At 64.2% G+C, this 56178-nt stretch carries 53 protein-coding genes and 1 pseudogene (1 of these 54 running past the window's edge); 34 read left to right on the forward strand and 20 right to left on the reverse strand.

Annotation, left to right across the window (positions count from 1 at the left end):
- Positions 1–129: 129 nt before the first annotated feature.
- Genes dnaX through recR form a run of 3 tightly spaced genes read left to right on the forward strand, consistent with a single transcriptional unit; the run spans position 130 to position 3128 of the window.
- Complete coding sequence (gene dnaX / locus H6X51_RS00840) at positions 130–2160, forward strand: DNA polymerase III subunit gamma/tau (protein ID WP_185265618.1); 2031 nt, start codon at positions 130–132, stop codon at positions 2158–2160.
- 22 nt (positions 2161–2182) lie between these two features.
- Positions 2183–2509: a YbaB/EbfC family nucleoid-associated protein gene (locus tag H6X51_RS00845; RefSeq protein ID WP_185265619.1), complete on the forward strand. Its 327-nt coding sequence runs from the start codon at positions 2183–2185 to the stop codon at positions 2507–2509.
- Positions 2510–2528: 19 nt separating this feature from the next.
- A complete protein-coding gene (gene recR / locus H6X51_RS00850) occupies positions 2529–3128 on the forward strand; it encodes a recombination mediator RecR (protein WP_185265620.1) in 600 nt (199 codons plus the stop codon).
- Between the two features lie 64 nt (positions 3129–3192).
- Here the strand turns inward: recR and H6X51_RS00855 are convergent, their stop codons facing one another.
- Positions 3193–3480: a hypothetical protein gene (locus H6X51_RS00855; protein WP_185265621.1), complete on the reverse strand. Its 288-nt coding sequence runs from the start codon at positions 3478–3480 to the stop codon at positions 3193–3195.
- A 116-nt stretch (positions 3481–3596) separates the two neighbouring features.
- Positions 3597–3845, reverse strand: coding sequence for a YheU family protein (locus tag H6X51_RS00860; RefSeq protein ID WP_185265622.1), 249 nt, complete (start codon positions 3843–3845; stop codon positions 3597–3599).
- An 82-nt stretch (positions 3846–3927) separates the two neighbouring features.
- Between H6X51_RS00860 and H6X51_RS00865 the strand changes: the two genes are divergently transcribed.
- The gene (locus tag H6X51_RS00865; RefSeq protein WP_185265623.1) at positions 3928–4683 is read left to right on the forward strand and encodes a sulfite exporter TauE/SafE family protein; all 756 of its coding nucleotides are present in this window, start codon (positions 3928–3930) and stop codon (positions 4681–4683) included.
- Between the two features lie 14 nt (positions 4684–4697).
- Here the strand turns inward: H6X51_RS00865 and mnmC are convergent, their stop codons facing one another.
- Positions 4698–6674, reverse strand: a complete 1977-nt coding sequence (mnmC, locus tag H6X51_RS00870) for a bifunctional tRNA (5-methylaminomethyl-2-thiouridine)(34)-methyltransferase MnmD/FAD-dependent 5-carboxymethylaminomethyl-2-thiouridine(34) oxidoreductase MnmC (RefSeq protein WP_185265624.1) — start codon at positions 6672–6674, stop codon at positions 4698–4700.
- 438 nt (positions 6675–7112) lie between these two features.
- On the opposite strand from mnmC, the gene H6X51_RS00875 reads away from it, so the two are divergent.
- A complete protein-coding gene (locus H6X51_RS00875; RefSeq protein WP_185265625.1) occupies positions 7113–8087 on the forward strand; it encodes a DMT family transporter in 975 nt (324 codons plus the stop codon).
- A 7-nt stretch (positions 8088–8094) separates the two neighbouring features.
- Here H6X51_RS00875 and fumC read toward each other — a convergent pair whose 3' ends face one another.
- On the reverse strand, positions 8095–9474 hold the full coding sequence (gene fumC / locus H6X51_RS00880; RefSeq protein ID WP_185265626.1) for a class II fumarate hydratase: 1380 nt from the start codon (positions 9472–9474) through the stop codon (positions 8095–8097).
- Between the two features lie 76 nt (positions 9475–9550).
- Between fumC and H6X51_RS00885 the strand changes: the two genes are divergently transcribed.
- The 4 genes from H6X51_RS00885 to H6X51_RS00900 all read left to right on the forward strand — a co-directional run bounded on the left by H6X51_RS00885 (position 9551) and on the right by H6X51_RS00900 (position 12125).
- Positions 9551–10069 (forward strand): DUF2059 domain-containing protein, encoded by a 519-nt coding sequence (locus H6X51_RS00885; protein WP_185265627.1) that lies wholly within the window; start codon positions 9551–9553, stop codon positions 10067–10069.
- A 46-nt stretch (positions 10070–10115) separates the two neighbouring features.
- Positions 10116–10430 (forward strand): BolA family protein, encoded by a 315-nt coding sequence (locus tag H6X51_RS00890; protein ID WP_185265628.1) that lies wholly within the window; start codon positions 10116–10118, stop codon positions 10428–10430.
- 99 nt (positions 10431–10529) lie between these two features.
- Positions 10530–11471 (forward strand): oxygen-dependent tRNA uridine(34) hydroxylase TrhO, encoded by a 942-nt coding sequence (gene trhO, locus H6X51_RS00895; RefSeq protein WP_185265629.1) that lies wholly within the window; start codon positions 10530–10532, stop codon positions 11469–11471.
- Positions 11472–11492: 21 nt separating this feature from the next.
- A complete protein-coding gene (locus H6X51_RS00900; protein ID WP_185265630.1) occupies positions 11493–12125 on the forward strand; it encodes a DsbA family protein in 633 nt (210 codons plus the stop codon).
- 277 nt (positions 12126–12402) lie between these two features.
- Here the strand turns inward: H6X51_RS00900 and H6X51_RS00905 are convergent, their stop codons facing one another.
- Positions 12403–12993: a UPF0149 family protein gene (locus H6X51_RS00905; RefSeq protein ID WP_185265631.1), complete on the reverse strand. Its 591-nt coding sequence runs from the start codon at positions 12991–12993 to the stop codon at positions 12403–12405.
- A gap of 173 nt (positions 12994–13166) precedes the next feature.
- Between H6X51_RS00905 and recQ the strand changes: the two genes are divergently transcribed.
- A complete protein-coding gene (gene recQ / locus H6X51_RS00915; protein WP_185265633.1) occupies positions 13167–15296 on the forward strand; it encodes a DNA helicase RecQ in 2130 nt (709 codons plus the stop codon).
- Between the two features lie 147 nt (positions 15297–15443).
- Here recQ and H6X51_RS00920 read toward each other — a convergent pair whose 3' ends face one another.
- Positions 15444–17636 (reverse strand): patatin-like phospholipase family protein, encoded by a 2193-nt coding sequence (locus H6X51_RS00920; RefSeq protein ID WP_185265634.1) that lies wholly within the window; start codon positions 17634–17636, stop codon positions 15444–15446.
- A 200-nt stretch (positions 17637–17836) separates the two neighbouring features.
- Here H6X51_RS00920 and H6X51_RS00925 point away from each other — a divergent pair, with 200 nt between their 5' ends.
- Positions 17837–18658 (forward strand): UDP-2,3-diacylglucosamine diphosphatase, encoded by an 822-nt coding sequence (locus H6X51_RS00925; RefSeq protein ID WP_185265635.1) that lies wholly within the window; start codon positions 17837–17839, stop codon positions 18656–18658.
- A gap of 9 nt (positions 18659–18667) precedes the next feature.
- Here H6X51_RS00925 and H6X51_RS00930 read toward each other — a convergent pair whose 3' ends face one another.
- The 3 genes from H6X51_RS00930 to H6X51_RS00940 all read right to left on the reverse strand — a co-directional run bounded on the left by H6X51_RS00930 (position 18668) and on the right by H6X51_RS00940 (position 21288).
- On the reverse strand, positions 18668–20047 hold the full coding sequence (locus H6X51_RS00930) for an adenylate/guanylate cyclase domain-containing protein (protein WP_185265636.1): 1380 nt from the start codon (positions 20045–20047) through the stop codon (positions 18668–18670).
- 110 nt (positions 20048–20157) lie between these two features.
- Complete coding sequence (locus tag H6X51_RS00935; RefSeq protein ID WP_185265637.1) at positions 20158–20724, reverse strand: HD domain-containing protein; 567 nt, start codon at positions 20722–20724, stop codon at positions 20158–20160.
- A 231-nt stretch (positions 20725–20955) separates the two neighbouring features.
- Positions 20956–21288 carry an Mpo1-like protein gene (locus H6X51_RS00940; protein WP_185265638.1) on the reverse strand — a complete coding sequence of 111 codons (333 nt, stop codon included), beginning with the start codon at positions 21286–21288 and terminating at the stop codon, positions 20956–20958.
- Between the two features lie 78 nt (positions 21289–21366).
- Here H6X51_RS00940 and H6X51_RS00945 point away from each other — a divergent pair, with 78 nt between their 5' ends.
- Entirely contained in the window at positions 21367–21930 is a 564-nt protein-coding gene (locus tag H6X51_RS00945) for a nitroreductase family protein (protein ID WP_185265718.1), read from the forward strand.
- Here H6X51_RS00945 and H6X51_RS00950 read toward each other — a convergent pair.
- The 5 genes from H6X51_RS00950 to H6X51_RS00970 form a co-directional block, all read right to left on the reverse strand.
- Positions 21855–23243: a HAMP domain-containing sensor histidine kinase gene (locus H6X51_RS00950; RefSeq protein ID WP_185265639.1), complete on the reverse strand. Its 1389-nt coding sequence runs from the start codon at positions 23241–23243 to the stop codon at positions 21855–21857. The two genes, H6X51_RS00945 and H6X51_RS00950, sit on opposite strands and share 76 nt — an antisense overlap.
- A gap of 5 nt (positions 23244–23248) precedes the next feature.
- Positions 23249–23638: a Spy/CpxP family protein refolding chaperone gene (locus H6X51_RS00955; RefSeq protein ID WP_185265640.1), complete on the reverse strand. Its 390-nt coding sequence runs from the start codon at positions 23636–23638 to the stop codon at positions 23249–23251.
- Positions 23639–23750: 112 nt separating this feature from the next.
- Complete coding sequence (locus tag H6X51_RS00960) at positions 23751–24407, reverse strand: response regulator transcription factor (protein ID WP_185265719.1); 657 nt, start codon at positions 24405–24407, stop codon at positions 23751–23753.
- A gap of 14 nt (positions 24408–24421) precedes the next feature.
- Positions 24422–24829, reverse strand: coding sequence for a hypothetical protein (locus H6X51_RS00965; protein WP_185265641.1), 408 nt, complete (start codon positions 24827–24829; stop codon positions 24422–24424).
- A 19-nt stretch (positions 24830–24848) separates the two neighbouring features.
- Positions 24849–25151, reverse strand: coding sequence for a YciI family protein (locus H6X51_RS00970; RefSeq protein ID WP_185265642.1), 303 nt, complete (start codon positions 25149–25151; stop codon positions 24849–24851).
- A 125-nt stretch (positions 25152–25276) separates the two neighbouring features.
- Between H6X51_RS00970 and H6X51_RS00975 the strand changes: the two genes are divergently transcribed.
- From H6X51_RS00975 to rluB, 6 genes and pseudogenes are all read left to right on the forward strand, one after another.
- Positions 25277–26146, forward strand: coding sequence for a PHP domain-containing protein (locus H6X51_RS00975; RefSeq protein ID WP_185265643.1), 870 nt, complete (start codon positions 25277–25279; stop codon positions 26144–26146).
- 51 nt (positions 26147–26197) lie between these two features.
- On the forward strand, positions 26198–26830 hold the full coding sequence (locus H6X51_RS00980; RefSeq protein ID WP_185265644.1) for an L-threonylcarbamoyladenylate synthase: 633 nt from the start codon (positions 26198–26200) through the stop codon (positions 26828–26830).
- Positions 26831–26897: 67 nt separating this feature from the next.
- On the forward strand, positions 26898–28118 hold the full coding sequence (locus H6X51_RS00985) for a tryptophan--tRNA ligase (RefSeq protein WP_268898579.1): 1221 nt from the start codon (positions 26898–26900) through the stop codon (positions 28116–28118).
- Positions 28118–28987 carry a segregation and condensation protein A gene (locus H6X51_RS00990; RefSeq protein ID WP_407925932.1) on the forward strand — a complete coding sequence of 290 codons (870 nt, stop codon included), beginning with the start codon at positions 28118–28120 and terminating at the stop codon, positions 28985–28987. Before H6X51_RS00985 ends, H6X51_RS00990 begins: the two co-directional genes overlap by 1 nt.
- Positions 28968–29690, forward strand: coding sequence for an SMC-Scp complex subunit ScpB (scpB, locus tag H6X51_RS00995; RefSeq protein WP_185265646.1), 723 nt, complete (start codon positions 28968–28970; stop codon positions 29688–29690). The genes H6X51_RS00990 and scpB overlap by 20 nt, the downstream gene beginning before the upstream one ends.
- 72 nt (positions 29691–29762) lie before the next feature.
- Positions 29763–30656 (forward strand): annotated as a pseudogene (rluB, locus tag H6X51_RS01000) (23S rRNA pseudouridine(2605) synthase RluB); the annotation flags it as partial.
- 403 nt (positions 30657–31059) lie between these two features.
- On the opposite strand, the gene H6X51_RS01005 reads toward rluB, so the two are convergent.
- Genes H6X51_RS01005 through H6X51_RS01020 form a run of 4 tightly spaced genes read right to left on the reverse strand, consistent with a single transcriptional unit; the run spans position 31060 to position 34531 of the window.
- Positions 31060–31803: a YciK family oxidoreductase gene (locus H6X51_RS01005; RefSeq protein ID WP_185265648.1), complete on the reverse strand. Its 744-nt coding sequence runs from the start codon at positions 31801–31803 to the stop codon at positions 31060–31062.
- Entirely contained in the window at positions 31796–32476 is a 681-nt protein-coding gene (locus H6X51_RS01010; protein WP_185265649.1) for an HAD family hydrolase, read from the reverse strand. Before H6X51_RS01010 ends, H6X51_RS01005 begins: the two co-directional genes overlap by 8 nt.
- Positions 32477–32478: 2 nt before the next feature.
- The gene (ubiG, locus tag H6X51_RS01015; protein ID WP_185265650.1) at positions 32479–33180 is read right to left on the reverse strand and encodes a bifunctional 2-polyprenyl-6-hydroxyphenol methylase/3-demethylubiquinol 3-O-methyltransferase UbiG; all 702 of its coding nucleotides are present in this window, start codon (positions 33178–33180) and stop codon (positions 32479–32481) included.
- Positions 33170–34531, reverse strand: a complete 1362-nt coding sequence (locus H6X51_RS01020) for a TRZ/ATZ family hydrolase (RefSeq protein WP_185265651.1) — start codon at positions 34529–34531, stop codon at positions 33170–33172. The genes ubiG and H6X51_RS01020 overlap by 11 nt, the downstream gene beginning before the upstream one ends.
- Positions 34532–34641: 110 nt before the next feature.
- On the opposite strand from H6X51_RS01020, the gene mtnA reads away from it, so the two are divergent.
- The 13 genes from mtnA to pyrF all read left to right on the forward strand — a co-directional run bounded on the left by mtnA (position 34642) and on the right by pyrF (position 50993).
- Positions 34642–35670: an S-methyl-5-thioribose-1-phosphate isomerase gene (gene mtnA / locus H6X51_RS01025; protein ID WP_185265652.1), complete on the forward strand. Its 1029-nt coding sequence runs from the start codon at positions 34642–34644 to the stop codon at positions 35668–35670.
- 171 nt (positions 35671–35841) lie between these two features.
- Positions 35842–38502, forward strand: coding sequence for a DNA gyrase subunit A (gene gyrA, locus H6X51_RS01030; RefSeq protein ID WP_185265653.1), 2661 nt, complete (start codon positions 35842–35844; stop codon positions 38500–38502).
- Between the two features lie 8 nt (positions 38503–38510).
- Positions 38511–39596: a 3-phosphoserine/phosphohydroxythreonine transaminase gene (serC, locus tag H6X51_RS01035; protein ID WP_185265654.1), complete on the forward strand. Its 1086-nt coding sequence runs from the start codon at positions 38511–38513 to the stop codon at positions 39594–39596.
- Positions 39597–39602: 6 nt separating this feature from the next.
- Complete coding sequence (gene pheA / locus H6X51_RS01040) at positions 39603–40700, forward strand: prephenate dehydratase (protein ID WP_185265655.1); 1098 nt, start codon at positions 39603–39605, stop codon at positions 40698–40700.
- 89 nt (positions 40701–40789) lie between these two features.
- Entirely contained in the window at positions 40790–41902 is a 1113-nt protein-coding gene (gene hisC / locus H6X51_RS01045) for a histidinol-phosphate transaminase (RefSeq protein ID WP_185265656.1), read from the forward strand.
- Positions 41903–41933: 31 nt separating this feature from the next.
- Positions 41934–44144 carry a bifunctional prephenate dehydrogenase/3-phosphoshikimate 1-carboxyvinyltransferase gene (locus tag H6X51_RS01050; protein ID WP_328795600.1) on the forward strand — a complete coding sequence of 737 codons (2211 nt, stop codon included), beginning with the start codon at positions 41934–41936 and terminating at the stop codon, positions 44142–44144.
- A complete protein-coding gene (cmk, locus tag H6X51_RS01055; protein WP_185265658.1) occupies positions 44141–44833 on the forward strand; it encodes a (d)CMP kinase in 693 nt (230 codons plus the stop codon). Before H6X51_RS01050 ends, cmk begins: the two co-directional genes overlap by 4 nt.
- Positions 44834–44987: 154 nt before the next feature.
- Positions 44988–46670: a 30S ribosomal protein S1 gene (gene rpsA, locus H6X51_RS01060; protein WP_185265659.1), complete on the forward strand. Its 1683-nt coding sequence runs from the start codon at positions 44988–44990 to the stop codon at positions 46668–46670.
- 633 nt (positions 46671–47303) lie between these two features.
- The gene (locus H6X51_RS01065) at positions 47304–47918 is read left to right on the forward strand and encodes an REP-associated tyrosine transposase (protein WP_221627146.1); all 615 of its coding nucleotides are present in this window, start codon (positions 47304–47306) and stop codon (positions 47916–47918) included.
- 487 nt (positions 47919–48405) lie between these two features.
- Positions 48406–48699, forward strand: a complete 294-nt coding sequence (gene ihfB, locus H6X51_RS01070; RefSeq protein ID WP_185265660.1) for an integration host factor subunit beta — start codon at positions 48406–48408, stop codon at positions 48697–48699.
- Between the two features lie 67 nt (positions 48700–48766).
- On the forward strand, positions 48767–49066 hold the full coding sequence (locus H6X51_RS01075) for a LapA family protein (protein ID WP_185265661.1): 300 nt from the start codon (positions 48767–48769) through the stop codon (positions 49064–49066).
- A gap of 5 nt (positions 49067–49071) precedes the next feature.
- Positions 49072–50277 (forward strand): lipopolysaccharide assembly protein LapB, encoded by a 1206-nt coding sequence (lapB, locus tag H6X51_RS01080; protein WP_185265662.1) that lies wholly within the window; start codon positions 49072–49074, stop codon positions 50275–50277.
- A gap of 14 nt (positions 50278–50291) precedes the next feature.
- On the forward strand, positions 50292–50993 hold the full coding sequence (pyrF, locus tag H6X51_RS01085; RefSeq protein ID WP_185265663.1) for an orotidine-5'-phosphate decarboxylase: 702 nt from the start codon (positions 50292–50294) through the stop codon (positions 50991–50993).
- 3 nt (positions 50994–50996) lie between these two features.
- Here the strand turns inward: pyrF and H6X51_RS01090 are convergent, their stop codons facing one another.
- Both H6X51_RS01090 and H6X51_RS01095 read right to left on the reverse strand, forming a co-directional pair.
- Positions 50997–51350, reverse strand: a complete 354-nt coding sequence (locus H6X51_RS01090) for a YbaN family protein (protein ID WP_185265664.1) — start codon at positions 51348–51350, stop codon at positions 50997–50999.
- Positions 51351–51364: 14 nt separating this feature from the next.
- Complete coding sequence (locus H6X51_RS01095) at positions 51365–52105, reverse strand: Crp/Fnr family transcriptional regulator (RefSeq protein WP_185265665.1); 741 nt, start codon at positions 52103–52105, stop codon at positions 51365–51367.
- A 226-nt stretch (positions 52106–52331) separates the two neighbouring features.
- On the opposite strand from H6X51_RS01095, the gene hemN reads away from it, so the two are divergent.
- From hemN to H6X51_RS01110, 3 genes are all read left to right on the forward strand, one after another.
- Entirely contained in the window at positions 52332–53714 is a 1383-nt protein-coding gene (gene hemN / locus H6X51_RS01100) for an oxygen-independent coproporphyrinogen III oxidase (RefSeq protein WP_185265666.1), read from the forward strand.
- 276 nt (positions 53715–53990) lie between these two features.
- Positions 53991–55115 (forward strand): metallophosphoesterase family protein, encoded by a 1125-nt coding sequence (locus H6X51_RS01105; protein ID WP_185265667.1) that lies wholly within the window; start codon positions 53991–53993, stop codon positions 55113–55115.
- A protein-coding gene (locus H6X51_RS01110; protein WP_185265668.1) for an AAA family ATPase crosses the window boundary here: on the forward strand, positions 55112–56178 show its 5' portion. 1612 nt of this gene lie beyond the right edge of the window; the window shows 1067 of its 2679 coding nt (coding positions 1–1067); its start codon is at positions 55112–55114; its stop codon lies beyond the right edge, outside the window. The genes H6X51_RS01105 and H6X51_RS01110 overlap by 4 nt, the downstream gene beginning before the upstream one ends.

Consider the following 56178-nt stretch of genomic DNA (forward strand, 5'->3'; position numbering starts at 1 on the left):
CGACCGGGGCGGCGCTGCCGTCCCGGTTGGTGAGGTTCTGCCTGCGCATCCCGGGGAGTGCATCTCGCATTCACCGGCCTCTTTGCGGTACAGTAGCTGCTTGCAAATGACACCGGACAGCAGCCCCCGATGAGTTACCAGGTATTAGCCCGCAAATGGCGTCCGCGCCTGTTTCGTGAGATGGTCGGCCAGACCCACGTGTTGCAGGCCCTGATCAATGCACTGGATCACAATCGTCTGCACCATGCCTATCTGTTCACCGGCACCCGGGGCGTCGGCAAGACCACCATTGCGCGGATTCTGGCTAAATGCCTGAATTGCGAGGCGGGCGTCAGTTCGGAGCCGTGCGGCGTCTGTTCGGCCTGCCGGGAAATCGATGAAGGGCGTTTCGTCGACCTGATCGAGGTCGATGCGGCCAGCCGTACCAAGGTCGAAGATACCCGCGAGCTGCTGGACAACGTGCAGTACGCGCCAACTCGTGGGCGCTTCAAGGTCTACCTGATCGACGAAGTGCACATGCTCTCCAGCCACAGTTTCAATGCCCTGCTCAAGACCCTGGAGGAGCCGCCGGCGCATGTGAAGTTCCTGCTGGCGACTACCGACCCGCAGAAGCTGCCGGTCACCATATTGTCGCGCTGCCTGCAGTTCTCGTTGAAGAACATGCTGCCGGAAAAGGTCGTCGAGCACCTGCGCCATGTGCTGGCCGAAGAGCAGGTACCCTTCGACGAGGAGTCGCTGTGGCTGCTCGGTCGGGCCGCCGATGGTTCCATGCGCGATGGCCTGAGCCTGACCGACCAGGCCATTGCCTTCGGCAATGGCGAGCTGAAGGCGCCGGACGTGCGCAGCATGCTCGGTACCATCGATCACGGCCAGGTGTTCGGCCTGCTCAATGGTCTGGCTGCCGGCGACGCCCGGGCGCTACTGGCGGCGGTGGCCGAACTGGCGGAGCAGGGCGCCGATTTTGCCGGTGTGCTCGCCGAGCTGATCTCCACCCTGCAGCGGGTGGCCATTGCCCAGGTATTGCCGGAGGCGGCGGACAACAGTCTCGGTGATCAGCAACGGGTGCTGGAGCTGGCCGGGCGCATCAGCGCCGAGGATGTCCAGCTGTTCTATCAACTGGCGCTGCACGGTCGTCGTGATCTGCCGCTGGCACCGGACCCGCGTGGTGGCTTTGAAATGGCGCTGTTGCGCATGCTGGCATTCCGTCCCGGTACGCTGCAGCACAGCGGCAACGCCGCTCCGCCCGGCAGCGTGCAGCAGCCACCGCAGGCCACGCCGATAACCCCACCGGTAGCGGACAGCGACCCGGGAAAGCCCACCGGGATCAGCCAGGCCAGGGCTGATTCCGCGGCAGAGCGGCCGGCAACGCAGGCATCGCCTGCCGCCGAGCCCGCCATTGTCGCCAGTGCGCCGCAGCCCGCGGCCATACCAGCCCCGTCCGTGCCTGCTGCCGTCGATACCCAGCCGCCGCCGGCTCCTGAGCCAGCGGCGCGGCCAGCAGCGGTCGTCGAGGCTCCGGAAGCGGTTTCCGCGCCGGCCTCGGTGCAGCCGCTGCGCTCGGCTACGCCGGTCAAACCACCCCAGGACCCCGCCGCAGACGAGCCACCAGAGTGGCTGCAGGGGCCGCCGCCGGACGACAGCTTCGACCCGGATACCGGCGATGACGAACTGGATGTTGAGCAGTACCTGGGTGACTGGCAACCGGCAGAGGAGATTGCCGCCGAGTCGATAGTGGCCGAGCAGGACGAGGTCAGTGACCTGCCGCCGGCTACCGGCCTGGCGGCGTACTGGCTGGAAATTTATCCGCGCCTGGGGGTGGCCGGTCTGACCCAGAGTATCGCCGCCCACTGCCAACTGGTCAGCAATGACAATGCCATCTGGCGGTTGCACCTGGACCCCGGACACAGCGCGCTGTACAACGAAAACCACCGCCTGCGTCTGCAGAATGCCATCGTCGAGCTGGAGGGCCAGGCGCTGACGCTCGAGGTGGTGGTGCAGGCCCCCGACCAGGAGACACCGGCCGTGGCCGCTGCACGGCGGCGTGTGGCACGGCAGAAGGAAGCCGAGGCCAGCATCCAGGGCGACCCCCTGGTGCAGGCTCTGATCACTGATTTCGCGGCGCAGATCTGTGCAGACAGTATCCGCCCGGTAGACGCTTGAATAACTTTTCGAGGATAGAACCATGATGAAAGGTGGCATGGCAGGCCTGATGAAGCAGGCCCAGCAAATGCAGGAAAAGATGCAGAAGATGCAGGAAGAACTGGCCAATGCCGAGGTCACCGGTCAGTCCGGTGCCGGCCTGGTGTCGGTGGTCATGACCGGGCGCCACGATGTGCGCCGGGTCAACATCGACGACAGCCTGATGAGCGAGGACAAGGATGTGCTGGAAGACCTGATCGCCGCCGCCATCAACGATGCGGTGCGCAAGCTGGAAAAGCACAATCAGGAGAAAATGGCCGGCATGACCGCGGGGATGAATCTGCCCGACGGTTTCAAGATGCCCTTCTGAGCAGAGCGCCCATATCGGTATGAGTTTCAGTCCGCTGATTCGCCAATTGATCGATGCGCTGCGTGGCCTGCCCGGTGTCGGGCCGAAAACCGCCCAGCGCATGGCCCTGAACCTGCTCGAACGTGACCGCGAGGCGGGCCGGCGCCTGGCCCATGCGCTGGAGTCGGCGATGGACGGGGTAGGCTATTGCAGCCGCTGCCGGACCCTCAGCGAGAGTGAGGTGTGTGAGCTGTGCGCCGACCCGCGCCGCGATGACAGCCTGCTGTGTGTACTGCAGAGCCCGGCGGATGTCTGGGCAGTGGAGATGGCCGGCAGTTTTCGTGGCCGCTACTTCGTGCTCAAGGGCCATCTGTCGCCCATCGATGGACTGGGCCCGGAGGAGATCGGCATTCCCGCCCTGCTCGAACGGGTCGAGGACAGTGCGGTGGATGAGGTGATCCTGGCGACCAACCCGACCGTCGAGGGCGAGGCCACCGCGCACTACATCGCCAGTCTGCTCAAGCCACAGGGTATCAGGGTGTCACGCATCGCCCATGGTGTACCGCTGGGGGGCGAGCTGGAATTCATCGATGGGGGGACCCTGGCCCATGCGCTGGCCGGGAGAACGCTGATCGGGTGAGGGGTAGCTGTTTCACTCAGCGGCTTGCCCGGTTCACCGGGAAGCCGCTCGGTGCTGATGCCGCTCAGATGCCGCCAGCGGCATTCTTCTCTTCAAGCTCATGGATGATGCGATCATAGGCTTCACAGGCGCCATGATGGCTCTGGGTGGGGTCACGCTCCTGCAGTGCCTTGAGCTGCTCATGCAGGCGGGCTGCCTTCTCCGGGTTACCGGCAGCGATGCGGTTGATGGTCACGGCGGTTTCTTCGGCCTTCTTCAGGGCTTCTTCTGGTGTACAGATGACGGTCTGGGCCGATGCTGTGGCGGCGCTGGCCAGCAGGGCGGCAAAAATCACGGGGGAGAGCAGTTTCATCGTTTACCTCGTCAGACCCGCAAGGGGGTGTAAAGACCCCTATATTAGTCCTTCGCTGGTGATCCTCCAAGCGTCCTGGCCGCGGTGCGTCACCCTGAAGCAGGGCAGCTGCGCCATCAATCCTGTCCTGTGCCGGCGTCCTGCAGCAGCTCGGCCGGCACATCGCGGCGGTGAGCCAGGCTGGTATCGCCGCTTTCGGGATGGAACACGATCAGCACCTCGCCGCGCTCGATCAGACGCCGCAGGCGTTCGACACGCTGTTCCAGGCTGGCGTCATAACCGTTGTCGGTACCATCGCGGGTGACGAAATCCTCCAGCAGGCGCAAGAAGGTCTCGGGGTCGAGCAGGGTGTGGGGTATCAGCATGAGGTCTACTTCCCGGATGACAGTCAGGTGATGATGGGTCAATGATACACTGGCGGTTTTTCCGATACGCCCTCTGGTTGCGATGATTACCGATCCTCTGTTCTATCTGTGCGCCATCCCTGCGGTCCTGCTCTACGGCATCGCCAAGGGTGGATTCGGCGGCAATATCGCCATTCTCTCGGTGCCGCTGATGTCACTGGTCATGCCGCCGCAACAGGCGGCGACCATTCTGCTGCCGATCCTGTGCACCATGGACCTGGTGGCGCTGCGTACCTTCCGTGGCCGCTGGAGCAAGCCCAACCTGCGCATCATAGTGCCGGCGGCACTGGTCGGCACGCTGCTGGCCTGGCTGAGTTTCAGCTGGATGAGCGATGCGCATATCCAGCTGATGATCGGGGTGATCGCCGTCGCCTTTACCCTGAACATCTGGCTGCGCCGGGGCGAGCCGCCGGTGCGCGGCGTCAGCGTCTGGCGCGGTGGGTTCTGGGGCATGGTGGCGGGTTTCACCAGTTTCGGCATCCATGCCGGCGGACCACCGATCAACGTCTACCTGCTGCCGCAGAAGCTGGACAAGACGCTGCTGATGGGCACCATCGCGGTCTTCTTCGCGGTGGTGAACCTGGCCAAGGTCCCGGCCTACATCCAGCTCGGCCAGTTCGACAGTGGCAACCTGCTGACCGCCCTGGTGCTATTGCCGCTGGCGCCCATCGGCATCCGCCTGGGCTTCTGGATGCTGCAGCGCACCAACCAGGAACTGATCTACCAGCTGTGCTACATCTTCCTGTTCATCACCGGCTGCAAGCTGCTGTATGACGGTGGTATGGCGCTGTTCGGCTGAAACGCCAATCGGCCCTAGCGCCCGCGGATCAACTGGCGCAGCAGAAAGCGATTGGGGTGTACCGCACAGGCCACATCGCGGGGCAGGGGCAGGGGTTCCCCGCCGATCCAGGCGGCGATCAGCTCGCCGCTCAGCGGGCAACTGACCAGCCCGCGTGAACCATGCCCGGCATTGATGTACAGGCCCGGGTACCAGCGGGTCGGGGTCTGTGGTTGCTTCGAGGCGTCCTTGCCCAGTACCGCATAGTCGCTGTCGAAGGCCTGTGCATCGGCCAGTGGTCCGATCAGCGGCAGGTAGTCCGGCGAGGTGCAGCGCAGCGCAGCGCGTGCCGCCAGTGCCTGCGGGTCCTGTTGTGGCTGCAGGGCTACGGCCAGTGCCGGCGACAGCTTGTCCAGCAGCGCCAGGTTGCTGAGGTTTTCCTCGGCGCTGGGCTCGGTATCCAGTCGATCGAAACGAAAGCTGGCTCCCAGGTGGTGCCGGTCATGGCGCGCCGGCGAGATATAGCCCTCGGCGCACAGCACGGTACGCAGGTGCCGGCTGTGCGCGGTGGCGGGCAGTTCGGTGATCTGCCCGCGAATCGCCTTGAGCGGCAGCTGACTGCTCTGTTCGAAGCGCTGGCTGTCGGCGGCGCTGCAGATCACTGCCACGCTGGCGCTGGCGATGGTTTGGTCGCGGGCGTCCAGTGCGTGCCAGTGCTGGTCGCGCTGCTGCAGTTGCAGGGCATCGCTGTTGGTCAGCAGGCGGATGTTGGGATGCTGCAGCAACGCCCGGCACAGGCTGGGTGGGTTGACCCAGCCAGCGCCGGGAAAGAACAGGCCAGGCTGCTGCACAGCCACGCCGGCCAGGGCACTGGCCTGTTCGACATCGACACTGTGCAGGAAGCTGTGCGGGTAGCCCTGGTCGGCCAGCGCCAGTTGCCGCTGGCGCTCCTTGTCGTCGGTGCTCAATTGCAGCACGCCGCAGGCTGCCCAGTTACCGTCACCCTGGGGCAGCAGGTCATGCAGCAGGCGCAGGCAATAGGCGTAGCTGGCCTGAACGAAGCGTGACAAGGGCGTCTGGTGTGGCGACAGTTTGCAATACAGGATGCCCTGGGTGTTGCCGGAAGCCTCGGCGGCGGCCGTGGCATGCCGCTCGATGACGGTGACCTGCCAGCCACGCCGGGCCAGGGCAAAGGCGGTACTGCAGCCGGCCAGTCCGGAGCCGACGACCAGAGCGCTGCGCTCGCCTGATGGCGTGTCGGGTCGTTGATACCAGGGCGGTGTCCAGGTGGCTTGCGGCGGGCTCGGCAGTCGCCCGCAGAGCATCTCGCGCTTGCGCCCATAGCCCTTGACCTTGCGCATGTCGAAGCCGGCGGCCTGCAGTCCGCGGCGCACATCGCCGACGCTGGTGAAGGTGGCTACCGTGGCACTGGCCCGGGACAGTCGGGCCATCTGCTGGTAGAGCGCTGGTTGCCACATGTCGGGATTCTTCGCCGGGGCGAAGCCATCGAGGAACCAGGCGTCGATTGGTGCATCGAGTTGCGGCAGGGTGTCCAGCAGGTCACCGACCAGCAGGGTCAGGGTGACCCGGCCCGCCGCCAGGGAAAACTGCTGCCAGCCGGGCGCCAGGTCGCTGTACTGCGCCAGCAACTGCTCGGCCCAAGGCTGCAGTTCCGGCCACAGGGCCAGGGCGCGGTGCATGTCCTGGCTGCTCAGCGGGTATTTTTCGCTGCTGATGAAATGCAGCCGGGCGTCGGCTGGCGCCAGTTGCTCCCAGCGCTGCCAGGCGCAGAGAAAATTCAGACCGGTGCCGAAGCCGGTTTCGCCGATGCAGAAGCTGGCGCCGGGGGGCAGGGCGGCCCAACGCTGGTCCAGCTCATTGTGCTGCAGGAACACATGGCGGGTTTCGTCCAGGCCCGACTCACGGGAGAAGTACACATCGCCGAAGTGTGTGGAAAAGGGCTGTCCGTCATCGGACCAGCTCAACTCTGCAAAGGATGGTGAGGTTTTCACGGGATCTCCGGCGCATACTGAAGCCGGCTATTGTAACCGTGAAACGGGCGTCACCCCATATTGGGCAGAATCAGCAACAGCCAGGTAGCGAGAAAGACCAGGGCAACACTGGGCAATTTGGCCCGAATATCGAATTTCATAAGTACCACCTTTTATTTTTCTGTGCGGGCGTCTTTGTAAGTTGCCCGGCGGTCAGCGTCGGATAGAGCGCTGATTCGATTGTATGGGTTCGAACCGGTTGACCGCAATGCATGTGACATTCGATTTACCGGCCTGTTCCTCCATGCTAGAACATGTATGACGTCCTGTTAGAACGATTGGCTACATGTCTGTTGGCCGTAGTTGCCACGGGATATGCTGGCCCGACTGCTGTTCAGTACCGCTGCGTGGCTCTACAATAGAGCCCTTCACCTCCCTCCCCGCATTTCGAGAATACTCATGCACGTCGCATCCGGTCGCTGGCTGTACGGATTTCTATTGGCATTGACCACCACCTCCCTGTGGGGCGTGTTGCCGATCATGCTCAAGGAAGTGCTCAATGGCATGGATGCCTTCACTGTGTCCTGGTACCGCATGCTGTCCTCCGGCGTGGTGCTGCTATTGTGGTTGTCGGCTCGCCGGCGGCTGCCATCGATTCGGGCACTGTCCACGCGCAATCGCTGGCTGCTGCTGGTATCGGTGCTCGGACTGGCCTTCAACTATGTGCTGTACGTGCTGGCCCTGGACAAGCTGACCCCCGGCACCATGCAGCTGATGATCCAGATCGCACCGATCATGCTGATGCTCGGCAGCATGCTGGTGTTCAAGGAGCGCTTCGGTATCGGCCAGTTGCTCGGTCTGCTGACTCTGCTGCTCGGTTTCGGGCTGTTCTTCAACCAGCGCCTGGTGGAGCTGTTCACCCAGCTGAGCGACTACACCCTGGGTATCCTCATCACCCTGGCCGCGGCGTTCGCCTGGGCGTTGTACGGCCTGGCGCAGAAGCAACTGCTGACCATCTGGTCGTCGGTCACCATCATGATGGTGATCTACCTGGCCTGCGCCTTGCTGATCACGCCGCTGGCCACGCCCGGCCAGATACTGCAGCTCAGCCAACTGCAGTTGTGGCTGCTGCTTGGTTGTTGCCTGAACACCCTGGTGGCCTACGGCGCCTTCGCCGAGGCGCTGGTGCACTGGGAGGCATCACGGGTCAGCGCGACGGTGGCGACTACGCCGCTGTTCACCTTCGCCCTGGTGGCACTGGGTTCGCTGCTGTGGCCGGCGGTGATCAAGCCCGAGCTGCTCAACAGCCTGGCCTACCTCGGCGCGTTGCTGGTGGTTTCCGGTTCGGCACTGATCGCCCTGGCGCCCAGTCTGCTGCAGAAGCTCAAGAGCCGCCGCTTGCGGCGGCTGGCCATCAGCCCGCCGTTGGAGTAGCCGCCGGTTACAGCATCGCCTCCGGCCGTACCGCCTGGTCGAAGGCCTGCTCGTCCAGATAGCCGAGGCTCAGCGCTGCCTGGCGCAGCGATGTGCCTTCGGCATAGGCCTTCTTGGCAATCTCGGCGGCCTTGTCATAGCCGATCACCGGGTTCAACGCGGTGACCAGCATCAGGCTGTTGTCCAGATGTTCACGCATGCGCTGGACATCGGGTTGCATACCCTCCACGCAGTGCCGGCGGAAGCTGTCGCAGCCATCGGTGAGCAGCCGCACCGATTGCAGCAGGGTATGGATGATCACCGGCTTGAACACATTCAATTGCAATTGACCATAGCTGGCCGCCATGCCCAGGGTGACATCGTTGCCCTGCACCTGGCAGGCGATCATCGACAGCGCCTCGCACTGCGTCGGATTGACCTTGCCGGGCATGATCGAGCTGCCTGGCTCGTTGGCCGGCAGCCGGACCTCGGCAAAGCCCGCGCGCGGACCGCTGCCGAGCAGGCGCAGGTCGTTGGCCAGCTTCATCAGGGTCACCGCCAATTGCTTGCAGGCGCCATGCAGCTGTACCAAAGGTTCATGGCCGCTGAGTGCGGCGAACTTGTTGTCGGCACTGGTGAAGGGCAGGCCACTGAGACTGGCGACCTGCTCGGCCAGCAGCCCGGCGAAACGCGGCGGAGCGTTCAGTCCGGTGCCGACTGCGGTGCCGCCCTGGGCCAGGGCGAACACCCCCGGCAGGGCCTGCTCCAGCGCCTGCAGGCCCATGTCCAGTTGCGCGACGAAGGCTGACAGCTCCTGACCGAAGGTCACCGGCGTGGCATCCATCAGGTGGGTGCGGCCGATCTTGATCAGCTCGGCATGCCGCCGGGCCTGCTCATCCAGGCTGTCGCGCAGGGCCTGCACTGCCGGTACCAGCTGTTGCCGGACCTGGGTCGCCGCCGCCACGTGCATGGCGCTGGGAAAGGTGTCGTTGGAACTCTGCGCGCGGTTGACGTGATCGTTCGGATGGACCGGCGCCTTGCTGCCGCGCGGTTGGCCGGCCAACTCGTTGGCGCGGTTGGCGATCACCTCGTTGATGTTCATGTTGCTCTGGGTGCCACTGCCGGTCTGCCATACCGACAGCGGAAAGTGTCCGTCGAGCTGGCCGGCGATGACCTCGTCCGCGGCCCGGGCGATCAGCTGCACTACCTCCGGCGGCAGGTTGTCTAGCTGCTGGTTGGTCAGTGCCGCGGCTTTCTTGATCAACGCCAGGGCATGCACCACCGCCAGAGGGATGCGCTCCTCGCCAATGGCGAAGTGGTGCAGCGAGCGCTGGGTCTGGGCGCCCCAGTAGCGGTCCGCCGGCACCTCGATGTCGCCCATGCTGTCCGATTCAATGCGTGTGTTCATGATCGCTCCCGTGGCTGGAGAATGAGTCTCTGACCTGCCAGTATAGGTGTCTGTTCACTTAGCGGATTCAATGTCCATGCGATTGCTGCCCGTTCTGAGCCTGGCCTGCCTGCTCCTGTCCCCGCTGGCCGATGCCGATCAAGCGTCACACCGCGCCAGCGCCGAGCGCTTCCTCAAGCTGGCGAATGCCGAAGGCATGACCGCGCCGATCTATTCCCAGACCGAGCAACTGCTGACCGCGCGTTTCGCCCAGATGGGCGGCTCCATGCAGTATGAATCCATCCTGCGTGACTATCGCCAGCGCGCCAGGGCATTGCTGGATACGCAGTTGAGCTGGGAGGCGATACGCGAGGAGCTGGTCGATCTGTACCTGCCGCTGTTTTCCGAACAGGAGTTCGAACAGTTGGCGGCCTTCTACCAGTCACCGGCCGGCAGCAAGCTGCTGCAACACCTGCCGCAGTTGACCCAGGACTCGATGGCGATCACCCGCGAACGGGTCGAGCAGATCCTCGCCCCGCAGCTGGAGCAGCTGGTGGAAGAGATGGAGCTTGAGGTCGAGGCGCGGCAGACAGGCAGGGCGGGTAATAGGGAGTAGGGCCAGGCTCGGTTACAATCAATCAACTTTTCATGGAGACATGCGCATGAGCACTACACAATCCGCACTGGAACAGGCCCTGCAGAGCCTGGCTCCGATCCATCTGGAACTGCTCAACGAAAGCCACATGCATGCCGTGCCGCCCGGCTCGGAGTCGCATTTCAAGCTGGTCATCGTCAGCCAGGAATTCGACGGACTGAATGCGGTCAAGCGCCACCAGGCGGTGTACCGCGTGCTGGGTGAACTGATGCAGCAGATCCATGCCCTGGCCCTGCATACCTATTCGCCGGCGGAGTGGGCAGCTACCGGCCAGGCACCGAACTCCCCCGATTGCATGGGCGGCAGCAAGGCCGATCGCTGAGTCGGGACGGCCGGTGCGTTGCCCCGGCGTTTTTTGTTAGACTTGCCACCCCTGAAAGTACGCCCTTTACGCGGGCGCTGACTGAACAAGAGGTTGTGCATGTCCCATATCGTTGTCGTGGCGCTCTACAAGTTCGTCACCCTGGAAGATTTCGAAGCCCTGCGCCAGCCGCTGCATGACACCATGATGGAGCATGGCGTCAAGGGTACCCTGCTGCTGGCGCTGGAAGGCATCAATGGCACGGTCGCCGGCAGCCGCGAAGGTACCGCTGCATTGCTGGAGTGGTTGCGCCGTGATCCACGCCTGAGCGACCTGGACTGGAAAGAGTCGCTCTGCGAGGAAATGCCGTTCTACCGCACCAAGGTCAAGCTGAAGAAGGAAATCGTCACCATCGGCGTGCCGGGCATCAGCCCCAACGAGCGGGTCGGCACCTATGTCGAGCCCAGGGACTGGAATGCGCTGATCAGCGATCCCGAAGTGCTGCTGATTGATACCCGCAATGATTATGAGGTGTCGATCGGCACCTTCGAGGGCGCGATCGACCCGCAGACCAAGTCCTTCCGTGAGTTCCCCGACTACGTGCGTCAGCAGTACGATCCGCAGAAGCACAAGAAGGTGGCCATGTTCTGCACTGGCGGTATTCGCTGCGAGAAGGCTTCCAGCTTCATGCTCAAGGAAGGCTTCGAGGAGGTCTACCACCTCAAGGGCGGTATCCTGAAGTACTTCGAGGAGGTGCCGGCCGAGCAGAGCCTGTGGCAGGGCGAGTGCTTCGTATTCGATAACCGGGTGACGGTGCGTCATGACCTGGCACCGGGTTCCTTCGACCAGTGCCATGCCTGTCGTCATCCGGTGTCGGCCGAGGACATGGCCTCGCCGCTGTACGAGCAGGGCATCAGTTGCCCGCATTGCCATGCCAGCCTGCCGGAGAAGACCCGCCGCCGGGCCGAGGAGCGCCAGCGGCAAATCGAACTGGCCAAGCTGCGCAACCAGCCACACCCTATCGGCCTGGCACCGGAGCTGGCTACGCCCAACGCCAGATAACCCACAGCGAGAGACCGCGATATGTCCCAGCGCCTGATCTATGTGATGGACCCGATGTGTTCATGGTGCTGGGGCTTCGCTCCGGTCATCGATGCCATTCAGTTGGCCTTTGCGCAGTTGCCCCTGCATCTGGTGGCTGGCGGGCTGCGACCCGGGGTCGCCGATCCGATGACCGACTCCGCACGCCAGGCGCTGACCGAGCACTGGCAGGCGGTCAGGAACAATACCGGCCAACCTTTGCTGACCCCCGATGCGTTGCCGGCTGGATTTATCTACAACACCGAGCCGGCATGCCGGGCGCTGGTGGTGGCCCGGGAGCTGGATGCCGCGCGGGCCTGGGAGATGGTCAGGAATATCCAGCAGGCCTTCTATGCACAGGCGCAGGATGTGACGCAATGTCCGGTGCTGGCTGATCTGGCGGAGCAGGCCGGTTACAACCGTGACAGGTTCGCCAGGGCGTTCGTCGCCGAGGCGGCGCAGACTGCTGTGGCCGCCGATTTCGCCTGGGCTGCCAATCTGGGTATCAGTGGTTTTCCGACCCTGCTCGCCGAGCGCAATGGCATGCTGGCGCTATTGTCCCAGGGATATCAATCGGCGGACAGCATCATGCCGTTGCTGCGGCGTTGGGTGGAGGCGGGGGAGCAGCTCGCTTGAAAAAGAGCTGTTTGCTCAAGCCGTCATGCTGTTCACCTAAGCCGCCATCCCTCCCGGAATCCGTCATCCTTCCCAAAACCTGTCATCCTTCGCGAAGGCGAAGGATCTACCGGGCACTGTGAGCCAGCCGGCACCCTGGATCCTTCGCCTTCGCGAAGGATGACGAGGTAGGGAGCCAAGGATGACGAGGTAGAGAGCAAGGATGACGGGGTGAGAGCAATGCTGCCGCCTGCGCGAAGGATGACGGTGTGCGCAGGCGGGGATGCAGGGGCAAGCCTCAGTGGCGCGGATCAAGCAGTGCCGGACGGGCTTTTTCTTCCGGGGCCTGGAACAGCAGGTACAGCTGGGTCAGCACATCGGGGATGTGATCGAGCATGTCCTGGACCATTTCCTCATCCTTGGCGATCTCGGCGAACTCGGGCTGGTCCTCGAACAGGCCGGAGCCGACCATGATCGGCAGCAGCAGCTCACTGACGGTTTCCTCATCCTGGCTGAACCAGTCTTCCTCGCGCAGGAATACGCCTTCGAGAAAGCCCACGCACCAGCTGCGCAGGTCGGACAGGTCCGGCTCGTCGCCCAGGGTCAGCTCGCACGGCGGCTCCAGCTCTTCGTCGCTGGCCAGAATGCGTTCGATCAGCGCCTTGAGGTCGCGCAGGGTACCTTCGATATCGGCCTTCTGGGCGTCATCGGTGTACTTGGGCTCCTCGGCGAACAGTTCGAACATCCATTCCTGCTCCGGCACCTCGGCGGGGCTGATGGACAGGGCAGTCAGATAACCATGCCCGGCAAGATAATCGAGAGCTTCATCGTGCAGATCGTCAGCATCGAGAAACTGCTGCAGGCGCTCGAGTTGGTCGGCGAAGGACATGGCTACACCTCATCATGGATAATGGTCGGCATTGTACGCACCTGGCCGGGTTTTTGCCAAAGCATTGGCAATACTGGCAGCACATCACGGCGAATCTCGCCAGGGCTGATATAATCTGCCCCTTTTGTGCTGGCCGATACCGGCTGCCCGAATGCAATCATGCAAGGAGAATCATGCGCGAGCAAGCCTTACAGAAGCTGCGGGATATTTTCGGCTACGGCGAGTTTCGCGGGCACCAGGCTGACATCATCGATCAGGTGGCTACCGGCGGTGACGCCCTGGTACTGATGCCGACCGGCGGTGGCAAGTCGCTGTGCTACCAGATTCCGGGTTTGCTGCGTCCCGGCCTGGCGGTGGTGGTCTCGCCGCTGATCGCCCTGATGGATGACCAGGTGGCCACGCTCAACGAGCTGGGGCTGCGTGCCGCGGCGCTGAACTCCACGCTGGACGAGTCGGCTCGGCGCGAGATTGCCGAGCGCCTGCGCCGCGCTGACCTGGACTTTCTCTACCTGGCCCCCGAGCGCCTGCTGCAGCCGCGCACCCTGCAGTTCCTGCAGAGCCTGGACATCGCCCTGTTCGCCATCGACGAGGCGCATTGCGTATCCCAGTGGGGGCACGACTTCCGTCCCGAGTACCTGCAACTGGGCCAGCTCGCCGAGCTGTTCCCGGATGTGCCGCGCATGGCGCTGACGGCCACCGCCGATGAGCGCACCCGCGAGGAAATTGCCCAGCGCCTGGGGCTGGAACAGGCCAAACGCTTCGTCTCCGGGTTCGACCGGCCGAACATCTTCTATCGCATCGTGCCCAAGGACCGGCCGCGCCAGCAGTTGCTGGCGTTTCTCAAGGACCAGCGCGGCAATGCCGGCATCGTCTACTGCCTGTCGCGCAAGAAGGTCGAGGATACCGCGCAATGGCTCAGCGACCAGGGCTGGCCGGCCTTGCCCTACCATGCCGGACTGAGTCCCGAGCTGCGTGCCACGCACCAGCAGCGCTTTCTCAACGAGGAAGGCCTGATCATGGTGGCGACCATCGCCTTCGGCATGGGCATCGACAAATCCAACGTGCGTTTTGTCGCGCATCTGGACCTGCCCAAGAGCATCGAGGCCTATTACCAGGAAACCGGTCGTGCCGGGCGCGACGGCCTGCCGGCCGATGCCTGGATGGCCTACGGGCTGCAGGATGTGCTGCTGCTCAACCAGATCATGGCCGGCTCCGATGGCGACGAGCGACACAAGCGCATCGAACGGCACAAGCTCGACGCCATGCTGGCACTGTGCGAACTCACCAGTTGCCGCCGCCAGTCGCTGCTCGGCTATTTCGGTGACACCCTGGATGAGCCCTGCGGGCATTGCGACAACTGCCGGGAACCAGTGGCTACCTGGGACGGCAGCGAGGCGGCGCGCATGGCGCTGTCCACTGTCTATCGCAGCGGCCAGCGCTATGGTGTCGGGCATCTGGTGGATATCCTGCTGGGCCGCGACAACGAGAAGATCCGCAGCGCTGGCCATCAGCACCTGTCGACCTATGGCATCGGCGAGCAACTGGGTGAACAGGAGTGGCGCTCGGTGTTCCGCCAGCTGATTGCCCGCCGCCTGGTGGAGATCGACCTGGACGGCTACGGCAGTCTGCGCCTGTCCGACAGCTGCCGACCGTTGCTGCGCGGTGAGGAATCACTGGCGCTGCGCAAGGATATCGCCCGTTCGGCAGCGGTGCCGCACAAGTCCGGCGACAAGCCGGTCATCGCCGAGGCCGACAAGCCCCTGTGGGAAAACCTGCGGGCGCTGCGCAAGCGGTTGGCCGAGTCCCATGGCGTGCCACCCTACGTGGTGTTCGCCGACTCGACACTGGTCGATATGCTGCGCCAGCGCCCGACCACCCTGCAGGACATGGCGCTGGTCAGTGGTGTCGGGGCGCATAAACTGGAGCGCTACGGTGCCGACTTCCTGCAGGTATTGCTGGCGGGCGACGACGCGGCGGGTGCCGCGCCGGTGCATGCGGCCCAGGAAGTGCAGGCGCTGGCGCTGGCCGGAATGGAGCCGGCGCACATCGCGGCGCAGACCGGCACGCCGATCAGGCAGGTGTACATGAAGCTGGCCCAGGCGATCAGCACCGGGCAGATCGAACTGCACCACGCGGTCGATCTGCCAGCGGGGCAGTTGGAGCGCATTCAGGACCTGTTTCTCAACGAGGCCGAGGACGACCTGCCCGGCGTGCGTGCGGTAGCCGAGGAACTCGACGAGCCGGTGGAAGAGGGCGTGCTGCACTGCATCCGCGCGGCGCTGGTGCTGGAGATCAGTGGCTGAGAGGCGGCGCAGCCCCATCAGTTGGTGTGGGAGCCGCGCCTCGCGGCGATGGGGACTGGCCGGCAAGGCAGTGCTGGCTGGCAGCCCGCTTCGCGGCGGGGCGCCTCTCCCACAGGAAGAGCGGCTATTGCCGTCATTTGCCGCTGCTCAGAACGTCTGCCCCAGGTTCATGTACACCGCGCGCTCGCCTTCCTGGTTGGCGCCGATGCCGAGGAACAGCGGGCCGAGGAAGGTGTCCATGCCCAGTAGCAGGCTGCCGGCGGTCATGTAGCCTGTATCCAGCGCATCGTCGCCCTTGTTGTAGACCCGCCCGTATTCCAGGGTCCCGCCCAGGTACACCGGGATGGTCAGCGGCATGCTGCTGGCATTCAGCCGGCGGTAGTACACCACCCGCGCCAGATTGTAGTTCTGCCCGGCCAGACCGTTCTCACGGAAGCCGGAGAACTCGCCCAGGCCACCGAGAATGAAGCTGCTCTGCGCCACATCGACATCATCCTCGGTACGCCCGATGAAGGCGCCCAGTTGCAGGCTGTGCGGCCCGCTGGCGAAGGCCCGGCTGGCGCGGATCTCCAGTTGCTGGTAGCGCTCGTCGGCGCCCAGGTCCGGTTCGGACTGGCGCCAGAGAATGCGCGCGGTATCGCCGGAGCGGGGGAAGTTGACATTGTCCTGGGTGTCGCGGTCGATCTGCAGCGAATAGAACGCCTCGTCGAACTGCAGGGTCGGCTGCTCAGGGTCGCCGACGCGGATACGTGACTTGCCGTCGTAGCGCGACAGTCCGAAGCGTACCTCGCCATTGTTGGATATCTGCCGGCCGACGTTGATACCGGCGCCGTAGCGTTGCACGCGATAGTCGGCGACCGGGTCGTTGTCCAGGATCACCTCCACGTTGCGCGCCTCGGCGTCGATGAAGGGTGCCACGAAATAGCGCGAGCCGTAGTCCAGCGGCTGGTAGAACTCGCTGTAGAACTGCTGGTGCTCGCCCAGTTGCAGGCGGGTCAGCCATTCGGCGCCCAGCGGATTGACGCCATTGACGCGGAAGCTGGCGCCGATGGTGAACTGGCTGCCGCCCTCGAAATCGTCCGCCAGGTTCAACCCCAGGCGCAGGTAGTCGGTGCCGGTCTCGCGGCCGTGGGTGCGGATCAACAGGGTGTTGTGTTCGCCCTCATGGAGGATTTCATAGTTCACCTGGCTGAAGTAGTCGGTGCCGTAGATGGTGCCCATGTCCTTGGCCAGGTGGCCGGTATTCAACGGCTCGCCGAGTTCCTGGCGGACCATGCTGCGCACCACCTCATCGGCGACCTTGCCGCTGTTGATCACGCGGATCTCATGGATGATCGGCTGGCGATGTGGGCGATTGCGCGCCAGGTTGCCGCCTGGCTGCAGCGGGCTGACCGGCTCGACGAAGGCGTTCAGTTCGGCGGCCTGCAGCAGGCTCTGCTCGCCGGCGGCGATCGCCTGCTCGGCCTCGGCGAAACTGCTGAAGGCGATCTCGCCCAGTTCGGGCTGCAGCAACATGTCCTGTTCGGTCAGGGTGGCCAACTGCTCCTGGGTATTGTTGCGGGTCAGCAGGGTGGTGGTCTGGTCCATGATGTCGAGGATGCTGTGCATATCCTCGGCCGGCTTGAGCGGGGTGGCGATATCCACCACGATGACCCGGTCCACGCCCATTTCCCGGGCCACATCCACCGGCAGGTTCTTCGACAGCACGCCATCGACCAGCATGCGTCCATCGACCATCACCGGCGCGAAGAAGCCGGGCAGGCCGATACTGGCGCGGATCGCCTGGGGCAGGTGGCCGCTCTTGAACACCACGGCATCGCCGGTGGCGATGTCGGTGGCCACGGCGCGGAAGGGAATCGGCAGGCGGTCGAAGTCATCGATGTCATTGGTATGCACCAGCAGGCTTTCCAGTGCCAGCCCCAGGTTCTGCCCTTGCAGTATGCCCAGCGGGAAGCTGAGCTTGCCGTCCTTGAACGACAGCCGCTGCTTGACCAGGAAGTCGCGATCGTCCTGCTTGCGCCGGTAGGGTATGTCCTCGCGCAGCGGCGAGTCGCTGAGCGTGGCCGGCCAGTCCATTTCCAGGGCGATCTGCTCCAACTCGTCGGCGCTGTAGCCGGCGGCGTACAGGCCGCCGATCACCGCTCCCATGCTGGTGCCGGCGATCGCATGCAACTGGATGTCGAGCTTCTCGATCTGCTTGAGTACGCCGATATGCGCCAGGCCCCGGGCGCCGCCACCGGATAGTACCAGCCCGGTACGCGGCTCGGTGGCCAGGTGGTCCTGGGCCATGCACAGCGGAGCGAGCAGGGCCAGCAGCAACAGGGAAATGCATCTGAACATGACGAAGCCTGATTAATAAGCAAGGAGCGGATCGACGGCACATTGTATACGAGGCTGCCAGGGTCTGTTGACGTTTCATCGTACCTGGTGTTATCGCGCCGGCCCGCTCGATGACCTGTCATCAGCTTGTCATCTTGCTGTCATCAGCCGGTCACCCCCGAGGGCTAGTTTGACCGCAGATACTGCAAGGGGAGCGACAGATGACTCACGCGGAAGATTTCTCGGCGGTCGGCAAGCAGCGAGTGCGTACCATCTGGATTTCCGATGTGCACCTGGGCACGCGCGATTGCCAGGCCGAGAAACTGGCGGGTTTTCTCAAGGAATACGAGTGTGATCAACTGTATCTGGTGGGTGACATCATCGATGGCTGGCGCCTGCGCAAGAGCATGTACTGGCCGCAGTCGCACACCAACGTCATCCGCCGCATCCTCACCATGAGCAAGCGTGGCACCCGGGTGGTCTACGTCACCGGCAATCATGACGAGTTCCTGCGTCGCTACGCCACGCTGAACATCGGCAACATCCTGCTGGTCGACGAGGCTGAGCACGTCACCGCTGATGGTCGCAGGCTGCTGGTCATCCACGGCGACCAGTTCGATGTGATCACCCGTTGCCACCGCTGGCTGGCCTTTCTCGGCGACCATGCCTACGAGTTGAGCCTGCGCCTGAATCGCTGGCTCAACTACTGGCGCGCCCGCTGCGGCTATGGCTACTGGTCGCTGTCCGGTTACCTGAAGCACCGGGTCAAGAAGGCGGTCAACTTCATCAGCGACTTCGAGGACGCCCTGGCTCATGAGTGCCGCAAGCGAGACATGCAGGGTGTGATCTGCGGGCATATCCACCACGCGGAAATCCGCGAGGTCAACGGTATCGATTATCACAACTGCGGAGACTGGGTGGAGTCCTGCACGGCATTGATCGAACACTGGGATGGCAGCATCAGCCAGTATCGCTGGGCGGAAGCGCCGGCAACGGCAGCGGAGCGCCTGGAAGGCGTGGAGAAGGTGCCAGACGCGGTTTGACTGCAGCTGCTAGATGATCACCTTGTCCCGCAGCTTGCGGGCTGCCAGTTCCAGTGCCTTGACGATCTCTTCCTTGTCGTAGTTGCGGATGCCATTGGTGTCCAGGTACATGGAGAAGCCGGGCAGCTCGTGCTCGACGAAGGTAGGTGCGGCGCCCAGGTCGCGGCGCAGGCCGACCACCTGGTAGATCTGGACTGGTCGGGTGAAGCCCTTGACGTTGATATGGCCCTTGTCGCGGCACATGACCAGGTCCTTGGTCAGCGACCAGGTTTCATGCGGGATCAATATCTCACCGGCTTCGGCGGCACTCTCCAGGCGGCTGGCCAGGTTCACCTCGCGGCCGATGATGGTGTAGTCCATGCGCATGTCGGCACCGAAGTTGCCCACCGTGCAGTAGCCGGTACTCAGGCCCATGCGGATTTCCAGTGGCCGGGTGATGCCCTGGCTGCGCCACTGCTGGCGCAGCACCTTCATGTGCTTGCGCATGGCGATGGCCATGCATACCGCGGCCTCGGCATCCTGCTTGGCGCCGCGGCTGACCGGATCGCCGAAGAACACCATGACGCTATCGCCGATGAACTTGTCGATGGTGCCGCCGTACTGCAGGGCGATGCGTGACATCTCGTTGAGATAGTTGTTCAGCAGGTCGGTCAGCGCCTCGGCTTCCATTTCCTCGGCCAGCTCGGTGAAGCCACGAATGTCGGAGAAGAACACCGTCAGCTTCTTGCGCCGGGTTTCCAGGGTGACCCGCTGGTTGCCGGAGAAGATCGACTGCCATACCTGTGGTGACAGGTACTTGGCCAGGTTGCTGGTCAGCTCGGCGGTCTTCTCCTGTTCGGCGCTGATCAACTGCTGCGCATGTTCCAGGCGCCGCCCCTGGCGGTAGACGAAGGCGGCGATGATGACCATGAACACACCGCCGCTGGCCAGGCTGCAGAAGGCCAGCAGTGGGCTGCTGGCCAATTGCGGCGCCGGTGTCAGCAGGGCCGCCGAGAGCATGGTGCCGGTAAGGGTCAGCAGGATGGCGCAGAACAGGTACAGGGGGCCGCCGATGATGATGCTGGCGAAGCTGATCAGCAATACCAGTACCAGGCTGGGCACCATGCTGAACTGGCACAGGGTGATGAATACACCGGTATGCAGGGCATCCAGCGCCAGCAGCAACAGGTTCAGGTTGCGCCGGCCAGCCTTGCGCCGCACCTCGGCGATCACCCGCAGTGCATGGGGGTAGATCAACGCGTAGAGCGTGACGCCACCGAGCAGCGGCGTGAGACCCTGCTCATGGATGAGAGCGGCGAAGATAATCGCCACGCACAGGTAGGCCATGACCCTGGAATAATAACCTTCCAGCGGCGGTCGGACCGGTTGTATGCGGGTTTGCAAAGTCATGATCAGTCGTTCCCTGGCCTGATGGACCGGCATTGCTGATCAGCATGGTAGAGCTGATCGGTCCGATATGCCAGACCGATCTTGATATGCGCGCAGAGGGGGGATGGGTCTCAGGCGTACACGGACTGACGCGGCCGTGCGAACACCCGCCGCAGCATGGGCTCGAAGAATTCCAGTGGCTCGGATGGATAGTCCTGATCGAAGGCCGGCGCATCGTACAGCGCGCAGAATTCGGCGGTGCGCTGGTACAGCGGATGATCCTTGAACTGCTCGCGCAGGTGCCGGTCCATTCCCAGGTGATGGAAGAAGTAATAGCCCTGGAACACGCCGTGCTTCTCCACCATCCACAGGTTCTCTTCCGAGACGAAGGGCTTGAGCATGGCGGCGGCGATATCCGGATGGTTGTAGCTGCCGAGGGTGTCGCCGATGTCGTGCAGCAGTGCGCAGATCACGTACTCCTCATCACGCCCATCGCGGTGCGCGCGGGTGGCGGTCTGCAGCGAGTGTTGCAGGCGGTCGATGGGAAAGCCACCGAAGTCGCCGTCGAGCAGTTTCAGGTGCGTAAGGATGCGGTCAGGCAACTGCTGGGCAAAGGGACGGAAATGACCGGCAATGATACCCCAGTCCTCGGCAGTACCTTCCTGCATGGCGCGGAAGGTGGCGCGCTGTTCGCTCATGGCATATCTCCTCTGATTGTCGTTATGCCGGCGATGGTACACCGCTGGCGCTGGCGTAACTGTCGGCTGCTGGACAGTCTGAGGGCGCCGCCTGCTTGATCCTGAAGTTTACAGGGTCCGCTGCAGGTACCCGGCGTGGGCCGAGGTCGGGGTGTAGCGCCCCTGCGCTACGCCTGCGGAGTGGCGGGAGATACCGCTGTCGTCGAGCAGGCGCTCGACAACCCGGCATTGCTAGAAGCGAATGCGCCCGGTGAGCATGTCCCTGAGCATTACCCAGTCACCCATGAAACTGTACAGGGGGTATTTGAAGGTCGCCGGGCGGTTCTTCTCGAAGAAGAAATGGCCGACCCAGGCGAAACCGTAACCGGCCACCGGCAGGGCCAGCAGCCACCAGCCATTGCCGCTGAGAATGGCCCAGGCCAGGATCGCCAGGACCAGCAGGCTGCCGACATAATGCAGGCGCCGGCTGGTGTCGTTGCGGTGTTCGCTGAGATAGAACGGATAGAACTCGGCGAACGAGTGGAATTCACCGGTGGCGGTTTTCGAAGTCTCACTGGCAGGCATGGAAGGCTCCCTTTATTGTTCTGTTCGACCTGGTTGTTGCTATGCTGCGCAACTCATGTTTCTGGAGTCTTGATGATAATGGACGCACTGAGCGCATTGCACAACCGGGTTTCCATGCCACGTCTGACCGGGCCGGCGCCCACTGCCGAGCAGCAACAGGCGCTGTTCCAGGCCGCCCTGCGGGCGCCGGACCATGCCTGGCTGCGGCCCTGGCGGTTCCTGGTGCTGGAGGGCGAGGCGCTGGAGCGTCTGGGCGATCTGTTCCACGCCGCCGCCCTGGCGAAAACCGGCGACCCGACGACCGAGGCGGTGCAGCGCGCACGTAGCCTGCCGCTGCGCGCACCCTTGATGATCATCGCCATCAGCAGTCCCAGGCCACATCCCAAGGTGCCCGAGCAGGAGCAGGACATGTCCTGCGCTGTGGCGGTCGGCAACATGCTGGTCGCCGCCCATGCCATGGGGCTGGGCGCGGTCTGGCGTACCGGTGAGCCGGCCTATGACCCGCTGATCCGGGAGGGGCTGGGGTTGGCGGCGGCGGAGAAGATCATCGCCTTCCTGTATGTCGGTCAGTCGTTGGGGGAAGGCAAGGCGGTACCGGCATTGGACTCGCGGGACTTCTTCCGGCGCTGGCCGGTGGAATGACTACCTCGCGGTAGATACAGGCGTGCCTGCAGTCCGCCTGCATCGCCATTGCTGAAGCTCAGGCTGCCGCCATGTCGCGCTACCGCACGCCGGGCGATGGCCAGCCCCAGGCCGTGACCACTGTCGGTCGGCTGGCCGGGCACCCGGGCGAAGGGTTCGCCAAGCCGTTCCAGCCACTCCTCGGGCACGCCTGGCCCCTGGTCGGTGATGATTACCTCGCAGCCGCGGACATCGGCGCTCAGGCTGACGCTGATATGTCCGTGTGGCGGGGAGAAGCGCAGCGCATTGCGCAGCAGGTTGTCCAGCGCACTGGAGATCTGGTCCGCCCAGCCGTGCAGCTCGCAGCCAGTGGCGCCGTGAATGTCCAGGCTCTGGGTGTCGGCGGCGAAGCGGGCATCCTCGACCGCGGTGGCGACCAGTTGATCCAGCTGGAACGGGGCGGCCGGCATGTCCCGGGCATCGAGTCGGCTGAGGGTCAGGATATCGCCGATCAGGCTGTCCAGCCGGCTGCATTCGCGGTCCAGCCGGTCCCATAGCGGATCGTCCGCGCTCAACCCCTGCTTGCTGCCCAGGGCCAGGCCGATGCGCAGCCGGGCCAGCGGCGAGCGCAGCTCATGGGAGATGTCGCGCATCAGTTGGTTCTGGCTGTTGAGCAGGCTCTGCACCCGTTCGGCCATGCTGTGGAAGCGCCGCGACAGCTGGCCGATTTCATCCCGTCGCCGACCGATGCGCGTCAGTGCTCTGGCATCGAAGCGTCCCGCGGCCAGGTCTTCGGCGGCCACCCCGAGTTTCTGCAGTGGCGCGGTCAGGTAGCGGCTCAGCAACAGGCTCAGCAGGGCCAGTAGCAGCATGACCATGGTGATATTGGAGAGCATGGCCAGCGGGGTGCGCTGCCAGCGGAACAGCTCCTGCGCCGGGACGTGCAGCAGCAACTGATAGGAGGCCTGCTCGGAGTCCCAGGCCAGCTGGAACAGGCGCCCATGGCGGGTGCGTTGCTCGGCGCCGGCAAGATTCGGTGCCTCGTAGCGGGGCAGGGTGGGTAGGGTGCCGCGGACCAGGCGTTGGCCCTGGCTGTCGAACAGTTCGGCGCGCAGGCGATGCCGTTGCTGCTGGCGCTCCAGCCATTGCTGGGCGTCCATCGGACCCTGGCGTTCATAGACGGTGACCAGTTGCTCGCTGAAATCGCGCAACTGGGGATGAAACTGCAGCAGCAACCAGTCCTGCTGCAGGGCGCGGCTGATCAGGAAGCCCGAGCCACCCACCAGCAGGGTGGCCAGCCAGAGAACGGCGAAGACCTTCCAGAACAGCCGCATGGGCCTCAGTTACTCCCGCTGTCGGCTTTGTCGGCCGGGGCACGCTCACCACGGTGCGGGCGGCCCTTGCGCTCATGGCGTTCCTGCATGTGCTTCTGCATCTTCTCGCGGCGCTCCTCGCGCAGCTGCTGCAGCTTGGTGCGCTGCTCATCGGTGAGGATGGCATCGACCTTCTGCTGCTTCTCTTCGCGCAGGGCCTTCATTTTCTCGAACTGTTCGCTGTGCACGGCCCGCAGCTGTTCCTGCTGCTCGGTGGTCAGTTGCAGTTCGCTGGCCATCCGTTCCAGGTGTCGTTCATGGTGCTTGCCGGTATTGGCTGCATCGGGCGCGGCCAGCGCGGCGCCGGCGGTAGCGGTGGTCAAGGCGAACAGGCCTGCGATCAAGGTCTTTTTCATGGCTGTAGCTCCTGGTTTTGCTGCAGGCCGGTGAATCCGGCCATTGCTCAGCAGTCTATCGAGCTGGATGTCAGCCGACGCCGGTGCTTGGTAAAGGCAATGTAAAGCTTGGTCAAGCGTACAGATACCCTCGTCCGCGCACCGACTGGATGCGGTTGCGGCCATCGGGATGCAGGCCCAGCTTGCGCCGCAGGTTGCTCATGTGCATGTCCAGGCTGCGGTCGTAGGGCCCCAGCGGCTTGCCCAGCGCCTGGCGTGACAGCGTCTGGCGGTCGATGAGCTGGCCGGGGTGCTCCAGCAGTTCGCGCAGGATCAGCGCCTCGGTCTGGGTCAGTGGCAGCAGCTCGTCATTCTGCCAGGCCATCAGGCTGCCGGTGTCCATGCGCAGATCGCCGACCTGCAGGGTCGGGCCATCCGCCGCCGGCGCACTGCGGCGCAACAGCGCCCGTAGCCGTGCGACCAGCTCGCGCGGGTCGCACGGCTTGGCCAGGTAATCGTCGGCGCCCAGTTCCAGGCCGAGAATGCGGTCCACCGGCTCGCCCCGGGCACTGAGCATCAGCAGCGGGGTATTGCAGGTCTGGCGCAGTGCACGCAGCACCTCCAGGCCGTTCATGCCGGGCAGCATCATGTCCAGCACTATGGCTTCATAGCTGCCGGCCCGGGCCGCCTCCAGTCCGGCGGCGCCGTCGTGCACGCTGGTCAGGCTGAATCCTTCGGCCTGCAACCAGGAACCCAGCAGTTCGCAGAGTTCCTGGTCGTCGTCGATCATCAGGATATGCTGTTTCAATTGAGCCACATGCTGCGTTTGCGGCGACCACCGAGCTGCGCCAGCAGCCAGCCGGCCAGTAGGCTCAGTGCAACCGTGCTGCCGCCGATGATGAACCACTTGCGTTGCTGTTCCTCACGGCGGCTGTCGGCCAGTTGCTCCATGGCCGACAGGCGGTCGCGCAGGGCCAGGTTCTGTTCGGTCAGGCGCTCGACCTGGGTGCTGTCGACGCTGTTGGCCAGCTCGTCAGCCAGGCGTTGGCGCTCGGCCTCGACCTTGGCCAGCTCGGCCTGCAGGGTGCCGACATCCTGCTCGCCCGCAACGACTGCCTCCGCTTCAGTCGGAGCATCGACCGGTTGGGCCAGCAACGGCAATGGCAACAGCAGGATGCTGAGCAAGGGCAGCATCGCGGGGCGGATGGACATTCTGACTCTCCTCATGACATCAGGCCGGCAGGACGCGTTTGAACGGCTTCACCAGCACCTGATCATATACGCCGGCGGCGATATAGGGGTCGGCATCGGCCCAGCTGCGAGCCTGCTCCAGGGAGGCGAACTCGGCCACTACCAGGCTACCGGTGAAGCCGGCGCTGCCGGGGTCGTTGGAGTCGATGGCCGGGTGCGGGCCGGCCAGCAGCAGGCGGCCTTCGTCCTGCAGTTGCTGCAGGCGGGCGAGGTGCGCCGGGCGGGCTGCCAGGCGGGCGTCGAGGGTGCCGGGGGCGTCGCTGGCCATGATGGCGTAGAACATAGTGTTTCCTTAGTTGACGGTTACGATGGACGATAAACGGTAACTTATGCCATTCGGTTAGGTGTTGTCAGTGTCCAGACGGCATAATAGCCAAATTCTTTCATCGAATAAGCAGGGGCTGTTGAGTGTTGGTAGATCTGCACATGCACAGTACCGCCTCGGACGGGGTGTTGGCACCCGCCGAGTTGATGGCGCGTGCGGCGGCTGCCGGGGTCGATCTGCTGGCGCTGACCGACCACGATTGTGTCGACGGCCTGGCTGAGGCGTGGGATGCCGCGCGCAGTCACGGCATGCGCTGGGTCAGCGGTGTGGAGCTGTCGGCGCAATGGCAGGGGCATACCGTGCACGTGCTGGGCTACGCTTTCGATCCGCAGGCGAGGGTGCTGGTGGACGCCCTGGTGGCGGTGCGCGACGGCCGCTGGCAGCGTGCCGAGCAGATTGCCGCACGTCTGGCCGCCAAGCGCATGCCCGGTGCGCTGGAAGGTGCCCAGGCGATCCAGCAGGCTACCGGCAGTGACCCGCACAGCCCGCCGGCGCGCCCGCACTTCGCCGACTGGATGGTCCAGGCCGGCCATGTGCGTGACCGTGCCGAGGCGTTCCGCAAGTGGCTGGGGGCGGGCAAGCTGGGCGATATCAAGCAGCACTGGCCGGCATTGCCGGAAGCGGTGCAACAGCTGCGTGCCAGTGGTGGTGTCGCCGTGCTGGCCCACCCCTGGCATTACGGTTTCACCCGCGCGCGCCTGCGCCGCCTGCTGCGCGATTTCGCCGAGGCCGGCGGGCGCGGCATCGAGGTGGTCAACGGCAAGCAGTCGCCCGAACAGGTGGCAGTGCTGGCACGTCTGGCCGGCGAGTTCGGATTTCTGGCCAGTTGCGGCAGCGACTTCCACCACCCGGATGCGCCATGGATGGCCCTCGGCGCGATGACGCCACTGCCCGCCAGCTGCGCTCCGCTATGGGCCGATGCCCGTTTCGCCGAGCGGGTATCTGGCTTGTGATGAAGCGTCCGCAGGCCCTACACTTCGATAAAACAGAATGAGAATGCAGCCGTGAGCCAATATTTCCAGATTCATCCGGACAATCCGCAATCGCGCCTGATCAGCCAGGCGGTGGAAATCATCCGTGGTGGTGGCGTGATCGCCTATCCGACCGACTCGGCCTATGCGCTGGGTTGCCATCTGGGCGACAAGAACGCGCTGGAACGCATCCGCCGCCTGCGCCAGTTGGATGACAAGCACAACTTCACCCTGGTGTGCCGTGACCTGTCCGAACTGGGCGTCTACGCCAAGGTCGACAATGCCACCTTCCGCGCGTTGAAGAACAACACGCCGGGGCCCTATACCTTCATCCTGCACGCCACCACCGAAGTCCCCCGGCGCCTGCTGCACCCCAAGCGGCGCACCATCGGCCTGCGCATCCCGGACCACAGGATCACCCTGGCGCTGCTGGAGGCGCTGGGCGAGCCGCTGATGAGCGTGACGCTGATGTTGCCGGGCGAGGATCTGCCCTTGACCGATCCGGAGGATATCCGCGACCGGCTGGACAAGCAGGTCGACCTGATCATCGATGGGGGTGCCTGCAACATCGAGCCGACCACCGTGGTGGCGCTGCTCGATGGCGAAACCGAAGTACGCCGTATCGGCCTGGGTGACCCGGAACCCTTCGGCGCCAGCCGCGACTGACGCCGCCGGCTGCCCGTATAATAACGACTGCCAACATGACGAATCACCAGATAATCAGGAGTGTCCCTTGAGTTCCGTTGAATCCCAGCGCCGGGTAGTGTCCGGCATGCGCCCCACCGGTCGCCTGCACCTTGGTCACTATCATGGCGTGCTGAAGAACTGGGTCAAACTGCAGCATGAGTACGAGTGCTTCTTCTTCGCCGCCGACTGGCACGCACTGACCACTCTGTACGAAACCCCGCAGGACATCGAACAGAACGTCTGGGACATGATGATCGACTGGCTGGCGGCCGGGGTCAGCGGCACCTCGGCGACCATGTTCATCCAGTCGCAGGTGCCCGAGCACGCCGAGCTGAACCTGCTGCTGGGCATGTCCACGCCGCTCAGCTGGCTGGAGCGGGTGCCGACCTACAAGGACCAGCAGGAGAAACTGCGCGAGCTGGACCTGGCCACCTATGGCTTCCTCGGCTATCCGCTGCTGATGAGCGCGGATATTCTCGTCTACCGTGCCGGACTGGTGCCGGTGGGTGCCGACCAGCTGTCCCACGTCGAGATCACCCGCGAACTGGCACGCCGCTTCAACCACCTGTACGGCAAGGAGCCGGGCTTCGAGGACAAGGCCCGCGCGGCCATCCAGAAGATGGGCAAGAAGGCCGCCAAGCTGTACAGCAACCTGCGCAATGCCTACCAGGAGCAGGGCGACGCCGAGGCGCTGGATACCGCCCGGGCGCTGTTGCAGGAGCAGCAGAACATTACCCTGGGCGACAAGGAGCGGCTGTTCGGCTACCTGGAAGGTGGCGGCAAGGTGATCCTGCCCGAACCCCAGGCGCTGCTGACCCCGGCCTCGAAGATGCCCGGCCTGGACGGACAGAAGATGTCCAAGTCCTACGGCAACACCATCACCCTGCGCGACACCACCGACGAAGTCAGTGAGAAGATCCGCCGCATGCCGACCGATCCTGCGCGGGTGCGGCGTACCGACCCGGGTGATCCGGACAAGTGCCCGGTCTACCAGCTGCACCTGGTATACACAGACCAGGCTACCCATGACTGGGTGAACCAGGGTTGTCGCAGTGCCGGTATCGGTTGCCTGGATTGCAAGAAGCCGGTGATCGACGCCATCTGCACCGAACTGGCGCCCATGCAGCAGCGCGCCGCCGAATACGAGAGCAATCCCGACGCGGTACGCCTGATCCTCAGCGAAGGTGCCGAGCGCGCCCGCGATGCTGCCCGCGATACCCTGGTCGAAGTGCGCCAGGCCATCGGCCTGAGCTACCGTCGTAGCTGATGACTGCCCGGCAACCAGGTTCCTCCGAGATCGCCGCCGCTGCGGCGATGGAGCCGGTTGCCCAGGTCCCGGTGCAGCAGGAACTGCCGCTGGCCATCATCAATGGCCAGCCGCTCACCGAACTGCCACAGGACCTGTATATCCCCCCTGAAGCGCTGGAAGTGTTCCTCGATGCCTTCGAGGGGCCGCTGGACCTGCTGCTGTACCTGATTCGCCGGCAGAACCTGGATATCCTGGATATCCCGGTGGCCGAGATCACCCACCAGTACATGGGCTATGTCGAGCTGATGAAGGCGGTGCGCCTGGAGCTGGCCGCTGAATACCTGGTCATGGCCGCCATGCTGGCCGAGATCAAGTCGCGCATGCTGCTGCCGCGCCAGGAACAGCAGGTCGACGAAGAGGACGATCCGCGCGCCGAGCTGATCCGCCGCCTGCAGGAGTACGAGCGGTTCCGCCAGGCTGCCGAGCAGCTCGATGCCTTGCCCCGGGTCGGGCGCGACATCGCCCTGGCCGGGGCCGCGCCACCGGCACTGGAAGCTCGGCGGGCGCATCCGGAGGTGAGCATGGAGGAGCTGCTGCTGTCGCTCAGCGAAGTGCTGCGCCGCGCCGACATGTTCGAGAGCCACCAGATCAGCCGCGAGGTACTGTCCACCCGCGAGCGCATGGCCGATGTGCTCGAGCGTCTCAAGGGTGGGCAGTTCGTGCCTTTCATCAGCCTGTATAGCTTGGAAGAGGGCAAGCTCGGGGTGGTGGTGACCTTCATGGCGGTGCTCGAACTGGTCAAGGAACAACTGATCGACCTGGTGCAGAACGAACCCTTCGCAGCCATTCACGTCAAGGTAAAAGGCGATGTCGCAACCAGCGCTTGAACGGATTTTGGAGGCGGCCCTGCAGGCTGCCGGCAAGCCCCTGTCCCTGGAGCGGATGCGTGAGCTGTTCGACGAGGACGGCGCGCCGTCGCCGGCCGAGCTGCGCCAGGCGCTGGAACGGCTGGCCGAGGACTGTGTCGGCCGCTCGGTCGAGCTGCGTGAAGTGGCCGGTGGCTGGCGCCTGCAGGTGCGTGACGATTATGCGCCCTGGGTCGGCCGGCTGTGGGAGGAGCGCCCGCAGCGCTATTCCCGGGCGCTGCTGGAAACCCTGTCGCTGATCGCCTATCGCCAGCCGATCACCCGCGGTGAGATCGAGGATGTGCGTGGCGTGGCGGTGAGCAGCCAGATCATCCGCACCCTGCTCGAACGCGAATGGGTGCGGGTGGTCGGGCACCGCGAGGTGCCGGGGCGGCCGGCGATGTATGCCACCACCCGGCAGTTCCTCGACTACTTCAATCTGCGCAGCCTGGCCGAGCTGCCGCCGCTGGCGGAGTTGCGCGAACTGGTTGAGGAACAGCTGCCGGCAGCCGCGGCGGCGATACCCGAACAGCCCGGCGAAGCGGTCGCCTGGAACCCGCAGCCACTGGCCGATGACGAGCCGGAGGCTGGCGGCGACTTCCGCGCCCTGCTGGAAGAACTCAGCGCCATGGAGACCGACCTCAAGACCGACTTCGATGACCTGCTGCCACCCGAGGACGAATGACCTTGGTCGCCGGCAGGCACAGTGCTATCCTGCGCAACCACAAATGATCCATCACACCGGGAGGTGCCACGCATGACTGAACAACCCCTTAACCCCGCCCTCAACCCCGAGCAGGAAGAGATTCCCGCCGCCGGGGAAAAACTGCAGAAAGTACTGGCCCGCATGGGGCTGGGTTCGCGCCGCGAGATCGAAGGCTGGATCGGTGCCGGCCGCGTTACCGTCAATGGCGAGATCGCGCAGCTGGGCTGCCGGGTCGACAGCCTCGACCAGATCATGGTCGATGGTCGACCGCTCAAGCGCGACCTGAATACCGAAGTGGTGCGCCGCGTACTCATCTACAACAAGCCCGAAGGCGAAGTCTGTACCCGTGATGATCCCGAAGGGCGCCCGACCGTGTTCGAGCAGCTGCCGCGCCTGAAGCAAGGCCGCTGGATCAACGTTGGTCGCCTGGATATCAACACCACAGGCTTGCTGCTGTTCACCACCGATGGCGAACTGGCCAACCGGTTGATGCACCCGTCGTGGCAGATGGACCGCGAATACGCGGTGCGGGTCATGGGCGAGGTCGACGAGGAGATGATTGCGCGGCTGCAGGAAGGTGTCATGCTCGAAGATGGCCCGGCCAGGTTCACCGACGTGGTCAGCTCCGGCGGCGAAGGCATCAACCGCTGGTTCCATGTGTGCCTGCTGGAAGGCCGCAACCGCGAAGTACGGCGGCTGTGGGAGTCCCAGGGCATGCGGGTCAACCGGCTCAAGCGGGTGCGTTTCGGACCGGTGTTCCTCGGTCCCGAGCTGCCGGTAGGGCGCTGGCGGGAAATGAAGCAGAACGAGCTGGACATCCTCAGCGAGGAGGTCGGCCTCAAGCCGATCCGGCTGCCCGAGACCAGTGTTGCCGAGAAGGAAAAGCAGAAGCGTCAGGCACGCAAGCCGTCGATGCATCAGGCGCGGGTAGTGCGTCAGAGCAAGCCCAAGGGTGGTGATCGCGGGCGCAGGTAATTGTCGTTAAGGCCGGCGTTCTGCGCCTGCCCATCGCGGCGGGGCGCCGTTCCCACAAAAGGGGTGTGGCGCCCCGGTCCGCGTTCGGGCGCTACGCCTGCGGCCTCCGAGCCGCTGCGTCGTCGAGCAGGCGCTCGACAACCCCAGGGCAGGCACTGTTGTGTCGGGGTGTAGCGCGCCTGCGCTACGCCTGCGGCTTCCGAACCGCTGCGTCGTCGAGCAGGCGCTCGACAACCCCAGGGGCAGGAACTGTGATTGGGGTGTAGCACCCCGATCTGCGTTCGGGCGCTACGCCTGCGGCCTCCGAGCCGCCGCGTCATCGAGTCGAGCGCGACCCGGCCCGATCGCGGTCCGAGGCGCTCGATAACCCGATTCAGCCCCGCGCATCCAGCGCCTGGCCATTCACGCCCTTGCTGTCCGGCCCGAGCAGGTACAGGAACACCGGCATGATCTGTGCCGGCTCCGGGTTCTTCTCCGGCTCCTCCGCCGGGTAGGCGGCCTTGCGCATGGCGGTGCGGGTGGCGCCGGGGTTGACGCTGTTGACGCGGATCTCGCTGGTGCCTTCCTGCTCGTCGGCCATCACCTGCATCAGGCCCTCGATGGCGAACTTGCTGACCGCATAGGGCCCCCAGTAGGCGCGTGCCTTGCGCCCGACGCTGGAGGAGACGAAGATCACCGAGGCGTCCGGGGCGGTGCGCAGCAGTGGCATCATTGCCTTGGTCAGGGCGAACGGGGCGTTCACGTTGACCTGCATCAGCTGTTGCCAGGCTTCGTTCTTGACGCTGTCGAGCAGGGTGCGCGGGCCGAGCAGGGCGGCATTGTGCACCAGCCCATCGAGCTTGCCGAAGGTGTCGAACAACTGGTCGGCCAGCTCGTCGTAGTCCTTCTCCGCCGCGGTTTCCAGGTTCAGCGGGCAGATCGCCGGCTGCGGATGGCCGGCTGCCTCGATCTCGTCGTAGACCGCCTCCAGCTTGCTCAGGGTGCGGCCCAGCAATACTACGCTGGCGCCGTGGGCGGCGCAGCTCAGGGCGCAGGCGCGGCCGATGCCGTCACCGGCGCCGGTGACCAGGATGACGCGACCTTTGAGCAGGTCCTGCGGGGCGCTGTAGTCAAACATGGGATAACTCCTGTGTCCGTTGCTGCTCCAGCCAGGGGCGCAGGGCAGCGGCGTTCTCGATACTGTAGTTGGCATTCCACTGTTGCGGATCATCGCCGGCCGGCAGGTAGCCGTAAAGCGCGGCCACGGTACGCATGCCGGCGGCGCGCCCGGCCTGGATGTCGCGCAGATGATCGCCGACGAAGACGCTGCGGACCGGGTCCACGCCCATCTCGGCGCAGGCCTTGAGCAGCGGTTCCGGGTGTGGCTTGCCATGTTTGACCTGGTCCGGGCAGACCAGGCTGGCGCAACGCCCCGCCAGGCCGGTGGCCTCCAGCAGCGGGATGCTGAAACGACTCAGCTTGTTGGTTACCACGCCCCAGGGCAGCCCCTCGGCGTCCAGCCAGTCGAGCAGCTCGGGGATGCCGGGGAACGGCCGGGTGTGCAGCGCCAACTGGCGCTGGTAGCGCTCCAGGAAATCATCGCGCAGGGCGGCGAACTCGTCGTGCTCCGGGGTGATGGAGAAGGCGGCGCAGAGCATGCCGGCGGAGCCGTCGGATACCGTGGAGCGGATCAGCTGCAGCGACGAGTCCGCCAGGCCGCGGTCCTGACGCATGCTGCGGATGATCGCCAGGAAGTCATCGACGGTATCCAGCAGGGTGCCATCCAGGTCGAACAGTACGCTGTCGAGCATGCTCAGTCTCCGCGCCGGCAATGGACCATGTAGTTGACGTCCACATCGGCGGCAAGCTTGTAATGACGCAGCAGCGGGTTATAGGTCAGGCCGATGATGTCCTGCATGTCCAGCTGCGCCTCGCGCGACCACTGGCCCAGCTCGGCCGGGCGGATGAACTTGGCGTATTCGTGGGTGCCGCGCGGCAGCATGCGCAGCAGGTATTCGGCACCGACGATGGCGAAGGCGAAGGACTTGGGGTTGCGGTTGATGGTCGAGAAGAACACGTGCCCGCCGGGCTTGACCAGGGTGGCGCAGGCGCGGATCACCGAGGCCGGGTCCGGTACGTGCTCGAGCATTTCCATGCAGGTCACCACATCGAAGCGGCCGGGATGCAGTTCGGCCATTTCCTCGGCGGTGGATTGCTGGTAGTCGACCTCGACGCCGGACTCCAGTTGGTGCAGGCGGGCCACCGCCAGCGGCGCCTCACCCATGTCGATACCGGTTACCCGCGCTCCGCGCTGGGCCATGGCCTCGGCGAGAATGCCGCCGCCGCAGCCGACGTCCAGCACTTCCTTGCCGGCCAGAGCGGCCTTGTCGTCAATCCAGTTGGTGCGCAGCGGATTGATCTCGTGCAATGGCTTGAATTCGCTTTCGCGATCCCACCAGCGGCTGGCCAGAGCCTCGAATTTGGCGACTTCCGCCCGATCGACATTAAGCGTCATGATGATCCCCTTGTTGAATCCGCCGGGCCCATGCCTGGGCCCTGGCAATCAGTGTGTTGTGCTCGATACCGATCAACTGCCGGTCACGCACGGCCTGCCGGCCGGCAACCCAGACATCGCTGACCTGCGCCGCCGAGCAGGTGTGGAGTAACTGCGACACCGGCTGGTAGACCGGCTGGTGGGCGACGCCGGACAGGTCCACGGCGGTCATGTCCGCGGCCTTGCCCGGCTCCAGCGAGCCGGTTTCATCCTCCAGGCCCAACGCCCTGGCTCCGGCCAGTGTAGCCATATACAGCGCCGCGTGCGCGTCCAGCGCGGTGGGCATGCCGGATACCGCCTTGGCCAGCAGAGTGGCGCTGTGCAGTTCGCCGAGCATGTCCAGATCGTTGTTGCTGGCGGCGCCATCGGTGCCCAGTGCCACGTTGATACCTGCCTCCAGCAGACGCTGCACCGGACAGAAACCGCTGGCCAGTTTCATGTTGGACTGCGGGCAATGGATCACCGACACCTGGTGCTCGCGCAGCAATTGCAGGTCCTGGTCGTCGACCTGGGTCATGTGCACCGCCTGCAAACGCGGGCCGAGCAGGCCCAGGCGCTGCAGTCGCTGCAACGGGCGCTCGCCGGTCTGGCGCAGGGCGTCGGCGACTTCTCCGGCGGTTTCGTGCAGGTGCATCTGGATCGGCAGTTCCAGCTCGTCGCTCAAGGTGCGCACCCGCTGCAGCAGCTCATCGCCGACGGTATAGGGTGCGTGCGGGCCGAAGGCGATGCTGACCAGCGGGTGGTGACGGTATTCGTCATGCAGCTGTAGGCCGCCGGCCAGGGCGTCGGCGCTGTCTGCGACGCCGGGCATCGGGCCGTCGCTCAGCGGGAAGGCGATCTGCGCGCGGATGCCCAGCTCCTGCGCCGCGCGGGCGGCCACCTGCGGGTAGAAGTACATGTCGGAGAAGCAGGTGGTGCCGCCCAGCAGCATTTCCGCGATCGCCAGTTCGGTACCGCATTGCACGAAGGCGCCATTGACCCAGCGCGTTTCGGCCGGCCAGATATGCTGCTGCAGCCAGGTCATCAGCGGCAGGTCGTCGGCCAGGCCGCGGAACAGTGTCATCGCCGCATGCCCGTGGGCATTGATCAGGCCGGGAATCAAGACATGCTCCGGCAGCTCGCGGCGCTCGCGCACCTGCAGCGAGGTGGTGGCGCTGAGCGGTACAATGGCGACGATGCGGCCCTGGTGCACGGCCACGGCATGTTGCTCGAGCACCTGGCGCGCCGGTACCACAGGTACAATCCAGCGTGGAATGACCAGCAGGTCCAGTTCGTCGGCAAGTGAATGCAGTGGCAAGTCGTTCTGTCTCATGGCTGGCAGTATACCTGCTGGCCTTTGCCGCGGGCAGCGACATTCGTTCGCATCTCGACAGTCTCCGGCGCCCAGTCCGGGTATAATGGCGTTTTCCGCTGGAGTCCTTCATGCAGTTTCAATCCCAGGTCGCCGAACAGGGCGGCGTGCAGGCCATGGAGTGGTGTGGTAGCAGTCTGCGTATTCTTGATCAGCGATACCTGCCCGGACAGCGGCTCTGGGTCGAGTGCCATGATGCTGCCGAGGTGGCCGAGGCCATCAGGCAGGGCGCGGTCCGTGGCGCGGCGGCGGTCGGTATCGCCGCAGCCTACGGCATCGCCCTGGCTGCCCGGCGTCTGGGGCATGCCGATGACTGGACCGAGGCGCTGGAGGCCGACTTCATTCTGCTGGGGCAGGCGCGCCCGGCCGCAGCCAATCTGGCCTGGGCGCTGCGCATCATGCACGACCGGCTGCATCGTCCCGCCGCGCGGATGCCCGAGCAACTGGCGCAGGCGGCGGTGAGCATTCACCTCAGTGACCTGGAGGCCAATCGCAGCATGGCGCACCTGGGCATGCAGCTGATCCGTCGGCATCAGCGTCAGCCGCAGCGGCTGATGACCCTGGGCAACGCCGGTGCGCTGGCCGGTGGCGGTTACGGCAGCGCCTTGGGGGTGATCCGCGCGGCTCACGGTGCCGGCCTGGTGGAGCAGGTGTATGCCAGCCAAAGCCGCCCCGGGACCGCTGGCGAGGTGACCGCGTGGGAGCTGGCCCAGGACCAGGTGCCGGTGGTCTTGCATGTCGATACGGCGGCCGGGCAACTGATGAAGTCGGATAATCCGAGCTGGGTGGTGGTCGGTGCCGAGCGTATCGCCGCCAATGGTGATGTGATCAATGCCGTGGGTACCTACACGCTGGCGGTGCTGGCCATGCACCATGGTCTGCGCTTCATGGTGGTGGCGCCCAGTTCGGCGATCGACCTGACCCTGGACGCCGCCGATGAACTCGATCTGGCTGGCGAAGCCCTGGAGCAGGGCGTGCAGCCGCTGCTGGATGTGACGCCAGCAGATCTGATCGATGTGATCGTCACCGAAAAGGGTATCGTCGAGCGCCCGGATGAGAGCAGAATCGCCGAGCTGCTGAGTCACCGCCGCCTGCACTGAGGCATGGCCCGCGGAAGTGTGAAACGCCCCGCGGCATTGTCTTACAACTCCCGTCGGGGCCCGCAGTGTGGTATCATTCGCGGCTTTGATCCGGCCCCGACAGGGCCTCGTTCCGCGCCGCATGCGCATTGGCTCCATCATGGTAGCCAACAATAAAAGGAATGCCGTTTCATGGGTGAGCTGGCCAGAGAAATTCTTCCAGTCAATATCGAAGATGAGCTGAAGCAATCGTACCTCGACTACGCCATGAGCGTGATCGTCGGACGGGCGTTGCCTGATGTGCGTGACGGCCTCAAGCCGGTGCATCGTCGGGTGCTGTTCGCCATGCACGAACTGAAAAACGACTGGAACAGACCCTATCTGAAATCCGCCCGTGTGGTTGGTGACGTGATCGGTAAATACCACCCGCACGGCGATTTGGCGGTCTACCACACCATAGTGCGCATGGCCCAGCCGTTCTCCCTGCGTTACCTGCTGGTCGACGGCCAGGGCAACTTCGGTTCGGTCGATGGCGACAGCGCCGCGGCCATGCGTTACACCGAAATCCGCATGACCAAGCTCACCCACGAACTGCTGGCGGACCTGGACAAGGAAACCGTCGACTGGGTGGACAACTACGACGGCTCGCTGCAGATCCCGGACGTGCTGCCGACCAGGGTGCCCAACCTGCTGGTCAACGGCTCCAGTGGTATCGCCGTGGGTATGGCGACCAACATTCCGCCGCACAACCTGACCGAGGTGATCAACGGCTGCCTGGCGGTGATCGCCAACCCGGACATCGGCATCGACGAGCTGATGGAGCACATTCCCGGCCCCGATTTCCCCACCGCCGGTATCATCAACGGCCGTGCCGGGATCGTCGAAGCCTACCGGACCGGGCGCGGGCGCATCTATGTGCGTGCCCGTTGCACCATCGAAGATATCGACAAGGTCGGTGGCCGCCAGCAGATCCTGATCCATGAGCTGCCCTACCAGGTGAACAAGGCCAAGCTGATCGAGCGCATTGCCGAGCTGGTCAAGGAAAAGAAACTCGAAGGTATCAGCGAGCTGCGCGACGAGTCCGACAAGGATGGCATGCGCGTGGTGATCGAGCTGCGCCGCGGCGAGGTGGCCGAGGTCGTGCTCAACAACCTGTACGCCCAGACCCAGATGCAGAACGTGTTCGGCATCAACGTGGTCGGCCTGCTGGATGGCCAGCCGCGCATCCTCAACCTCAAGGAGCTGCTCGACGCCTTCATCCGCCACCGCCGCGAGGTGGTGACCCGGCGTACCGTCTACGAGTTGCGCAAGGCCCGCGAGCGCGGTCACATCCTCGAAGGCCAGGCGGTGGCGCTGTCCAACATCGACCCGGTGATCGAGCTGATCAAGGCCTCGCCGTCGCCGGCCGAAGCCCGCGAGCGGTTGCTGGCCAAGGGCTGGGAGCCGGGTACGGTGATGTCCATGGTCGAGCGCGCCGGTGCCGAATCCTGCCGTCCCGATGGCTTGCCCGAGGAGTTCGGCCTGCGCGATGGCCACTATTACCTGTCGCCGGAACAGGCCCAGGCCATTCTCGACCTGCGTCTGCACCGCCTGACCGGCCTGGAGCATGAAAAGCTGCTGACCGAGTACCAGGAAATCCTGGCGCAGATCGGCGAGCTGCTGCGCATCCTCAACAGCGAAGAGCGGTTGATGGAAGTCATCGTCGAGGAGCTGGAGCACATCAAGACCAACTTCGGCGACGAGCGTCGCACCGAGATCGTTGCCTCACGCATGGATCTGAGCGTCGCCGACCTGATCACCGAGGAAGACCGCGTGGTGACCATTTCCCACGGCGGCTATGCCAAGAGCCAGCCGCTGTCGGACTACCACGCCCAGCGTCGCGGCGGGCGTGGCAAGGCGGCCACCGGAGTCAAGGACGAGGACTACGTATCGCACCTGCTGGTCGCCAACAGCCACACCACGCTGATGCTGTTCTCCAGCAAGGGCAAGGTCTACTGGCTGAAGACCTACGAGATTCCGGAAGCCTCGCGTACCGCGCGCGGTCGCCCGCTGGTCAACCTGCTGCCGTTGGACGAGGGTGAGTACATCACTACCATGCTGCCGGTGGAGGAATATACCGAGGGCTGGTTCGTGTTCATGGCCACCGCCAATGGCACGGTGAAGAAGACCCCACTACCGCAGTTCAGCCGCCAGCGCAGTGTCGGCCTGATCGCCCTGGACCTGGACGAGGGCGATACCCTGATCAGCGCCGCGCTGACCGACGGCAGCAAACAGGTCATGCTGTTCTCCGACGGTGGCAAGGTTACCCGCTTCGAGGAAACCGACGTGCGCGCCATGGGCCGTACCGCCCGTGGTGTACGTGGCATGCGCCTGGCCGAGGGCCAGCGCCTGGTGTCCATGCTGATTGCCGAAGACGGCACGCAGATTCTCACCGCATCGGAAAACGGCTACGGCAAGCGCACCCCGGTCGAGGACTTCCCGCAGTACAAGCGCGGTGGCCAGGGCGTGATCGCCATGGTCACCAACGACCGCAACGGCCCGCTGATCGGTGCCGTGCAGGTGGTCGATGGCGAGGAAATCATGCTGATTTCTGACCAGGGCACACTGGTGCGTACCCGGGTTGCCGAAGTGTCCAGCCTGTCGCGCAACACCCAGGGCGTGACGCTGATCAAGCTGGGCAATGGCGAGAAACTGGTGGGCTTGGAGCGTGTGCAGGAACCTTCCGATGATGAGGAAGAGGATGCAGGCGCCGCGGCGGACGATGCGAACGCGGATGCACCAGCCAGCGAGGCTGGCGAGACTGATTCCGGTGTGGCTGACGACAGCGCCGGTACCATTGACGATCAAGAGTAGAGGCGAAGGTGAGCAAGCGACTGTTCAATTTCTGTGCGGGCCCGGCTGCATTGCCGGAGGCGGTACTGCAAACGGCCCAGGCCGAGCTGCTGGACTGGCAGGGCAAGGGCCTGTCGGTCATGGAAATGAGTCACCGCAGTGACGAGTTCGTCGGTATTGCCGAACAGGCCGAACAGGACCTGCGCGACCTGCTGACCATCCCCTCGGACTACAAGGTGCTGTTCCTGCAGGGCGGCGCCAGCCAGCAGTTCGCCCAGATCCCGCTGAACCTGATGGGCGAAGGCGGCAGCGCCGACTATATCGATACCGGTATCTGGTCGCGCAAGGCCATCGAGGAGGCGTCACGCTACGGCCATGTCAACGTGGCGGCCTCGGGCAAGGCCCGCGACTACTTCGCCATCCCCGGGCAGAACGAGTGGCAGCTGTCCGATGACGCCGCCTATGTGCATTATGCGTCCAACGAAACCATCGGTGGCCTGGAGTTCAGCTGGATTCCCGAGGTCGGTGACAAGCCGCTGGTGGTGGACATGTCTTCGGACATCCTGTCGCGTCCGCTGGATGTGTCGCGCTTCGGCCTGATCTACGCCGGCGCGCAGAAGAACATCGGCCCCAGTGGCCTGGTGGTGGTCATCGTGCGTGAAGATCTGCTGGGCCGGGCACACAGCAAGTGCCCGACCATGCTCGACTACAACGTCGCGGCGCAGAACGGCTCGATGTACAACACCCCGCCGACCTTCGCCTGGTATCTGTCCGGGCTGGTATTCAAGTGGCTCAAGGAGCAGGGTGGGGTCGAGAGCATGGCGCGTCTCAACGATGCCAAGCAGCGCAAGCTGTATGCGGCGATCGACGCCAGCGAGCTGTACAGCAATCCGATCAACATCGCCGACCGCTCGTGGATGAACGTGCCTTTCCGCCTGGCCGATGACCGCCTGGACAAGCCGTTCCTGGCCGGTGCCGAGCAGCGTGGCCTGCTCAACCTGAAAGGCCATCGTTCGGTCGGTGGCATGCGTGCTTCCATCTATAACGCGGTACCGGAAGCGGCGGTGGATGCGCTGGTGGCCTACATGGCCGAATTCGAGAAACAGCACGGTTGATCAGACATGTCAGAAGAAGCCCAACTCAAGGCCCTGCGTAACCGTATCGACTCGATCGACGAGAAGATCCTGGAGCTGATCAGCGAGCGTGCCCGCTGTGCCCAGACGGTCGCCGAGGTCAAGCAGAAGACCCTGGCCGAGGGCGAGCAGCCGGTGTTCTACCGGCCCGAGCGCGAAGCCTGGGTGCTCAAGCACATCATGGAGCAGAACAAGGGGCCGCTGGACAACGAGGAAGTGGCGCGGTTGTTCCGCGAGATCATGTCCGCCTGCCTGGCCCTGGAGGAGCCCCTGCGGGTCGCCTACCTGGGGCCGGAGGGCACCTTCACCCAGGCCGCTGCGCTCAAGCACTTCGGCCACTCGGTCAACAGCGTGCCAATGGCGGCGATCGACGAGATCTTCCGTGAGGTGGCCGCCGGGGCGGTGCATTTCGGCGTGGTTCCGGTGGAGAACTCCACCGAAGGGGCGATAAACCACACGCTGGACAGCTTCCTGGAGCACGACCTGGTGATCTGTGGCGAGGTCGAGTTGCGCATCCACCATCATCTGCTGGTGGGGGAAAACACCCGTACCGACAAGATCTCCCGGGTCTACTCCCATGCCCAGTCGCTGGCCCAGTGCCGCAAGTGGCTGGATGCGCACTATCCGAATATCGAGCGGGTGGCGGTGGCGAGCAACGCCGAGGCGGCGCGGCGGGTCAAGGGTGAGTGGAACTCGGCGGCGATCGCCGGAGACATGGCCTGCGAGCTGTATGGCCTGACCTGCATTGCCGAGAAGATCGAGGACCGCCCGGACAACTCCACGCGGTTCCTGATCATCGGCAACCAGGAAGTGCCGCCGACCAGCGACGACAAGACCTCGGTCATCGTCTCGATGAGCAACCGTCCGGGTGCGCTGCATCACCTGTTGCAGCCGTTCCACGACAACGGTATCGACCTGAGCCGCATCGAAACGCGCCCCTCGCGCAGTGGCAAGTGGACCTATGTGTTCTTCATCGACTTCTTCGGTCACCAGCATGACCCGCTGATCCGGGATGCGCTGGAGAAGATTCGCGAGGAATCCGTGGGGCTGAAGATCCTTGGTTCCTATCCCAAGGCGGTACTTTAACTGTAGCGGCAAGCCGCAAGCGACAGGCTGCAAGCGGTTCGGCAGATGGTCTTGCTGGTGGCTCGCCGCTTGAAGCTTGAGGCTTTGTCATGAGTTGCGATTTTCTGAGCCTGGCGCTGCCGGGTGTGCAAAAGCTGTCCCCCTATGTTCCCGGCAAGCCGGTGGAGGAACTGGCCCGGGAGTTCGGTCTCGAGGCCGCTGAGATCGTCAAGCTGGCCAGCAATGAAAACCCCCTCGGCCCGGCACCCAAGGCGCTCAAGGCGATCCAGCAGGCGTTGCCGGAGCTGACCCGCTACCCCGATGGCAACGGCTTCGTGCTCAAGCAGGCATTGTCCCAGCGCTTCGGCTTCGAGCAGTCGATGATTACCCTGGGCAATGGCTCCAACGACATTCTCGAACTGCTCGGACGGGCCTTCGCCATGCCCGGCACCGAGGTGGTATTCAGCCAGCACGCCTTTGCCGTCTATCCAATCGTCACCCAGGCGGTAGGCGCCACCGCGGTCGAAGTGCCGGCTCGGGACTGGGGTCATGACCTTGCCGCCATGGCCGCTGCCATTACCCCGACCACCCGCCTGGTGTTCATCGCCAACCCCAACAACCCGACCGGTACCTGGTTCGAGCGCGGCGAATTCGAGGCGTTCATGGCGCAGGTGCCCGAGCAGGTGCTGGTGGTGCTGGATGAGGCCTACACCGAATATGTGATGGTCGAGGATGCGCTCAACGGCTTCGACTATATCGACCGTTACCCGAACCTGGTGGTCAGCCGCACCTTCTCCAAGGCCTACGGCTTGGCGGCGCTGCGCGTCGGCTACTGCATCAGTCATCCGCAGGTGGCCGATGTGCTCAACCGGGTGCGCCAACCGTTCAACGTCAACAGCCTGGCGCTGGCCGCCGCGGTGGCCAGCCTGGAGGATGACGTCTACCTGGCGGAAAGCCGGCAGGTCAACCATGAAGGCATGCGCCAGCTGGAGCAGGGCCTGGGCGAGCTGGGCCTGCAGTGGATTCCCTCGCGCGGCAACTTCATCGCCGTGGACCTGGGGCGCGACGCCGGCCCGGTCTATCAGGGGTTGTTGCGTGCCGGCGTCATCGTGCGCCCGGTAGCCGGCTACGGCATGCCCAACCACCTGCGCGTATCGATCGGCCTGCCGCAGGAGAACAAACGTTTCCTCGATGCGCTGGCCGGAGTCCTGGCCGGTGAGTAGACAGGTCACCACATTGTCACCTGCGTCGCCGATAATCGGCCGCGTGACGGTCGTCGGCCTGGGGCTGATCGGCGGCTCCTTCGCCAAGGGGCTACGTCAGTCCGGCCTGTGCCGGGAGGTGGTCGGCTGTGATCCCGATCCGGTAATCCAGCGCCTGGCGGTGTCGCTCGGCGTGGTCGACAGCATGTCCGATGATCTGGCCAGCGCAGTGCAGGGCGCCGAGCTGATCCTGCTGGCGGTACCGGTGCTGGCCATGCAGGGCGTGTTGCGACAGCTGGCGGCGCTGCAGCTGGACCAGGCGGTGATTACCGATACCGGCAGCACCAAGAGTGCCGTGGTTGAGGCGGTACACGAAGCCTACGGCTGCGTGCCGCCGCATTTCGTGCCCGGCCATCCGATCGCCGGTTCCGAGCGCAGTGGGGTGGAAGCGGCCGATGCGGGGCTGTTTCGCCGGCACAAGGTGATCCTCACCCCGCTGGCCGATACCAATCCGGCGGCGCTGGCTCTGGTGCGCCGGGCCTGGCAGGCACTGGGCGCGGATGTCGAGGACATGCCGCTGCAGGACCACGACGAAGTGCTGGCCGCTACCAGCCATCTGCCGCACCTGCTGGCCTTCTCACTGGTGGATACGCTGGCTTCGCGCAGCGAAAACCTGGAGATATTCCGCTATGCTGCCGGTGGTTTTCGAGATTTCACCCGGATCGCTGCCAGCGACCCGGTAATGTGGCGTGATGTGTTCCTGGCCAACCGCGATGCGGTACTGCGCAGCCTGGATACCTTCACCCGTGATTTAAGCCGCTTGCGCGCGGCGGTCGAGGAGGGTGACGCCAATACCCTGCTGGGGGTGTTTACCCGGGCCCGCTCCGCACGCGAGCATTTCAGCAAGATCTTGGCCCGCAGGGCATATATGGAACCCATGCAGACTCAATCTATCAACTTCATTGCCAGCCCCGGGGCCAACGTACAAGGTCGTATCCGTGTTCCGGGCGACAAATCCATTTCCCACCGCTCGATCATGCTCGGCTCCATCGCCGAAGGCGTGACCGAGGTCGAGGGCTTTCTGGAGGGCGAGGACAGCCTGGCCACCCTGCAGGCGTTCCGCGACATGGGCGTGGTCATCGAGGGGCCGCAGCACGGTCGGGTAACCATCAATGGTGTTGGCCTGCACGGCCTGCAGGCTCCTCCCGGACCTATCTATGTCGGCAACTCGGGCACCTCGATGCGCCTTTTGGCTGGCTTGCTGGCCGGGCAGAACTTCTCCACCGAACTGACCGGTGACGCCTCGCTGAGCAAGCGTCCGATGGGGCGGGTAGCCAATCCGCTGCGCGAAATGGGCGCGAGCATCGACACCGCCGACCAGGGGCGTCCGCCGCTGCATATCCACGGCGGGCAAAGCCAGCTCAAGGGCATGGACTATGTCATGCCGATGGCCAGTGCCCAGGTCAAGTCCTGCCTGCTGCTCGCCGGCCTGTACGCTGCCGGCAGCACCTCGGTGACCGAGCCGGCGCCGACCCGGGATCATACCGAGCGCATGCTCAAGGGCTTCGGTTATCCGGTCAAGGTCGAGGGTGCCAGGGTCACCATCGAGCCGGGCCACAAGCTGACCGGTTGCAAGATCGATGTGCCGGCGGACATCTCCTCGGCCGCCTTCTTCATGGTCGCCGCCAGCATCGCCGAAGGCTCGGACCTGACCCTGGAACACGTGGGTATCAACCCGACCCGGGTCGGCGTGATCAACATCCTGCGTGCCATGGGCGCCGACATCACCCTGGGCAATGAGCGTGAAGTGGGTGGTGAGCCGGTGGCCGATATCCGCGTGCGCTACGCCGGTCTCAAGGGCATCGAGATCCCGCTGGACCAGGTGCCACTGGCGATCGACGAGTTCCCGGCCCTGTTCATCGCTGCCGCCTGCGCCGAAGGGCGTACCGTACTGCGTGGTGCAGAGGAACTGCGGGTCAAGGAGTCCGACCGCATTCAGGTCATGGCCGATGGGCTGCAGACCTTGGGTATCAAGGCTGACCCGACCCCCGACGGTGTCATCATCGAAGGTGGCGAGATGGGCGGCGGCACCATCGACAGCCATATGGATCACCGTATCGCCATGTCCTTTGCCATTGCCTCGCTGCGCGCCACCGGCCAGATCCGCATCACCGATTGTATTCATGTCGGCACCTCGTTCCCCGGGTTCATCGACCTGGCGAAGTCGGTGGGTATCGTGATCCGCCAGGAGGAAAACGCGTGAGTCAGCAAGCGGCACCGGTCATCACCATCGACGGCCCGGGCGGTTCCGGCAAGGGCACCCTGGCGGGCATGCTGGCCGCGCGGTTGGGCTGGCATCTGCTCGATTCCGGCGCACTGTACCGGCTGTTGGCCTTCGCTGCGCGCAACCACGGCGCCGACCTGACCAACGAGGAAATCCTCACCAGCCTGGCCGCGCACCTGGACGTGCAGTTCATCGTTGACCAGGACGGCGGCGAGCAGCGCATCATCCTCGAAGGCGAGGACGTCACCCGCGGCATCCGTACCGAAGCAACCGGCGCTGGCGCTTCCCAGGTGGCGGCGCTGCCGGCCGTTCGTCAGGCGCTGCTGGCGCGCCAGCAGGCGTTTCGTGAGGCCCCCGGGCTGGTAGCCGACGGTCGCGACATGGGCACTGTGGTGTTTCCCGATGCCCAGCTGAAGATATTCCTTACCGCCAGTGCGGAAATCCGCGCCGAACGGCGCTACCGGCAGTTGCTCGAAAAGGGCGAAACTGCTAGTCTTGCGGGTCTTCTCGATGAAATCAATGCCAGGGACGAAAGGGACATGAACCGCAGCATCGCGCCATTACGGCCTGCTGAGGACGCCATCCTGATCGATTCCTCGCACATGAGCATCGAAAGTGTACTTGAAACAGTGCAGACGGAAGCGCGCAAGCGCAACCTGCTGGGCTGATCAGGGAGTCCTTTGCCGGGTAACCAGCACCACCGGCAAAGGTGTCAATATCATCAACCCACGCAAGCTGGTGGCGTGGCGGGCAAGTCGGCTGCAGGGCCCGCGTTGAGCGGCCGGGCGGTTACTGCCTTATTACACTTTTACAGGAATCCAAATGAGCGAAAGCTTTGCCGAACTTTTTGAAGAAAGCCTGAAAACCCTTGATATGGAGCCGGGCTCCATCATCACCGGTATCGTTGTGGACATCGACTCCGACTGGGTCACCGTTCACGCCGGCCTGAAATCCGAGGGTGTCATTCCGCGCGAGCAGTTCCTGAACGATCAGGGCGAACTGACCATCAGCGTGGGTGATGAGGTACACGTTGCACTGGACGCCGTCGAAGACGGTTTCGGTGAAACCAAACTGTCCCGTGAGAAGGCCAAGCGCGCCGAATCCTGGAAAGTCCTCGAAGCAGCTTTCGCCGCAGAAGAAATCGTCAAGGGTGTCATCAACGGCAAGGTCAAGGGTGGCTTTACCGTCGACGTCAACACCATCCGTGCGTTCCTGCCGGGTTCCCTGGTCGATGTCCGCCCGGTTCGCGACACCGCGCACCTGGAAGGCAAGGAACTGGAATTCAAGGTCATCAAGCTGGACCAGAAGCGCAACAACGTTGTCGTTTCCCGCCGTGCCGTGCTCGAAGCCGAGAACAGCGCCGAGCGCGAAGCCCTGCTGGAAACCCTGCAGGAAGGCCAGGTTGTCAAAGGTATCGTCAAGAACCTCACCGACTACGGTGCGTTCGTTGACCTGGGCGGCGTAGACGGCCTGCTGCACATCACCGACATGGCCTGGAAGCGCATCAAGCATCCGTCCGAGATCGTCAACGTTGGTGACGAGATCGACGTCAAGGTGCTGAAGTTCGACCGCGAGCGCAACCGCGTTTCCCTGGGTCTGAAGCAGCTGGGCGAAGATCCATGGGTTGCCATCACCGGTCGCTACCCGGAAGGCACCCGCGTCAACGCCAAGGTCACCAATCTCACAGACTACGGCTGCTTCGCCGAGCTGGAAGAGGGCGTCGAAGGCCTGGTTCACGTCTCCGAAATGGACTGGACCAACAAGAACATCCATCCTTCCAAGGTCGTTCAGGTTGGCGACGAAGTGGAAGTCATGGTGCTGGACATCGACGAAGACCGTCGTCGTATCTCCCTGGGCATCAAGCAGTGCAAGATGAACCCGTGGGAAGAGTTCTCCAGCAAGTTCAACAAGGGCGACAAGATCTCCGGCTCCATCAAGTCGATCACCGACTTCGGTATCTTCATCGGTCTGGACGGCGGCATCGACGGTCTGGTTCACCTGTCGGACATCTCCTGGAACGAAGTCGGCGAAGAAGCCGTACGTCGCTTCAAGAAGGGTGACGAGCTGGAAACCGTTATCCTGTCCGTTGACCCCGAGCGCGAGCGCATCTCCCTGGGTATCAAGCAACTGGAAGACGATCCGTTCTCCAACTTCGTATCCCTGAACGAGAAAGGCGCCATCGTTACCGGTACCGTCAAGGAAGTTGACGCCAAGGGCGCGGTAATCACCCTGGGTGACGACATCGAAGGCACCCTGAAAGCCTCCGAAATCAGCCGCGACCGCGTTGAAGACGCACGCAACGCGCTGAACGTCGGCGACGAAGTCGAAGCCAAGATCATCAGCGTTGACCGCAAGAGCCGTGTCATCAGTCTGTCGATCAAGGCCAAGGACGTCGAAGACGAGAAAGAAGCCATTCAGGACCTGCGCAAGCAGGAAATGCTGTCCGCTGGCCCGACCACCATTGGTGATCTGATCAAGCAGCAGATGGAAAACAAGGGCAACTGATCAATAGTGCCTGCGTGATCCAATGAAAAAGGGCGACTTCGGTCGCCCTTTTTTGTGGTCTGCCATCCCTGGCGACCACCCTTCGGGCCGTCACTGCGTGACGTCAAAAATGGCTCCCGGCCATTTTTTGTGGCCGCAGTGCTGGCCCGGCGTAGCGCAGGCGCGCTACACCCCCAGGAGCGCGGTGCGTGTTTCGGGTTGTCGAGCCCCTGCTCGACGACAGCGGGCGGCCAGCCAGCCCCGTGCCACCCTGCAAGCCCGTCCGGCGTAGCGCGGGCGCGCTACACCCCCAGGAGCGCGCTGCGTATCTCGGGTTGTCGAGCGCCCGCTCGACGACAGCGGACAATCAGCCAGCCCCGTGCCACCCTGCAAGCCCGTCCGGCGTAGCGTAGGCGCGCTCCACTCCAGGAGCGTGGTGCGTGTCTCGGGTTGTCGAGCCCCTGCTCGACGACAGCGGACGACCAGCCAGATTCATACTTCCCTTCAAGTCCGCTCGACGTAGCGCAGGCGCGCTACACCCCAGTATCCGGCAACGCGATGGCCGGAAATCCCAAATTGTGGCTCAGGTCGCGGAATGGAATGCCGAGCATCAGTAGAGTGTTCAACCACTGCATGGATATGGAGGAGGGGGACATGCCACGGAGTGATTATCCAAGCCCCGCCTGGAAAGGCTGGTACTACTCCGGCTCCGCTCCGCACCGGGATGTACCGGCCGTTTATCAATTCATCACCTTCCGCCTGGCTGACTCTCTACCGCAATCCCTGTTGAGACAATTGCTCAAGGAAGATCGATCGATGCCGGCTATGCAGCAGGACGGGTTCAGGAGGCGCTCCATCGAAGGGTGGCTCGACGCCGGGTTGGGCTGCTGCGCCCTGGCTCATCCGGAGCTGGCCGCGGTGGTGCGGGAGGCGCTTTTCCATCATGACGGCCGTCGCTATAGGCTCATCGCCTGGTGCATCATGCCGAACCATGTGCATGTGCTGATCGAGCCGCAATATTCGCTGCCGCGCATAGTCCAGACCTGGAAATCCATGACCACGCGGTGGATGCTGTTGCATAACGCAAGGCTCGGGCTGGGTGTGCCCGGGCGCACTCTCTGGATGCGGGATTATTGGGACAGGTTCATACGCGATGAGCAGCATCTCACGACGGCTGTTCATTACATTCATCAGAATCCGGTGAAGGCGGGATTATGTGCTTCGCCAGAGCAGTGGCGCTGGTCAAGCACCTATCGTGCTGAAGGGTAATGGCAGGAGCCCGGAGTACCGCTGCACCTCGAGTTCGGGTTGTCGAGCGGGCAACCAGTCATACCCGTGCTTGCCTTCAAGCCCGCCCGGCGTAGCGCAGGCGCGCTACACCCCGGGTGCGGATGTTCCGAGCTTTGGGTTGTCGAGCGCCCGCTCGACGACAGCGGACGACCAGCCCCTGCTTCCCTTCAGGCCCGCTCGGCGTAGCGCAGGCGCGCTACACCCCCAGGTGCGAGTATCCCGGGTCTTGGGTTGTCGAACGCCTCGGGCCGCGATTGGACCGGGTCACGTTGACTGGGCCGCGATCGGACTCGACGACAGTGGTGCGAGCCTCGTGCGTTCCGGTTGACAGGCCTTGGCTTGCTTCACCATCGCCAGTGGAGCAGGGCGCTGACCTACGCATCGCATATCAGGCTGTTCAAATTCCGTCAAGCATGGTAAAACCAATTAAAACGGATCCTAGTCGATTGAATAAAAAGGGAAAATCATGACCAAGTCTGAGTTGATCGAACGCATAGTCGAGCAACAGGGCCAGTTATCAGCCAAGGATGTCGAACTGGCCATCAAGGCCATGCTGGAACACATGTCGATGGCGCTTGCCACGGGGGAGCGCATTGAGATACGGGGGTTTGGCAGTTTTTCACTGCACTACCGGGCGCCGCGTATTGGCCGCAATCCCAAGACCGGCGATTCGGTCGCGCTGGAAGGCAAGTACGTGCCGCATTTCAAACCCGGCAAGGAACTGCGTGACCGGGTCAACGAGTCGCTTGAAACCACCTGACTCGGTATAACTGGGCGTCAGGCTGCGCTATACTGCCCTCCTGCTTAACGGATGGGAGTGGTGTGGCATGCAATGGCTCAAGCGCGCGGTGCTGATCATCGTTCTGTTACTGGTGGCACTGGCGACCATGGATTTCATGCTGGAGAACCAGCAGAATATCGCCTTGCAGTTTCTCGAAGTATCCTCTCCCGAACTTCCCGTTTCCCTGTTCGTCGTCATCGCCTTCATTCTCGGCAGTCTGCTGGGCATCTTCATCGGCTGGCTGATCACTACCCGCCTGCGCCTGCGCCTGATGGTGCAGACCAATGAGCTGAACCGCTATCGCAAGGAAGTCGACAAGCTGCGTACCCAGGCTGTCAAAGGCTGATCATCATGCAGGAACTGCTGTTCCTCGGGCTGTTCATGGGGGCGCTTGGGATTGGCTGGTTTCTTGGGCGCCGTGAGGCGATCAAGGTCGGTGTGATGCTGGCGCCCCATGGCAGTGCCATCGACAAGCAATACTTCATCGGCCTCAACTACCTGCTCAACGAGCAGCCGGACGAGGCGATCGAAACCTTCATCCGTGCCCTGGAAGTCAACCCCGAGACCGTGGAAACCCATATCGCCATCGGCAAGCTGTTCTGCCAGCGTGGCGATGTCGAGCGGGCGATCAAGGTGCATCAGAACCTGCTGGCCAGGCCCAACCTCACTGCCTTGCAGGCCGACCGTGTGCAGTTCGAGCTGGCCCGGGACTATCTGGCGGTGGGGCTGCACCATCGGGCCGAGCGATTGCTCGACGAACTGGTGGACTCGGACTCGAGCCTGCGTGCCGAGGCGCTGGCTGACCTGGTGCGCATCCACGAGCGCGAGCGGGACTGGCAGCAGGCGGTGGATGTCGGACGGCGATTGGTCAAGGAGCGCGACGCTTTCGCCGTGACCCTGGCCCACTACCATTGCGAGCTGGCCCGGGAAGCGCTGGCACGCAAGGAACAGCAGCAGGCCCGGCGCCACCTGCTCGACGCGCTGGCTACCCAGCGGGAAAACGTGCGCGCCATGCTGATGCTGGCCGAGCTGGAGTTGGCCCAGGGGCGTGAGCGGGAAGTGCTCAAGTGGTTGCGACGGCTGGCCGCCCACGATCCGGATTTCGTGCCCCAGGCGTTGCCGCTGCTGCACCGGTTGGCCGATGCCGGTTCGCTGGATCTGCTGGCATATCTGGACGGGGTACTGGAAAATAACCAGCCGCCGATGATGGCGACGGTGCTGGCCCGGGCCGATGAGCTGAACAAGCGCAGTGGCCTGAATGCGGCGAGCAAATACGTGCTTGTCCATTTGCAGCAGCAGCCGTCGCTGAGCGGGCTGCTGTACCTGATCGACCTGCACAAGGACAGTGTCGAGCCGCGCGGACATGCCAACCTGATGATCCTGCGCGGGATTGTCGAGGCCTTGCTGATCGACAAGCACAAGTATCGTTGCCAGGTCTGCGGCTTCTCCGGCAAGCAGCTGCACTGGCAATGCCCGACCTGCCACGGCTGGTCGACGATACGACCTTTGAAAGGGCGGGAGCTGGCTGCGGCCAGTCCGTCGCTGCGACCCATTTGATACAGGAAAGAGAAATGCCCTGCCAAACCCCGATAATTGTTGCTCTGGATTTCCCTGACATGGCCGCGGCGCTGGCCATGGCTGATCGCCTTGATCCGGCGCAGTGCCGCGTCAAGGTCGGCAAGGAGCTGTTCACCGCAACCGGTCCGGCTGTGGTCGAGGCCCTCCAGGACAAGGGTTTCGAGGTCTTTCTGGATCTCAAGTTCCACGACATCCCCAACACCGCGGCGCATGCGGTGCAGGCTGCCGCCGAGCTGGGGGTATGGATGGTCAACGTGCATGCCAGTGGTGGTCGGCGCATGATGGAAGCCTGTCGCGAGATACTCGAGCGCCGCGCCGGTACGCGCCCGCTGCTGACCGCGGTTACCGTGCTGACCAGCCTGGAGCAGGAAGACCTGCAGGAAGTCGGCATCGATATCGAGCCGATGGTGCAGGTGCAGCGCCTGGCGCGGCTGACCCAGGACTGCGGCCTGGATGGCGTGGTCTGTTCGGCGCGCGAAGCCAAGGCACTGCGTGGGGCCCTTGGCGAGGAGTTCAGGCTGGTGACCCCGGGTATCCGTCCGGAGGAAGCCAGTGCCGATGACCAGAAGCGCATCGTCACTCCACGCCAGGCCATGGACAATGGCAGCAGCTATCTGGTGATGGGTCGCCCGATCACCGGCGCTGCCGACCCAGCCCAGGCATTGCGCGCCGTTCTCGACAGCCTGCAGAGCTGAATATCAGGACTCGGGGCGAGTCCACAGCCAGAGCGCAACGCAGGGCAGGAACAGGCTGAGAAACACACGCAGCAGCATCGGTGCCGGCAGCAGCCAGATCATCAGGATACTGCTGGCCATCAAGGCGCTGGCCAGCCACTTGGCGCGACGTGGGACGGCGCGGTGCTCGCGCCAGTCGCGGATCATCGGACCATAGTGCGGGTGCCGCAGCAGGCGTTGCTCCAGCTCCGGCCAGCCGCGTGCGCCAGCCCAGGCGGCCAGCAGCAGAAAGGGCGTGGTCGGCAGTCCCGGCAGCAGCACACCGAGGGCGCCGAGGGCCACGGCGACCGAGGCGATGCTGCGCCATACCCACTTCATCAGCATGTTCGTTTTCAGGGGGTATCGCTGGCGATGATGCCAGCCTTGTACTCGGGACTCTGCTGGCCGCCGGCGAACTCGTCGAGCAGGTTGCGGATACTGGGAATGCTGATATGCCGGGCCCGGCTGTCGATCAGCCCACGCTCGCGCAGATTGGCGATGGCCCGCGAGAAGGTTTCCGGCTTGATCGACAGGCGTGCGGCGATCAGGCTCTTGGGTAGCACCAGTTCGATTTCAGCACTGTCGGTCGCACGGTCGCGCACCTGACCGACCAGATACAGTGCCAAGCGCTGGGTGGCATTCTGCAGGGTCAGGTTCTCCAGCTCATCCAGGCGTTGGTGCAGGCGCACGCTCATGTGCCCGAGCAGATTCAGGCAGGTCTGCGGATTCTGCTCCAGGTGCCGCAGCATCAGGCGGTTGGAAAAGCCGACCAGCCTGACTGGCTCCAGCGCCTCGGCGCACACCGGGAACACCGATTTCTGCATGAACATGACCGCCTCGGCAAAGGTATTGCCGGCGGTAATGATCTCCACCACCTTCTCCTTGCCATCGGCCGAGATGCGATACAGCTTTACCTTGCCGCTTTGCACCAGATAGAAACGCTCAGCGGGATCGCCCTGGCGCTGGATCAGAGCCTGGGGCGCATATTCGCGTACCTGCGCATCGGCCAGCAGTTCTTCCTGGGCGGCCTGGTGAAAATGAGAAAACAGCGGATGACGAAGAATCATCTGCCGTTGTTCCTGGGTCGAGATCATGGCTTGTCTGCTCTTTATTCACTTGCTTGCAGAGTAAGCATTTACGCTGCTGCATGCCATACCCAAGGTACTAATTATGCTGTCTTCGGGCCACATGGACTCGTCGTCAGGCGCAACAGCTCCGGCGAGCACGATCCGGAGTCTTCTTGATATGCGTCAAAGTGGCGCGGTAGGGAAGCGCGTAGTCTCGCCAGCATCAGCACGATATGCACCGGAGCACCTATCCATGTCCGATCCAGTCGAGTGGGACGCGGGCCTGATCCGCCGTTACGATAAGCCAGGACCGCGCTACACTTCCTACCCCACGCTTGCCCAGTACCAGGATGGTATCCTGCCGGGCGATCTGTTTGCCGCATTGCATGAAAGCGGCAGAAAAGGGCGGCCCTTGTCGCTGTATGTGCACATCCCGTTCTGCGCCAACATCTGCTATTACTGCTCCTGCACCAAGGTCATCACCAAGGACCGCAGTCGCGCCCAACCCTACCTGCAGGCACTGTACCGGGAAATCGATCTGATCAGCCCACATCTGGGCGGCATGCAGCAGGTGGAGCGGCTGCACCTGGGTGGGGGCACGCCGACCTTCCTCGGGCATGACGACCTGCGCGGGCTGATGGGCAGGCTGCGTGAACGCTTCAATCTGCATGAGGACGATACTGCCGACCACAGCATCGAAATCGACCCGCGGGAGGCCGACTGGTCGACGTTGGGGTTGCTGCGCGAGCTGGGCTTCAATCGGGTCAGCTTCGGCGTCCAGGATCTGGACGTGGAGGTGCAGCGGGCAGTCAACCGTCTGCAAAGCCTGGAGCAGACCCAGGCGGTGATGGACGCGGCGCGAGCACTGGCCTACCGCTCGGTCAATATCGATCTCATCTACGGCCTGCCCCGGCAGACAGTGGAGTCCTTCGCCCGCACCGTGGAGACCATCATCGAGCTGAAGCCGGACCGGCTGACCCTGTACAACTACGCTCACCTGCCGGACCTGTTCCTGCCCCAGCGCCGGATCGATATGGCCGAGCTGCCGAGTACCGATGCCCGCCTGCAGATCTGCGGCAACAGCGTGGCCCGGCTGCAGCAGGCCGGCTACCGCTATATCGGCATGGGCCAGTTCGCCTTGCCCGATGACAGCCTGAGCAACGCCCAGGAGACCGGCGAGTTGAGCCGCAGCTTCCAGGGCTATGTCGCCGGCGTCGAATGTGACCTGATCGGCCTGGGTGTTTCCGCCATCAGCCAGGTGGGTGATCTCTATTGTCGCAACAGCAGTGATCTCAAGCAGTATCAGCAAAGCCTGGAGGAAGGCCGCCTGGCACTGCGTCAGGGCTTGAAGTGCAGTGCCGACGACCGGCTGCGGCGGGTGGTGATCAGCCAGTTGATGTGTCATTTCCGGCTGCGCTACGCGGATATCGAGCAACGCTTCAATATCGACTTCGCCACCTATTTCACCGATTGCCTGGGTACGCTGCGGCAGATGCACGAGGATGGACTGATTCGCCTGAGCATTTCCGGTATCGAAGTGCTGCCGGCCGGCCGACCGCTGGTGGCGCGCATCTGCATGGTGTTCGATGCGTACCAGTACGCCACCGACAGCACGCGTTACGCCCAGATCGTCTGACATTTGCAAAGGTAATCGCATCAAGGGCAAGGGTAAGGCTTTCAACACGCTACCTTCAAACACCGTCATCCTTCCCATGCGCGGTCATCCTTCCCACGCCCGGTCATCCTTCCCATACCCCGTCATCCTTCGCGCAGGCGAAGGATCCACCGGCCACTTTGAGTCAATCGGCACCATGCAATGCGGCAGCATTGTTCGCCCCATGCGTTTACAATCCTCTGTCCATGGCATCGCGCGCAACGCGCGGTACCGGACAGATTCGCATGGGGGAAATACATGCCGCGCTTTCTGCATACCGCCGACTGGCAGATCGGTCGCCAGTACGACCGCTTCGGCCCGGAGGACGGGCCGGCCCTGGCCCAGGCCCGGCTGGGCACTGTCGAGCGCATCGCCGCCCTGGCAACCGAACTGGCGGTGGATGCGGTGCTGGTTGCCGGTGACGTATTCGACGCCCAGACCATTTCCGATCGCACACTGCGCCGTCTGTTCCTCGCTACCCAGGGCTATGCCGGGCCCTGGATCATGCTCCCCGGTAACCATGATGCCGCCCTGGCGGAAAGCATCTGGAGTCGCGCCCAGCGGCTCAACGCGGTGCCCGGCAACGTCCACCTGGCATTGACCCCGGAGGTGATGCCGTTCGCCGAACTGGGCTTCGCCATCCTGCCGGCGCCGTTGACCCAGCGCCAGAGCTTCGATGACCTGAGCGCCTGGTTCGACCATGCGCAGACCCCGCCGGGCCTACTGCGTATCGGCCTGGCCCACGGCAGTGTGCAGGGCATTCTCGCTGAGGATATCGACTCGCCCAACCCGATCGACCCGCAGCGTGCAGAACGTGCCCGGCTCGACTACCTGGCCCTCGGCGACTGGCATGGCTGCCGGCGGATCGACGACCGTACCTGGTACAGCGGTACGCCGGAGCAGGACAGGTTCAAGAGCAATGGCGCCGGACAGGTACTGGATGTGCGCCTCGAAGCGCCTGGTGACGCACCGCAGGTGACGCCCATCGCCATCGGCGAGTTCACCTGGCTGCAGTGGCAGCGGCGCTTGCAGGTGGCCTCGGACCTGGATGCGCTGATCGAGGAGCTGGATCAGGTCGAGCGCAGCAGCGTCATCAGCCTGACCCTGGAAGGGGAGCTGGATCTGGCCGGAGAACAGCGGTTGCAGCTCGCCCTCGGCCGCGCCGAAGCGCAGCACCGGGTACTGGAATGTGATCTGGACGGGCTGCGGCTGTTGCCCACCGAGGCGGATATCGCTGCGCTGCAGGCCGATGGCTATCTGGACGAGGTGATCGGCCAGTTGCGTGACATGCAGCAGGCGGATGAGCCGGAACTCGCCCGGGAAGCGCTCGGCATCCTCGCGGGCCTGCTGCGTGAACGGCAGGCGGGGGGAACCACGGCATGAAGCTCGAACAATTGCGCGTCAGCCAGTTCCGGCAGTTTCGCGAGCCGCTGGTCATCGACGGCTTCGACCCCGGATTGAACCTGATCTGCGGCCCCAACGAGTCCGGCAAGAGCACCCTGGTGCGCGCCATCCGCGCGGCCTTTTTCGAGCGGCACAGTTCCGGCACGCTCACCGACCTGCGACCCTGGGGAGATTCCGCTGCGGCGCCGGAGGTGGAGTTGCAGTTCAGTCACGGCGACCGGCAGTGGCAGTTGAGCAAGCGCTTTCTGCAGCGCAAGCGCTGCGACCTCAGCGTCGACGGCCAGCGCTTCAATGGCGACGAAGCGGAGGAACAGCTCGCCGCCATGCTCGGCTTCAATGTGGCTAACCGGGGCGCCAGCAAGGCCGAGCACTGGGGCATACCGGGGCTGCTGTGGATCGAGCAGGGCATGGGCCAGGAACTGGGCGAGGCGGTCAGTCATGCCGGTGACCATCTGAAAGCGGTGTTGGGCGCCAGTCTGGGGGAAGTCACCAGCAGCGGTGGCGACGAGATCACCAGGCAGGTTCGCCTCCAGCTCGACGAGTTGCTCACCGGCACCGGCAAGCCCCGTGGTGACTACAAGGCCAGTGGCGAACGGATCGCGGCGCTGGATGAGCAACTGCAGGCGCTCGACCAGCGGATTGTCGCCTATCGCCAGCAGGTCGATCGGCTGGGTGAGCTGCGTCAGCAGCAGGCCCGGGATGAGGCCGACAAGCCCTGGGAGGCGCTGCGGGTGCAGCAGCAGGAGGCCGAGCGCAAGTACGCCGAGGTCCAGCGTCAGGCCGAAGAACAGCAGCGCGATCTGCAGGCGCTGGAGCGGGTGCGCAGCCACCGGCAGATAGTGCTGGAGCAGTTGCGCAGCCAGGAGGAACAGGCTAGCGAACTGCAGCAGCGCCAGGGCAAGCGCCAGCAGTTGCAGCAGCAGCTCGAGCAGCTCGTCGGGCAGCAGGCGGAACTGCTGGCGGCGCGAGATGCTGCACAGGCAGCCTACCAGCAGACCCAGCAGCAGGAGCGCCAGGCTCGACAACAGGCCCGCTACCAGAC

Origin of the sequence: Halopseudomonas xiamenensis (assembly GCF_014219065.1) — a bacterium.
Taxonomy (GTDB): domain Bacteria; phylum Pseudomonadota; class Gammaproteobacteria; order Pseudomonadales; family Pseudomonadaceae; genus Halopseudomonas; species Halopseudomonas xiamenensis.

Coding starts and splice junctions, on each gene's coding strand:
- H6X51_RS00925 (WP_185265635.1), top strand. CDS start 17,837: ATGACTCACGCGGAAGATTTCTCGGCGGTCGGCAAGCAGCGAGTGCGT.
- H6X51_RS00890 (WP_185265628.1), top strand. CDS start 10,116: ATGAGCACTACACAATCCGCACTGGAACAGGCCCTGCAGAGCCTGGCT.
- H6X51_RS00990 (WP_407925932.1), top strand. CDS start 28,118: ATGACTGCCCGGCAACCAGGTTCCTCCGAGATCGCCGCCGCTGCGGCG.
- H6X51_RS00930 (WP_185265636.1), bottom strand. CDS start 20,047: ATGACTTTGCAAACCCGCATACAACCGGTCCGACCGCCGCTGGAAGGT.
- trhO (WP_185265629.1), top strand. CDS start 10,530: ATGTCCCATATCGTTGTCGTGGCGCTCTACAAGTTCGTCACCCTGGAA.
- H6X51_RS00945 (WP_185265718.1), top strand. CDS start 21,367: ATGGACGCACTGAGCGCATTGCACAACCGGGTTTCCATGCCACGTCTG.
- H6X51_RS00955 (WP_185265640.1), bottom strand. CDS start 23,638: ATGAAAAAGACCTTGATCGCAGGCCTGTTCGCCTTGACCACCGCTACC.
- hemN (WP_185265666.1), top strand. CDS start 52,332: ATGTCCGATCCAGTCGAGTGGGACGCGGGCCTGATCCGCCGTTACGAT.
- H6X51_RS01005 (WP_185265648.1), bottom strand. CDS start 31,803: ATGTTTGACTACAGCGCCCCGCAGGACCTGCTCAAAGGTCGCGTCATC.
- lapB (WP_185265662.1), top strand. CDS start 49,072: ATGCAGGAACTGCTGTTCCTCGGGCTGTTCATGGGGGCGCTTGGGATT.
- H6X51_RS00940 (WP_185265638.1), bottom strand. CDS start 21,288: ATGCCTGCCAGTGAGACTTCGAAAACCGCCACCGGTGAATTCCACTCG.
- H6X51_RS00965 (WP_185265641.1), bottom strand. CDS start 24,829: ATGTCCATCCGCCCCGCGATGCTGCCCTTGCTCAGCATCCTGCTGTTG.
- H6X51_RS00970 (WP_185265642.1), bottom strand. CDS start 25,151: ATGTTCTACGCCATCATGGCCAGCGACGCCCCCGGCACCCTCGACGCC.
- H6X51_RS00950 (WP_185265639.1), bottom strand. CDS start 23,243: ATGCGGCTGTTCTGGAAGGTCTTCGCCGTTCTCTGGCTGGCCACCCTG.
- H6X51_RS01020 (WP_185265651.1), bottom strand. CDS start 34,531: ATGAGACAGAACGACTTGCCACTGCATTCACTTGCCGACGAACTGGAC.
- gyrA (WP_185265653.1), top strand. CDS start 35,842: ATGGGTGAGCTGGCCAGAGAAATTCTTCCAGTCAATATCGAAGATGAG.
- H6X51_RS01065 (WP_221627146.1), top strand. CDS start 47,304: ATGCCACGGAGTGATTATCCAAGCCCCGCCTGGAAAGGCTGGTACTAC.
- H6X51_RS00860 (WP_185265622.1), bottom strand. CDS start 3,845: ATGCTGATACCCCACACCCTGCTCGACCCCGAGACCTTCTTGCGCCTG.
- recR (WP_185265620.1), top strand. CDS start 2,529: ATGAGTTTCAGTCCGCTGATTCGCCAATTGATCGATGCGCTGCGTGGC.
- H6X51_RS01105 (WP_185265667.1), top strand. CDS start 53,991: ATGCCGCGCTTTCTGCATACCGCCGACTGGCAGATCGGTCGCCAGTAC.
- dnaX (WP_185265618.1), top strand. CDS start 130: ATGAGTTACCAGGTATTAGCCCGCAAATGGCGTCCGCGCCTGTTTCGT.
- recQ (WP_185265633.1), top strand. CDS start 13,167: ATGCGCGAGCAAGCCTTACAGAAGCTGCGGGATATTTTCGGCTACGGC.
- mtnA (WP_185265652.1), top strand. CDS start 34,642: ATGCAGTTTCAATCCCAGGTCGCCGAACAGGGCGGCGTGCAGGCCATG.
- ubiG (WP_185265650.1), bottom strand. CDS start 33,180: ATGACGCTTAATGTCGATCGGGCGGAAGTCGCCAAATTCGAGGCTCTG.
- H6X51_RS00960 (WP_185265719.1), bottom strand. CDS start 24,407: ATGATCGACGACGACCAGGAACTCTGCGAACTGCTGGGTTCCTGGTTG.
- scpB (WP_185265646.1), top strand. CDS start 28,968: ATGTCGCAACCAGCGCTTGAACGGATTTTGGAGGCGGCCCTGCAGGCT.
- H6X51_RS00935 (WP_185265637.1), bottom strand. CDS start 20,724: ATGAGCGAACAGCGCGCCACCTTCCGCGCCATGCAGGAAGGTACTGCC.
- ihfB (WP_185265660.1), top strand. CDS start 48,406: ATGACCAAGTCTGAGTTGATCGAACGCATAGTCGAGCAACAGGGCCAG.
- pyrF (WP_185265663.1), top strand. CDS start 50,292: ATGCCCTGCCAAACCCCGATAATTGTTGCTCTGGATTTCCCTGACATG.
- H6X51_RS01075 (WP_185265661.1), top strand. CDS start 48,767: ATGCAATGGCTCAAGCGCGCGGTGCTGATCATCGTTCTGTTACTGGTG.
- H6X51_RS01010 (WP_185265649.1), bottom strand. CDS start 32,476: ATGCTCGACAGCGTACTGTTCGACCTGGATGGCACCCTGCTGGATACC.
- H6X51_RS00855 (WP_185265621.1), bottom strand. CDS start 3,480: ATGAAACTGCTCTCCCCCGTGATTTTTGCCGCCCTGCTGGCCAGCGCC.
- H6X51_RS00845 (WP_185265619.1), top strand. CDS start 2,183: ATGATGAAAGGTGGCATGGCAGGCCTGATGAAGCAGGCCCAGCAAATG.
- rpsA (WP_185265659.1), top strand. CDS start 44,988: ATGAGCGAAAGCTTTGCCGAACTTTTTGAAGAAAGCCTGAAAACCCTT.
- H6X51_RS01090 (WP_185265664.1), bottom strand. CDS start 51,350: ATGAAGTGGGTATGGCGCAGCATCGCCTCGGTCGCCGTGGCCCTCGGC.
- H6X51_RS00875 (WP_185265625.1), top strand. CDS start 7,113: ATGCACGTCGCATCCGGTCGCTGGCTGTACGGATTTCTATTGGCATTG.
- H6X51_RS00920 (WP_185265634.1), bottom strand. CDS start 17,636: ATGTTCAGATGCATTTCCCTGTTGCTGCTGGCCCTGCTCGCTCCGCTG.
- H6X51_RS00900 (WP_185265630.1), top strand. CDS start 11,493: ATGTCCCAGCGCCTGATCTATGTGATGGACCCGATGTGTTCATGGTGC.
- H6X51_RS01095 (WP_185265665.1), bottom strand. CDS start 52,105: ATGATCTCGACCCAGGAACAACGGCAGATGATTCTTCGTCATCCGCTG.
- H6X51_RS00865 (WP_185265623.1), top strand. CDS start 3,928: ATGATTACCGATCCTCTGTTCTATCTGTGCGCCATCCCTGCGGTCCTG.
- H6X51_RS00885 (WP_185265627.1), top strand. CDS start 9,551: ATGCGATTGCTGCCCGTTCTGAGCCTGGCCTGCCTGCTCCTGTCCCCG.
- pheA (WP_185265655.1), top strand. CDS start 39,603: ATGTCAGAAGAAGCCCAACTCAAGGCCCTGCGTAACCGTATCGACTCG.
- hisC (WP_185265656.1), top strand. CDS start 40,790: ATGAGTTGCGATTTTCTGAGCCTGGCGCTGCCGGGTGTGCAAAAGCTG.
- fumC (WP_185265626.1), bottom strand. CDS start 9,474: ATGAACACACGCATTGAATCGGACAGCATGGGCGACATCGAGGTGCCG.
- H6X51_RS00905 (WP_185265631.1), bottom strand. CDS start 12,993: ATGTCCTTCGCCGACCAACTCGAGCGCCTGCAGCAGTTTCTCGATGCT.